Source organism: Bacteroides zhangwenhongii (genome assembly GCF_009193325.2).
GTDB classification, from domain to species: domain Bacteria; phylum Bacteroidota; class Bacteroidia; order Bacteroidales; family Bacteroidaceae; genus Bacteroides; species Bacteroides zhangwenhongii.
Genome location: NZ_CP059856.1, coordinates 1,093,828 through 1,151,498, shown reverse-complemented (window position 1 = coordinate 1,151,498; position 57,671 = coordinate 1,093,828). Strand labels below are relative to the sequence as shown.

Here is a 57,671-nt window from a genome sequence, read left to right as displayed (position 1 = left end):
CTTTTTCCGCATCGTTTCAACATCCAGTTCATCAAGTACAAGTCCACTATCGGCTACCTTGTTGTAATTAAAAATACGTGACAGTCTTTTCGAAGGCGCAGTTTCCACCCCTCCGTTTATATCTTCGACGTTTGCATAAGAATCTATGATTTCCTGAATCTGATCCAATTGTCCGCTATCATCAAGCAACAGATTAAATCCATCCATAGAAACAAACAATAAAGTTTCAAACTCATACTTCTGTATGTAAGGCACCAGTCTTTCATACCCCAGATCCGACTTTATTCCTTCCTCGATAGCATCTATATTCCTGCACTCAAGACCGTAGTTAGGAAAATCATTGGGTAATCTAAAAAAATCCAAGAAAGTGGTTATCCATACATTACCTTGCTGGGCGGCCACCCGCTCTACCTCATTCTTCAAATAAGCATAGTTCACATTTCCACCTTTTCTGTTCAGCTTACGATTAGTGGTAATCTTTTGGGCATTCATGCTCCATTGGGCAGTCCCAACATACTTATAAAGATAGGGAATAATCATCTTATTAATGAAAGCAACCTCACAATCACCCTCTACGATAAAAACCAGTCTGTTTCCTTTTTCCATAGTGCCAATCCGCTTTAGAAAGGCTGTCCGCCAACAAGATTTTTCTCCCACAACTCGCCCATACTATAATCCTTCAGCCACTCCTCCAAATCCTTTCCGTCCAGACGGCAGAATACTGTTTCGTTTCCTTTTCTATCAGCAACGATAATATCTTCCGGTGCGAAATTATCCACCAAATTTACGGACTGCGTCGATACGATGATTTGAGAACTTGAAGATACTTTCTTCAACATGGCGCAGAGTTTGTTAATGGCTAAGGGATGCAACCCCAGTTCCGGTTCGTCTATCAAAATGGTTTGGGGCGGTTCGGGTTGCATCAGTAACGCAGCCAGACAAATGAAGCGCAAAGAGCCATCGGACAACTGATAAGCATTGAATGTCATATCCGGCACATCTTTCTGTTTCCATTCAAGACGAATCGTATTCGGATTCAATCGATTGGGTTCAAGCACGAATGAGTCGAAAAACGGAGACACCGATGCCACCATTTTCTCTATTCGCAGGTAATGCTTGAGATATTTCTGTTTCAGTAAATATAAATATGGAGCAATGTTCGATCCGTCACGTTTGAGACGTACATTGTCGTGTAAAGGTGCAAAGTCTTTCATAGGCGACTTATCTCCCGTATCATGGAAATGATAAATCTCAAACTGTTCCAACAGAGGGCCTACATACCACGCCTGTCCACAACGGTCTTGCTTGATAGACGCCTCTTCCTTATTTGTGTCACAGGTCTGGATATGCCAAACCGCTCCACTAAGGAAGGCTGTTTTCGCTTCTTTCACAAACAATCGATCCTGTGATTCCTCCAACACGACAATATATCTATTTTTACTGTGGTCATGCGTAAACAACAAGTCCACAGTGATTCGGTCAGTATACTTCTTGCCATTATAAAGCAGACAGTTAGCTCCTCCTTTTCTCAATACATGATTTTGCAATTGTTGCTCATAGATATCACGTATCAGCTCAAAGGCTGAAATAAAATTAGTCTTACCTATACCATTTCCACCTATCAAGATATTGATGGGACTTAACTTCACCTCTTGAGCCTTGATGGACTTATAGCCTTCTATTGTTATAGCATCAATCATAATCTAACTTACATTTACTTGCAAAGATAGCACATTTTCTCAAACAATGATACTGCCAGTTATTCTTCTACAAATAGTTCCTCAAAAAAGATCTTAAATGCAAGATTGAATATTGCTATTTATTCTTCCTTCGTTTTATGCTCCCCATAGCCGTAACCATAGCCATAACGCTTGCCATAACCATAGTACTTGCCATATTTACCATAGCCATAGTAATAGCCGTATTTCTTCTTCTGAAGATCCAAGCCATTAATTACTGTACAAAGATTAGGCAGCTTATTGTTTTCAGCCAATTCATTTATCAACGTAAACTCCGCTTTACGGGTATAATCCGCACGACATACATAAACAGATAAGTCAGCCACACGGCCTATAAGCAAAGTATCTGTTACCATACCGACCGGAGCGGTATCCAAAATCACATAGTCAAAGTTTTTCTTCAATGTTTCAATAGCTTTGTCCAAGCCGTCACGGGCCAACAGTTCCGTAGGATTGGGAGGAACCGTTCCACCGGGAAGAATATACAAGCTCTTACTTACATCCGAAAGCTGGACAAAATCCATCAGATTATTTTCAGGATTCGACAGATATTGAGTTATACCCTGCTCTTTCCGCGGAAGATTAAAAACTTTATTCAAACCAGGTTTACGAATATCAAGACCGACAATGATCACCTTCTTTCCTAATAAAGAAAGACTGATAGCAAGATTTGCTGATATAAATGATTTACCTTCACCACTGACCGTTGAAGTCACTAGTATTACTTTCTGACCATTCCCCAACATAAACTGCAAATTCGTACGTACATTACGGAAAGTCTCACTCATCAGGTTATTCTGATTCTCAAATACGGCTATGGAACCTGTTTTTTCAGCAGTCAAGGGCACATCTCCCACAATAGGCAGGCGAGTCAATTTCTCCACATCGCCACGACCTTCAATCTTGAATTTAGTAAGACCGATTAGAAAAATGACGCCGACAGGCAAACCTACCCCCAACACTAAAGCAATCATGTAAATTGTTTTAGGTTTCGGAGATACCGGACCACCTTCAGCCACCGGTTCATCAATGATCTTAGCATTATTGGCAGTAGCAGCTAATGTAATGGCATTCTCTTCACGTTTCTGCAACAACATCAGATAAAGTCCTGCCTTGATTTCCTGCTGACGGGCAATACTTACATACTGTCTTTCTTGTCCCGGAGCGTCACTGATACGACGGGAAAAACGACTAGCTTCACGATCCAAATCAGCTTTGACTATAAGCAAACCTTGCAACGTTCCGTCAATAGCAGCTTTCACATTTGCTTTCATAACACGAATACTTGCATCCAGATTTACAATCATCGGGTTACTCTCCGTAGAAGTACGAAGCAAACGTTTACGTTCGATAATCAACTCATTATAACGATCTATTTGAGTAGTTAGCCCATTATCTGATAAACCAATATTACTAGGCAACACCTCATACTCATTCGACGGATTATTGATATATTTATTAAGATCACGAACTAAGTTGATCTGTGTACCGTTTTCCACGCGTTTCTTTTCGTATTCGGCATTTCCCGATACGGCCAATTGGGCATCGCTACTGATATCCGTCAATCCTGCATTTCTTTTAAAAGCTTCCAGTTTGTCTTCTGTATTTCCCAGCTCTTCATCAATAATCTGAATGCGCTCATTGATAAATTCCCTCGTCTTTTGGGCAACCTCATTTTTATCATTGTTCGTATTCCGATTATACATCTCCATCAGCTTATTGATAAAATCTTGTCCACGCTGAATATTCGTATTGACCAATGAGACTGTGGCAACAGAAGTTGCTTTAGAGGTGGGTGCAATCGTTAATGCCCCCTGATATCCCTTTGCTACCCCAAATGGCTGACTAACTATGGCACTGATATTTCGCGTAATATTCTGTCCTTCTATCTTTCCATTTGATAAAGAATCTTTCAATGCAAACCCAAACGTACCTACATCTGTAGGCAACACCGCTGGAAGTTTATCAAAATGTTTATTATACTCATTCAAACCCACTTTCAAATTTACATCCAAACCACCTTCTTGAGTAAGTTTCATATCAATCATAGCTACACCCGGCAAATTATCTGCCTCTTGTGCTGTCAAATTCACAATTATCGGAGAGGCTTTATACAGTTCTTTTTTAGGAAATTCATCCTCATCATAATAAGTTATATAAAGTTCCAGATTATTGACAACTTCTTTAAGTATCGTTTTTGAACGCAATACTTCAATTTCATTATCAATACTCTGTGTAGAAGTCATCATCCCTCCTAATCCAAGGCTCTCCAAATCAGCAGACCCGCCCCCTCCCTTCTTATCATCTTTAATCATGATAGAAGCGGAAATCTGATAGACGGGAGTCTGAAAATACAAATATCCCCAAGCACCGATCAAACATACCAGAAGAGAAGCCACAAACCATGGCCAATGGATTATGTATCGAAAGAGAAGCTCTTTATAATCAACATTATCTTCCTCTATACCACGTACATTATCCTCGTACAAGTTTTCTTTCATCGTTATTCTTTTATTTTTAAGATTTATCTTAGTATAGTTAATAAAAAATTGGTTATTGAAAGCAAAATAGAAACACCTGAGAACCACAGACCAGTACTAGCCCCAATATCCGAATTCTTAGCTTTAGTTTTATTAGGTGTCACATAAATTATATCATTCTGTTGTAGTTGATAATAAGGAGACAGTACCGTTTCGGCCTTATTCAAGTCCATAGTAATAATCTCCTGCTTATTATCTTGTCCTGTCCGGATCAATTTCACATTATCACGCATACCATAAATGGTCAAATCACCTGCCATTGCGAGAGCTTCCAGTAAATTAATCTTCTCGTTAGAGACTACAAAGCTGCCTGGCCTCGTAACCTCCCCCAACACCGAAATCCGATAATTAACAATACGCACAGTTACAAGCGGCACTTCTTTCAAATAAACCTTCAACTTATCTATAATCAGGTTTTCTATTTCCAGTTTAGTCAATCCACCTACATGAATCTCGCCCAACACCGGAAAATTGATATTCCCCTGATTATCTACCAAATACTGTTGTAGAGCAGATGACGCGGTTCCTTGTCCCACCGTCTTTCCCTCTGTTCCACTAGCAGTACCCGAATTTACCAGATTGAAAGGTGCAGCCAGTTCCGGAGTAGAACAAGACACGGCAATCGTCAACAAATCCTTTGGCATTACCTTCACACCTGTCTGACGAACACTCTGTTCTGTATCATTTACAAAAGCTGTATCTTGTAAATAAGGTACTTTCTTGTATGCCTGGCAAGATACCAGCAAAAAAGCAAGTAACAAGCCAAGAATCAATCCAGCCATTTTTTTCATAAGCGCCTATAATTTTTAATTTTTAATCTTTTAATTATTTCAATACGCCTCTTTATCCCCACGGAGTACATTATATACAGTCTTATACATGATATATAAGTCTAGAATGAACGTCCAATGCTCGATATACCAGATGTCACGTTGCACACGTCCTTCCATCTGCCAAAGCTCTTTCGTTTCTCCACGAAAGCCTGTCACTTGTGCCCAACCTGTAATACCCGGTTTCACAAAATGACGAACCATATACTTGTTTATCAAATGAGAATATTCTTCTGTGTGCTTCAACATATGCGGACGGGGACCCACTAAAGACATATCCCCTTTCAGTACATTAATAAATTGAGGAAGCTCATCCACATTCGTCTTGCGAATCAAACTACCGATACGGGTTTTACGAGGATCACATTCCGTAGCCTGAAGCGTATCACTTTGTGCATTCAACCGCATCGAACGAAACTTATAGCACCAAAATTCACGACCATCCTCACCACTTCGTTTCTGTTTGAAAAAGACAGGTCCGGGAGAACTTATCTTTATAGCCAGTCCCACAATGATATATATAATCGGGAAAAGGGTACAAAGGAACAGTAGCGAGCAAATAATATCAAAGCTACGTTTCACAATGCGATTTTCCAATAACTCTAGTGGCTCACGACGGATAGAAAGTACCGGAACATTACCTAGCATTTCAAAATGCATTCTCCGTTTCAGATAGTTCCGAACATTGGGAACACTGAAAAAACGAATCAGATGGTTCTCACAATAGTTGATAACCGGTACAATTTCAGCACTACGGGCAGAAGGAAGACTGCAATAAAGCTGGTCTACCTTTCCCGCATTACGGGCTAAATAATCAACGGCTTCGCAAGGCTGTCCCAAATATGTTATATTCACAGGATAGCGGTCTGATGGAGAATCTTCAAAATATCCCAGTACACGATACCCGGATGTCGGATCATCCGTCATGGAATGATAAAGTTCCTGCATATTTTCATGGCTACCCACCAGCACTACCTTCCGGACATTTTTCCCACTTTTGCGATAAAGCTCCAGAATAGTTCGAAACGTCAGGCGATAAGAAATAATAACGATAATGAGAACTACGCAAAATGCCCCCAGCTGACGCAAGTTAACACATTCAAAATGGAAAATGTATGAAAGACCCAGCACCATCAATACAAAAGGAATCATGTTCCGTGCCACCCGAAGCATGATTTGCTCCGGACGAACCACCGGGCGATGAAGGATCACTCCGGAACGAATGTTGCAAACCAGATAACATAAAGTCATCAAAGCCATGTTCTGGAAAAGAGGCATGGAAAACTCAAAAAGGGAATGGTTTCCCCAAAGAGAATCGAACACCCACAACAGTAAGTTCAGTAAGATGATGTCCCCTGAAAGGACAAAAGATTTTAGGACTTTATTAAAACGTTGGACTTCCTGCATTACTTTATTCTTGATTTAGACTTTCATCCATATCCTCATTTTTCTCCCTATATTCAATATAAAGTTCTCCCCATTCCACCATTTTGGCTCGAAACTCTTCTTTTGTGAGATTGTCATAGTAATAGGAAAAAAGACGGGTAAAATCACTTAGACGTAAATCTCCCCAGATATCATCTTGTAATAAGTGGGTTTTCCCATGTGGATTTCTTTACGCATAGCCTCTATTGACAAGTGAGCACGTTCAAACTCCTCTGCGATGAAATGACCCAGTACGGGATGACTAAATTTTTTCATGTTTATAATTTTATTAATTGTTAAATACATTGTGTTATACGTTAATTTTATGCATATCCGTTCAGATATGTCTGAACGATATATTTAAAAGCTATTTCTACCTTCGCACCGCGTTTTGAAAAGTCAAAGCGATAATCAAAAAATACAAATGTTATGACAAACGATTTTAGAATGTCTTATTTCATGCCTCCCATTGCTCCCATCAAAAATGAACAGGGAAGGATTGTTACTCCTGCAACACTTATTCCCTCCTGTGAAGTCTCCGTAGAGCAAGTTTTTCAAATGATAACCTGCAACGAGAATCTCAAAATTCTGACCGAACAAGTACGCAATTCCGCAGATATACGAGCAGCAAAAGCATCACTATTGCCTTATGTGACTCCCTGTGGTATGTTCTCGCGTCGCAACAGCAAAAGTTTCGTAGCTTCTTCACATCTGGTGGTGGTAGATATCGACCATCTCGATTCCTATCAGGAGGCAGTGGAAATGCGCAGCACATTGTTTAATGACCACCTTCTGCATCCTGTACTCACGTTTATCAGTCCCAGCGGACGGGGTGTAAAAGCATTCGTACCCTACGATCATTTACCCATGGCTAACGACACAGACAGTATCATCGAAAATATGAAACTGGCAATGATGTTCACCGTGCTGCTCTATGGTACGGAAACACCTCCCCCACTCGGAGAAAAACGTAAAGGGGTAGACTTTTCCGGTAAGGACATTGTAAGGTCTTGCTTTCTTAGTCATGATCCGGGAGCGTTGTTTAGAAACAATCAATAATTAAAAATTATAAATTAAAATTATGGACGAAATTGAATCGTTATGCCGCCTCTGTGAGGCGGTTGAAACTGCAGGAGCGGATATTGCCCCTACGTATGCTGAATATGTACAACTGGCGTTCGCCATCGCAACGGATTGCGGAGAAGCGGGACGCGAGTTTTTCCATCGGTTGTGCCGGGTGTCTGCCAAGTACGAACGGGAACATGCCGAACGGATATTCTCCAATGCACTTACCACCCGGCATGGAGATGTCCATCTGGGCACTGCATTCCATCTTGCTGAAAGGGCGGGTGTAACTCTCTGCAAAGAGGAAATGATGAACCACCGGAAAAATGCAAAAAATGCAGGAAATGCACCGTCCAAAAATCTCACACACACGCACGTATATAATAAGGTGGACAATGAAGAACCGGACGAATCCGAAGAGCTGCAGGACGGGAGTGACCCGAACCAGCCATTGCCCTCTTTCACCGAAGCGGACTGGCCGAAAATCCTGTTGCTCATCATGAGTTATGCCACCAGCCCCACACAACGCGATGTCATGCTGCTCGGAGCATTGACCGCCATAGGTGCCAGCATGGAGCGATATGTGAGATGTCCATACGCCGGCAAACTTCAGTCTCCTTGCCTGCAAAGTTTTATTGTAGCCCCTTCCGCCTCGGGTAAAGGAATTCTTTCGCTTATCCGGCTGCTTGTAGAGCCTATTCATGACGAGATCCGCCAAAAAGTAGCGGAAGAGGTCAAGGCCTACAAAAAAGAGAAAGCTGCCTATGATACCATGGGAAAAGAGCGCTGCAAAGTGGAAGCTCCTCAAATGCCCAAGAATAAAATGTTCCTCATCTCGGGCAATAACACCGGAACGGGTATTCTGCAAAATATCATGGATGCCAACGGCACAGGGCTTATCTGCGAAACCGAAGCGGATACCATCTCCGCTGCTATCGGCTCTGAATACGGACACTGGAGCGATACGCTCCGCAAAGCGTTTGACCACGACCGTTTGTCGTACAACCGACGCACCGACCAGGAATACCGGGAAGTAAAGAAAAGCTATCTTTCCGTCCTGCTTTCCGGCACGCCCGCACAGGTAAAACCACTCATTCCCTCGACAGAGAACGGCCTCTTCTCGCGCCAGCTGTTTTATTATATGCACGGTATATGGACATGGATCAACCAGTTTGAAAGTGGTGAAACCGATCTGGAAGCCATCTTCACAGGCATAGGTCTGGAATGGAAAAAGCAACTGGACCTGATGAAAGCACACGGGCTTCATACGCTCCGGCTCACTGATGAGCAAAAGCAAGAGTTCAATGCCCTCTTTGCCGATCTGTTTTTCCGCTCGGGACTTGCCAACGATAACGAAATGAGTAGTTCCATAGCCCGACTGGCTGTCAATACGTGCCGTATCATGGCAGAAATAGCTATGATTCGTGCACTGGAATGCGACCAGCCTTATCAGTTCAAGGATTCTTCCGCCCCTCTGCTGACCCCTGACAAGGAGATTGCCGTCGATAATATCAAAGACGGTATTATCACCCGTTGGGATGTGACAATCACCGCTGAAGATTTCCATGCGGTGCTGGAACTTGTAACTCCGCTCTATCGTCATGCCACACATATCTTATCTTTTCTTCCTTCCACAGAGGTCAAACATAGAGCCAATGCCGACCGGGATGCACTTTTTGAAATAATGGGCAACCAGTTCACCCGCGCACAGTTGTTGGAGCAGGCTGAAAAGATGAAAATCAAACCTAACACTGCTCTTAGCTGGTTGAACCGTCTGATAAAAAAAGGATTGCTTATCAATACAGACGATAAAGGCGTTTATACGCGCACGCATGTGTGCGTGTGTTAGGGAGCCCTCGGAAAAAGTGCATTTTTTGCATTTATATAACAACAGGACGTTTCATGAATCCTAAAGCGGCGCTTTAGAGGTGGTAAAGCATAGCTTTACGATTGCTAAAGCGGTGCTTTACTTTTCCGCTCTTCTAAGGTTCTCCCAAGGCGTCTACAATCACTCTCACCTCCAACGGGGTGAATGAGCGGCGCTTTGATTCGTAACCTAAGTCGTACAGGCGTTGCAGAAGTCCGGGACATAAAGAGATCCATTTCTTCATCTTTCGATATGCAGCAATGTCAGTTAGTTCCGGAGAATAAAGTTGAGCCAGTTCCATGCGGCCGTAGGCGCGTATTTTGAATTCGTTCATAATGAATAAGTTTCTGATTTACAGTTACAAAAATAACAAAACATATTCACATATCCTACGTTTTTCCATTGAATAACCGACCGTTACTGCGCATAATTGACAACAATCACGTGCAACTGTAGACTATTGATTTCTGCGGGTTTCAGGGTTGTATCTTTGTATCGTCGAAAGGGAAAAGAATCTCCCGGACACAATGTTTAACCCTTTAATTTATTGTTTTATGATTCGTTACAAAATTTATCAAAACCAACAGCAAAAAGGCCTGAATGCAGGCAAATGGTTCGCCCGTGCGGTAAGTGACGAGACGTTTGATTTGACCAAGCTTGCCGAACACATGTCTAAACACAATTCACCGTATTCCGGTGGTGTCATCAAAGGTGTACTTTCCGACATGGTAGACTGCATCAAGGAATTGCTGCTCGACGGCAAATGTGTGAAAATCGACGACCTTGCCATCTTTGGTGTGGGCATCCGCAGCAAGGCGGCTGATACGCTGGAAGATTTTTCATTGGAGAAAAACATCACTGGTATGCGTCTGAAAGCCCGTGCTACCGGTAATTTGTCAACCACCAACCTGAAACTCGACAGCCAGTTGAAACAGCAGACCGAATATCAGAAACCGACAACTGCCGGAGGAGGTTCTGACTCGGGTGATACCCCTGATCCGAAACCGGATGGTGGCGGTGAAGCGCCTGATCCGGCTGCTTAAGGGGATTCACCACAGAGGACGCAGAGGACGCAGAGTTTTTTCACCACAGATTATTTCTTTCCTCTGCGTCCTCTGTGGTGAATAAAAAAGTATTATCTAAGTATATTGACCAGCAAACTGGCAATAGATATCAGGATAGAAAATCCCGAAATCCACATCGTTGTACTTGTTCCGATGTCTGCGCTCTGCGCTTTGACTTTATTGGGAGTGACATACAGGATGTCATTCTGTTGCAACTGATAGTAAGGAGATAATAACAGATCCGCGTCGTTCAAATTGAGTGTAACAAACTGTTTATGCCCATTCTGGTCTTCGCGGATCAATTTTACATTATCACGAACACCATAAATGGTCAGGTCTCCTGCCATGGCAAGGGCTTCGAGTACGTTGATCTGCTCGTTCACTACCGGATAAACACCGGGTGAGGCCACTTCTCCCAAAACTGAAACTTTGAAGCCGGACATACGGACTACTACCGTAGGTCTTTCTTTAACGTATGCTTTCAGTCTCTCCGTGATCAGGTTTTCAGCTTCACGACTTGTTAAACCGTTCAACGGAAGTTTACCTAAAACCGGATAATTGATATTTCCCTGATCGTCCAATAGAAACGTACTGCCTTGCGCATTGAAAGGCTGCGAAACAACCGGATCGGAAGTGGAAACAAGAATGGAAACTTCATCACCCGGTATCAGCCTTGCGTCCTGAACAGGCGCAACTTGCGTATTCGCCTGTTTCAAAATCTCCGCATCCTGCAAGTAAGGTACTTTCTTATAGGACTGGCAAGCCGAAAAAAAGAAAAAAAAGAATATCAGTGCAAAAGCACCGGATAATTTCGTATTCATGTGAATGGTGGATAAATGATGACGGGATTAGTTTTTCTCGCAGATAGCCTCGACATAACCAATAGGCATATTGACACAAGCGCATCCCAGCATATTCAGCCGGACGGCAATCTTGCTTTTGCCATCGACATTGACCAGTTCACCAACCAGTCCGGTCAAAGGGCCCTTGATGACACGTACTTTTTCACCACGTGCCAAAGGGGAACTACTCATACAAATAGCTTCTTCGGAATAATCGAGCATGAAACGGAAACGAGCCATCTGCTCATCGGGAATCACTGCCGGTGTGCTCTCACCTCGCATCACCATATAGCGACTAACTGTAGAAAGAGTTAGAACTTCTTTACGTTCCTTCGGATCGGCATGGACAAATACCATCATTGGAAGAAGAACTGCTTCAACCATCTTACGACGGTCACTCCACTGATGAATCTCCTGCTGGACAGGAACAAAATTCTCAATCCCCATTTTACCTAAATACTCGGCAACCTTCTTCTCATGGTGCATACGAACCAAGGCGACATACCAGCGTTTAGAGTGTGCTACGCCTTCCCCTGTCCCATTACTAGGCCCAGCATTTTCTGATTTTCGGTTTGTTAAAATCATGTTTTTTTACCCCATATACATCCGTTACTTCTTAGGTAACGGATAAAACGCACTTTGACGGTATAGGGAGAATTTACACATACGAATGGGTATAAAAAGGTAAGAGCCTAATAATTAGTAAGAAAAAATCTTGAAATTAGGCAAAAGGAAACATGGAACATGAAAATACTGTTATTTCATGTTCAAGCATTTTTTATTCAAAAAATCGAATAAAACGAAAAAAACTAAAGGATTACTTGTTTACTATCTATGTTTTTGACTATCTTTGCGACAAATTTTAATTCCGTTACCTAAGAAGTAACTACCACTATTCACTATTGATTTATAACACTTTGCAACTTTTTACTTGCCTGAATGGCTATTTTTGATGTAAGATAAATTTCCTTTATTTACCTCTGTCTGTTCCTTAAGTCCGAAGCCTTTCAAATAAGTTTGTGTCGTTTTTATAGATTTATGCCCTAACGCCTCACTGATCATTTCGATAGATACGCCCCTATATTTGGCAATAGTAGCCCAAGAATGGCGTAATGCGTATGAAGTGACAGGTGATTTTAAATGTAGGACTCTTGCCAGTTCTTTCAAATCATTATTAAATTTCCGGAGGGCGGACTGGTATTCCCGATAAGCCCTTTCATCTTTCCGGCTCTTATCCCCGCGAAGAATATCAAACAGGTAGTCGGGACAATTCGGCTGGGGCTCACGCGTATTCCAGAGTCGGTTCATCTTCTCCATCGCACTATCAAGTACTTCCACACACATAATAGTTTTGGTCTTGACACGTTTGTAACGCAGTACATTATTTTCAAGAGCCGACTTTTCCAAATGAGCCAGATCGACGAACGGCATTCCACAGAGCTGAAACATCAGGGAAGCAATGTCCTGTGTACGGCGCAAACGTTCCGATTGGGGATCTTCATACAGAAGTCTATATAACTCGAAGAGAGGTAACGCCTTCTTTTGCCGGACATCGATCCCTGTATAAGCTTCATGAAACAGAGCAAACACATAGGGTGTATTGCCGGCTTTCACGCCACGATTATAGATACTACGAATCATACGCATATACGTAGAAACGGTATTGGGCTTTAAGCCACGCTCACAAAGGTGCTCCTCGTAAAGCCGCAAACACTCACGAGTAATTTGTCTGAACGACACATTGCACGTACCACAAAACTTACTGAACGAAAAAATGGCACTCTGATAAACATGAGCCGTAGAATAACGTCCTTCCTCACGCAAACGACCGATGTAATCATTCGCACATCGGCTAAATCCTTTTTTGTTTTTCATTTACATTACTAATTAATTTATGTATTACACCATTTGGCGAGCAGCAAAAGAACAAATCTTTTCCATGTATTCATCATAAATCACCTAATAAATATAGTTAAATATGAAATTAAAAAATAATATGATAAAGAAAAAGTTAGCCGTTGGTTGTATTTCTATATAACTTTCACTACTTTTGTAGTATGAAAAAGATAATCGCATACAAGCACTATTTTTCCGACTTCATTTCGACACTATCGAAAGAAGAATGTGGAAAAATTCGTCGCGCGCTGGATTTATTCAAAGTAGAGAATAAGATACCCAGACACTTTATTAAATTCATACGTGATGGGATTTATGAATTTCGTGTAAATTACGGGAATAATGAGTTCCGCATCTTTTTCGCCTATGACGGGGATACAATTGTAATTCTGTTCAACGCATTCAGGAAAAAAACACAGAAAACGCCTGATTGTGAAATTAAAAAAGCAATAAAACTAAAGGAGGAATATTATGACGCTAAAAGAAATCAGTAAAGACATCTACGACGTAGATACTTGGTTGGATGAGGGTCTTGGCAAAGAAGGAACTCCCGAACGTGAAAAGAACCGGGAGAAAGCATGGGAAGAATATAATGCCCAAATCCTATTAGATGCTCGTAAAAACGCAAGATTAACGCAAGCGGAGCTTGCTAGACGAATAGGAGCTGATAAGGGATATATATCCCGTGTAGAAAGAGGGCTTACAGTTCCCACCGTTTCTACCTTGTACCGCATCGCAGCAGCTATGGGACTGACCGTAGAGTTACGCCCAATATAAAATGAGCCGGAATTCAGTACTCCGGCTCATTCTTTAGTTTAATCATACATTATACGTACGTTTCCAACAGTTTCACATTACCTCCTACGGGAGTAATAGTGACATCCTGCGTCGTAGCAGGTAGCAAGATTGATTCTCCCGCATTGACTGTCAGTTCATTGCCTTCATTATCTTTCATTACGCATGATCCCTCCATACAGATAAAGATCACGAATGAGTCGAGTTCCGAATAATCGCAACTGATTTCTTCAGTCATGTCATACAAAGAAGTAGTGAAGTAAGGACAAGCCACCAATTCCACCGGTTCATCCTTCAAAGGTTCATACTTCGTGCGATAATCATCCAATACCTCATAGTTGATGGCTTCACGGGCTAAATCAGTGTGAAGCTCACGGGTTTTACCATTCGCATCTTTACGGTTGAAGTCATAGATACGGTAAGTGATGTCGGAAGTCTGCTGAATCTCGGCGATGAATGAACCTGCCCCGATACTGTGCACACGCCCGGCAGGAAGAAAGAACACATCACCCGGATGAATCTCGTATTCCTGCAATACGTCAGTGATCGTATTGTTCAACACACGTTCTTTATATTCTTTCGGAGTAATCTGTTCGGAAAATCCCGAACGCAACTTTGCTCCTTTGTCGGCATCTACCACATACCACATTTCTGTCTTACCCATTGAATTATGGCGTTTCTTCGCCAGTTCGTCTGTCGGGTGTACCTGGATGGACAAATCCTGTTTAGCGTCGATAAACTTGATGAGCAACGGAAATTTGTTTCCGAAACGAGCATAGTTCGCTTCTCCCACCAATTCCTCGCGATACCTTCTTACCATATCAGCCAAGGTTAAACCTTTGTCCGGGCCATTCGCCACAACGGACTCATTGTCTTCAACGCCGGAAATCTCCCAGCTTTCTCCTACTCCCTTCAAGTCAGCGTTCAGATGCTTGAACGGAATAATTTTGTCGCCCCCCCAAAGCGTCTGCTTCAGAATGGGTTCGAATTTTAATGGATACATTTTTGTTTTTCTTGTTATAAACTTAGATTAAATTCGCTCGGATTGTTTCAATCCGGGAACAAACATACGAAAAATAGTTCAAATTTTAGACTATATTTAATAGGAATATTTGTGAGTAAGAAAGAATTTCCTTTTATTTGCAGGAAATTTTAATAATACCAGACATGAATAACACATTCCCAACAGAAGGGAATCTATCAGGGCTCAGCCGGAAAGATTTCCAAAAGGAGATAAACAATAAAGAAACTGATTTATTTATCCTCAAAAACAAGAAGGGAATGGAAGTAGCTGTAACAAATTACGGATGCGCCATTCTTTCTATTATGGTACCGGATAAAAACGGTAAGTATGCCAATGTGATTCTCGGACACGACAGTATCGACCATGTAATCAACAGTCCCGAACCTTTCCTGAGTACGACTATCGGACGTTACGGCAACCGCATTGCCAAAGGAAAATTCACCTTGTTCGGCGAAGAACATGAACTCACCATCAACAACGGGCCGAACTCCCTGCATGGAGGACCTACCGGTTTCCACGCCCGCGTATGGGACGCTGTTCAGATTGATGAAGGTACAGTGCAATTCAATTATGTTTCCGCCGACGGCGAAGAGGGGTTCCCCGGTAATCTGGAAGTAGAAATGACTTACCGCCTGGATGACGAGGTGAATGCTCTGAATATTGAATATCGCGCTACAACGGACAAAGCTACAGTAGCCAATCTGACCAATCACGGTTTCTTCAATCTTGCCGGCATAGCCGCTCCCACTCCTACTGTCAACGACCATATCGTTACTATCAACGCTGATTTCTATACACCTATTGACGAAGTTTCCATCCCTACCGGAGAAATAGCCAAAGTAGAAGGTACACCGATGGATTTCCGTACTCCGCACACCGTAGGCGAACGTATCGATGATAAGTTCCAGCAATTGGTATTCGGCGCAGGATATGACCATTGCTACGTATTGAACAAGACAGAGAGCGGTTCGCTTGAGTTGGCCGCGACCTGCAAGGATCCGAAAAGCGGACGTCTCATGGAAGTATATACAACGGAAGCCGGTGTACAGCTTTATACCGGAAACTGGCTCAACGGATTCGAAGGTGCACACGGTGCTACCTTCCCTGCAAGAAGCGCTATCTGCTTTGAAGCTCAATGTTTCCCGGATACTCCGAACAAGCCTCATTTTCCATCGGCTACCTTGCTACCGGGCGATGAGTATCAACAAATCACTATTTACAAATTTTCCGTAGAAGAATAATAATTAAAAAATAACTAACCTAATTTATAAACTAACATTTTTTTTGAACCATGACACAAGAAAAAAAGAACGGTAAAATCATTGCAATCATTACGATGATTTTCCTTTTCGGTATGATTTCATTTGTTACTAACCTTGCTGCCCCCATGGGTATCGTGCTAAAAAACCAGTTCGACGTATCAAACGCATTAGGTATGCTGGGAAACTTCGGAAACTTCATTGCTTATGCAGTAATGGGTATTCCAAGCGGTATACTGCTGCAACGTGTGGGATATAAGAAAACAGCACTTATCGCAGTGGCTATCGGTTTCATAGGCGTAGGCATTCAATTCTTATCCGGTCATTCAAGCCCGGAAATGGCTTTTGCCGTTTATCTGATCGGCGCATTCGTTGCAGGTTTCTCCATGTGTCTGCTTAACACGGTTGTAAACCCGATGTTGAACAAACTTGGAGGTGAAGGCAACAAAGGAAATCAGCTTATTCAGGTCGGTGGATCTTTCAACTCTGTAATGGCTACCATTACTCCGATGTTTGTAGGTATCCTTATCGCCGGTTCTATCGAAAAAGCGACTATCTCTCAGATATTCCCTGTGATGTATACCGCAATGGCTGTATTTGCTTTTGCATTCTTTGTTCTTCTGTTCGTACATATACCGGAACCCAATGCCGCTACTTCAACAGAACCTATTGGAAAATTGATGAAAGGTGCTTTGAAATTCCGCCATTTCATCTTAGGAGCTATTGCAATCTTTGTATATGTAGGTATTGAAGTGGGTGTGCCGGGTACTTTGAATTTGTTCTTGACAGATTCTGTAGAGAAAGGTGGAGCAGGTATAGCGTCTACAATCTCAGGATTCGTAGTAGGAACTTATTGGTTCTTAATGTTGGTCGGACGTCTGGCCGGTGCTTCACTAGGTGCCAAAGTCTCCAGTAAAGCTATGCTTACATTTACTTCCGGCTTAGGCTTGATCTTGGTAATCCTTGCTATCTTCTCATCTACTGAGACATTAGTGAATCTTCCCGTACTTCAACAAAGCGAAACGGGCGGTTTGTCTTTCGGATTTGCCGAAGTGCCTATTAACGCCATGTATCTAGTTTTAGTCGGACTGTGTACTTCCATTATGTGGGGTGGTATCTTTAACCTTGCAGTAGAAGGACTGGGCAAATATCTTGCTGCCGCTTCCGGCTTATTCATGGTATTGGTTTGCGGTGGCGGTATCCTTCCTGTCATTCAGGGTATAGTAGCCGATATCGCAGGTTTCATGCCTAGCTACTGGGTTATTATCGCTGCTCTTGCTTATCTGCTGTTCTACGGTCTGGTAGGTTGCAAGAATGTAAACAAAGATATTCCTGTGGAATAATAATATACTAATTTATTCATCTTTAAAATATCAATATCATGGATACAGAATATGTAAGAAGTCGCTTTATCAAACACTTTGACGGAACTACAGGTTTTTTATATGCTTCTCCGGGCCGTATCAACCTGATCGGTGAGCATACCGACTACAATGGCGGATTCGTTTTTCCGGGTGCAGTAGACAAAGGTATGATTGCAGAAATCAAACCGAACGGTACTGACAAAGTAAGAGCGTACTCTATCGACTTGAAAGATTATGTAGAATTCGGCTTGAACGAGGAAGATGCTCCCCGTGCAAGTTGGGCAAGATATATTTTCGGTGTTTGCCGTGAAATGATCAAACGTGGCGTTGACGTGAAAGGATTCAATACGGCTTTCGCAGGTGATGTGCCTCTAGGTGCAGGTATGTCTTCTTCTGCCGCTTTGGAAAGTACATACGCTTTCGCATTGAACGAATTGTTCGGTGACAACAAGATAGATAAATTTGAATTGGCTAAGGTAGGTCAGGCTACAGAGCATAATTATTGTGGTGTGAACTGCGGTATCATGGACCAATTCGCTTCCGTATTCGGTAAAGCCGGCAGCTTGATCCGTCTGGATTGCCGTTCATTGGAATATCAGTATTTCCCGTTCCATCCGGAAGGTTACCGTCTGGTGTTGATGGATTCAGTTGTCAAGCACGAATTGGCTTCTTCCGCTTACAACAAGCGCCGCCAAAGTTGTGAAGCTGCCGTTGCCGCTATCCAGAAGAAACATCCGCACGTAGAATTCCTGCGTGACTGTACGATGGAGATGTTGGAAGAGGCTAAAGCTGAAATCAGTGCCGAAGACTATATGCGTGCAGAATACGTAATCGAGGAAATCCAACGTGTATTGGACGTTTGCGATGCTTTGGAAAAAGATGATTACGAAACTGTAGGTAAGAAGATGTACGAAACTCATCACGGCATGAGCAAGCTGTACGAAGTAAGCTGCGAAGAACTCGACTTCCTGAACGACTGCGCTAAAGAATATGGCGTAACCGGTTCACGTGTTATGGGTGGCGGTTTCGGTGGTTGTACAATCAACCTTGTCAAGAACGAATTGTATGACAACTTCGTTGAAAAGACCAAAGCTGCGTTCAAAGCTAAATTCGGCAGAAGCCCGAAAGTGTATGATGTAGTAATCGGTGACGGTTCTCGTAGATTGGAATAAAAGACCATCCGGTTGTATCAGATAATTAAGTAGGGCGGCTTTCCGTAATGGAGAGTCGCCCTTTTATATACCAAAATCATTTATGACTGCCACATCATTCCAAAAACGAGAAAATTTCTCATTTTTGGAAGAATATATAAAACTATTCGTATCTTTGCCATGTTCTATAGAATAGATAATTTAATATAAAGCAATATGATAATCAATTTTACAGTAGGTAACTATCGTTCGTTCAGAGACAAAAAAGTTTTGAGCATGGAAGCTACCGCTATTAAAGAATTGAATGAATCGATTATAGAAAGAGACGGTTATAAATTGCTTCCATCGGCCGTTATTTATGGAGCCAACTCCAGTGGAAAAAGTAATTTATTGAAAGCGATTAGAAAATTCAGAGAAATGATCAGTACATCTTCCAAGTTGAACTCTACTGACAAATTAAATATCACCCCCTTTCTATTAAATCCACATACTGTGCAGGAACCTTCATATTTTGAAATTGAACTGCTTATAAACAAACAAATATACACGTATGGTTTCACCGCAGATAACCAAAAAGTATATGAAGAATGGTTATATGTAAAGAAAGGGAAAAACAAAAAAGAAATATGCCTATTCGGCCGGATAGAAGAAGGAATAGGAATAGGAGATGAATACAGTGAAGGAGTAGGATTGGAAGAAAAGGTGCGTGATAACGGATTGTTTTTATCAACTGTCGATTCATTCAACGGTGAAATAGCCGGTAACATTATTTCCGCAATCAATAGTATTGCAATAATATCAGGCATTAATCATGAGTCTTTGTCTACCTTTACAAATAAATTATGTACCCAAGCAACATTTAGTCTCGAATTTCAACAAAAAGTACAAGGTTTTCTAAATTCAATGAATGTAGGATTTACCAAGTTTGAAATTCCTAAAGATGAGAAACTAGCTGAGGAGATCAAAGCATACACGATACATCATTTATACAATGATGAAGGAGAAATTATCGGAGAAACCCGTTTTTCGATGAAAGAACATGAGTCATCAGGAACTAATAAATTATTTGACTTAGCGGCTTTAGTTATCGGTCAATTGGATTTTGGTTATCCGTTAATTGTGGATGAACTTGATTCCAAGCTTCATCCGTTGCTAACCCAACATATAATTAAACTTTTCAATAACCCGAAGACGAATCCTAAGGGAGCTCAACTGATTTTTGCGACTCACGACACTAATTTATTGAATGTAAAAACATTCCGTAGAGATCAGATTTGGTTTACTGAAAAAGATCATTCAGAAGCTACCGATCTCTATTCATTAGCAGAATTCAGAGAGCCGGAAGGAAATAAAATAAGGAAAGACCGGAGCTTTGAAAAAGATTATATTAACGGACGTTACGGAGCAATCCCCTATATTAAAGATTGACATACTATGAGTAAATTACTGCCGAAACATCGGTTTGAGGAAATTAAAAAAGCACAGAGACAGGCGAAGTTAGATAAAAGAAGAAAAATAGCAGTACGTAATGTATCTGTCAGTTTCCTGATCGTATGCGAAGGTGAAAGAACCGAGCCGAACTATTTCAAGGCCTTGATAAAAGACCGTTATTCAGATATTCGTGAAGTAACAATCGAAGGAAAGGGACAGGGAACAGTTAGTCTGATCAAAGAGACTATGGCTATCCGCAACAAATCAAATAAAGAGTTTGACCGAGTATGGGCTGTTTTTGACAAAGATGATTTCAACGATTTCAATGATGCAATAAGACTTGCACACAAAAATCATATTCTTTGTGCATGGTCTAATGAATCTTTCGAACTATGGTATTATCTACACTTTCAATATTTGGATACCGGCATATCTCGGGCTCAATATATTGAAAAAATAGAAAGAGAAGTCCAAAATAAGACGAATGACACAAGTTATCGATATAAAAAGAAATCCCCAGAAACATTTGACATATTGCAGCGTATAGGTAACGAATCATTAGCTATAAAATATGCCCAACGTCTAAGAGAATCCTTTTCCGGAACAGACTATGCATCGCATAAGCCTTGCACTACAGTATATGAATTGGTAGAAGAATTAACACATCCCGAGAAATTGTTATAAAACACCCTAACTTATAACTATATGGCAATAAGTATTATATTTTTTACCGTACCCCTTCCGTTGTCATCTGCATCCTTTTGATTGTACCGTCTTCATTGTAAAACAAGCGATCGATACAGACAGAACGGCGGAAACTGCCACCGAAAGGATTGATAGCGCCGTTGTGGTAAACCATGTACCAATCTCCTTTGAATTCGATGATAGCCTGGTGGTTGGTATTACAGTTACCGGCAAGTTCATTCAGGAGGCCTTTATATTCCCAAGGTCCGTTGATATTGCGGCTCATCGCATAACACATCTTTTCTGGAAATTCGGAAGCGTATGAGAGGTAATACCAATCCCCGCGCTTATGTATCCAGGGAGCTTCCGTATAACGGGGCAGATTAATAGGCATAATCGGACCGTCAAGCTCGATCATGTTCTTTTTCAATCGCGCATAATAACACTGCGTATTCCCCCAACATAGATATGCCTGTCCGTCATCATCAATGAAAACAGTAGGATCAATATCATCCCAAGCAATCTTGGTATATTCTGTCGTCATATCATTGGTTATCAAAGCTGAACCGCGAGCATCCTTGAAAGGTCCGACAGGCGAATCCGACACAGCCACACCGATTGACTTTCCGGGAATCGTCTTATGTTCCACCGTCACATACCAGTAAAACTTACCGTCCCGTTCAATGACCTGACTTGCCCATGCTTCCCCCTTTGCCCAACTGAAATCTTTCGCTTTCAAAGGAACGGGATGCTCCGTCCATGTCTTCAAGTCGGGAGAAGAAAAGACACACCACTCATTGATTAAATAATGCTCATTGGGAGGAGGACACTCATCGTGTCCGCCATAAATATACACTTTCCCATCATGTACCATAGCAGCGGGATCACCTACATACTTATATTTTATAATGGGGTTTCCATTCGCAACAAACGTAGTATCATTCTGCGCCGACAGCCCGGTAAAGGCTGCCAGCACAAATGATAAAACAACTAATCTAACCCCAACTAACCTTGCTTTATTAAAACGAATCATGTTATCCTTTATTTCTTCGTAAATTTATAAACAGCGAATGTGTTCGGCTCCAGCTCGGCAGTAAACACGTGGCCCTGAATAGACACGGGCGTTTCCTTCGGAGTGATGGCAAAAGGCTGTTCAAGCGTATTATCCTTGTCCAAATCAAGTGAGCGAAGCTTGATGCAACGGCCGTCAGATAATACGTCTTGTTTCTTCAAGCCTTCAAATTTCAACGAAACCGGTTGAGCCGTATCGGAAGTATTGGCTACTTTTACGATAAGCTCATTCTTATTCTTGTCGTACACCGCACTGGCGAAAAGCCCGTTCTGTCCTTCAGCTCCCGTCACATTTCTCTTGTTCATGGTAAGCGGAAGAACATTGGTCCCCTTATTATGGGCAAACAACTGTTGCACATAGTAGCTTACAGTGCGTACGGAATTCAGATTGTCGAACCAGATCATGTCCGGACGCCATTGCCATCCTTCCACATGAGCGAAAAGCGGAGCGTATGTAGCCATGTGGACAATATCGGCATTACGTTCCAAACCGGTCATAAAGGCAGCCTCGAGCAAGGCAGCGTGGAAATGATTCCATTTCTTACCTTTACCGTGACAAGCATATTCACCGGCAAAGACTTTCGGACCTTTGCGGTCGTAATTATCATAACGCGCACCTTGAGCCAAGAACCAGCTTTCAGGACGATAGAAATGCTCGTCTACCAAATCAGCTTTCAAGCGTTTCATTTCAGGCCACAGATAATCAAATTCTTTTCCTTCTGAATTAGGGCCGGAACTACCTACAATCTTCATATCCGGATAAGCCTTACGAATAGCCTTGATAAACGGTTCAAGACGTTCCGGATATTCTTTTCCCCATTGCTCGTTACCGATACCGATAAATTTCAGGTTGAAAGGAGCAGGATGTCCCATATCGGCACGCACCTTTCCCCATGTAGAGTTCACATCACCATTGGCGAACTCAATCAGATCGAGTGCATCCTGAATATAACCGTCCAGATCGCAAACGGCAACGTGCGCTTTCGGATCGTTATTCTGGTATTGACAGGAAAGACCGCAATTCAAGATAGGAAGCGGTTCGGCACCCATTTCTTCCGATAACAGGAAGTATTCATAGAATCCCAATCCGTAACTCTGATAATAATCCGGATAGAAACGATGGGTAAAAGTGTACTGCCAACGGTTCTCGTTCAAAGGCCGGTTTTCTACCGGACCCACCGATTTCTTCCAGTCATAACGGGTATTCAAATCAGTACCTTCCACAATGCAACCACCGGGAAAACGGAAGACTCCCGGATGGATATCTGCCAAAGCCTGTGCCAAGTCCTTGCGAAGTCCGTTTTCATGTCCTTTCCACGTATCGACCGGGAAAAGAGAGATATGCTCCAGGTCCACTGTTCCTTTGGAAGTAAGGAAAATACGAAGTGTCGATTTCGGCTGGGTCATACCCGGCTTCAAGATCAGCTGGTACTTCTTCCATTCTTTCGAATCGACTGTCAAGTCAGCGGTGGCAAACGCCTGATGTTCACCCATAGACTTGGTATCCACCAATTCAATCCGCAATGTTTCTTTTCCGTTCCCCTGCGGCAGACGTGCCCAAACAGAGAAACGATACTCCTCCCCTTTTCGGACACCGATACCAAAGAAGCCTTCGTTATCCAGTCCGGTATGTTTATGGGCATGTCCCGGATTGGAAAGACGCACATAATGCGGATTCCGTTCAAAAGGACCGTCGTCCATCAAAGTTACTTTACCGTAAGTTTTCCATCCCATCAGGTTCTGCGGAAACTCAAACGAACGGTTCTTCACCAGTTCGGCGTACAAGCCACCGTCGGCCGCATAGTTGATGTCCTCAAAAAAGAGTCCGTACATGGTAGGCTGGATTTCCGCTCCCAGTTTCTTTGTCTGTATCACCATTTCATTGGTTTGCGCATGAAGTGTCATTCCGGCAGATAAGGCCACTACAGCCAATAAATTTGTGTATCTTCTCATGGTTTTCAATAAAAAATTATATAGTTATTCTATTCTTTTTCCCCAGACAGAACGTCCCCGACTATCGAGTCCGGTAAAGAGAATGGTTTCCGTCTCATTCTCCCAGTCGTGTCCTGCAAAGATAATCAGATTCTCTATCTTCTCCGTACCCAAATCAAGCATTAACAGATGGTTTTCGGTCAAAAAAGACCACTTCCCGCTTGCAAGGACAAACTTTCCCTCCACATCAACCATTTCACCGTTGCAAGTACCGTCTTTCAATAAATGGAAGCGGGAAGAAAGATTCCACTCCTCTTCTTTCAGTTCGCCTTCTCCCCATAGAATCTGTCCGGCTTCCAACTGACGCTCATATCGCGGTTCCTGTACCCGTATGATCTCCCACTCCCCTGCCAGATCGGCTTCGGTGAAGCGATGTGACGGTGTACCTGCATACCTTTCAGGAGAAACAACCGGCCAACCTTCCGGAGTAAAGAACAACTGGCGTAAATGCAGCACCATCAACTGATTCTGCGGAGAGAGGCGTCCCTGATGTGCCAGATAGTAATTTCCTTCCCCATCGGAGAAGACTCCGCAATGAGCCGTTCCCGCCCATCCGGGATGATTCTCAAAACGATAAGGTGCTGTCAGTATCGGAAAATTGTTGGTCGTATCCTTCACTGCTTTACCAAAATAATCGGTAAAAGGACCTTCGGCAGCCTCCGAACGGCTGACACGCAAATTGTATGTCGTCATCAAAGGGTCGTATGAAGTGAACAGATAATACTGCTTCAAACCGGGATGATAGATAATCTCCGGCGCTTCCAGATTATCTTTCCGATAATGGGCGCGGCGGGCTGTCAAATGCCCTAAGTCACCTTCGTTTACAGTCAATCCGGTTTCGGGATTCAGTTCGACACAATAGAGCCCTCCAAAAAAGGAACCGTAGTGCATCCACCATTTGCCGGTGGCATCGTCAACAATCACACTCGGATCAATAGCATTCATGGCAGTGGAATCATCTGTTCTGACAACACATCCGACCTGTGTCCAAGGACCTTCGGGCGAAGCGGATTCAGCCAGGCCGATATAGGATGTTTTACGTCCGAATGCAGACACACAGTAATACAGACGGTATTTGTCTTTATAAGGGATAATATAAGGTGCCCATATATTAGTGGCCCCCTGTCCGCCTGCATGAGTTTGTACCCATTCAACCGCTTCTCCGGGTATCTCAGGGAAAGCCCACCCTAGAAATTCCCAATGTACCAGATCTTTGGAACGACGCATCTGGATGTATCCCAAAGGTACTCCCTTTTCTTGAGCTTCGCGACGGTTCTCACCGAAAATAGCGTCTGTAGAATACATATAGTAATAATCGCCCAGCTTACGGCAGGACGGATCGTGCACATTGTATGTTCCCCATTGGCGGTAGTCTTCCATCTTAGCTACGGATAAATAGTTGTCATCCCAAGGATTCGCAGAAGGGGCCGGTTTAAATACAGCAGTGGTACAGCTTGCGAACAGGCTGCCTGCTAATAAAAAAACGGGCAAAAACAAGTTTTTCATAACATCAGTGTATTTGTTCATCAATCATGGTACAAAAATACGCCCCGTTACACTAATCACAGGTGGACATACGAACACGATTGGTGGACAATACTGCAATCTGCTGAAAAGAAGCCCCCTTCTGTTTTCTCGATTTGAGATTATCTTTTAACTTTGCTCCTATTAATACGTACTTATATGAAAAAACACCTATTCATATTGTTTTTTATCTATCCTGTTCTCTGGATAACAGGTCAAAACCGGACACAAGCACAGGAACGTTTTGCCGACCGATACAATATCACTTATATCACCATGAACGAAGGATTGCCTCATAACTTTGTCGACGATGTGTATAAGGACAGTCGTGGTTTTCTCTGGATATCCACTGCCGGAGGAGGGCTCTCACGTTTCGACGGTTATGAGTTCGTCCATTACAACGCGAGCACTTCCCATTGTAAGCTGAAGAGTAACTTCATCCGCAAAGTGTGTGAAGACACATTCCAACGCCTTTGGATTATCTCCGAAGGAGGTACGGATATCATTGACTTGTCTACGCTAAAGCCTGTCATTCCCCGCAATCCTCAGGGGATACTTTTTAAGATTCTGAAATCACCGGCCACCCATGTCATCACAGACAGTCAAGGATGTATCTGGCTGCATTGCGCCAACGAGCTGCACCGCATCGAGTTCAACGAAAAAGGAGAAGTGAAAATGATTTCCACACTTAGCCCCGTCGTTCCGAATGGACCCGACATTGCTTTGCAGGATATTGATGAAGACGGAAATATATGGATGGGAGTCAATGGGAAAATACACAAGATATCCTTGAACCAACAAGGAGAACTGACAATGGGCGCTATCGCCGAATGTCTTACTTTTGAAGCGGGAACGTATATTTCCGATTTCCTCATGAAGGAAAACGAGGTATGGATTTCCACCGATCGGGGATTGTTCCGTTATAACAAAAACGGAAATGTAGTGAAACAGTATCAACACGATTCAACCAATCCCTATTCCCTTTCCCAGAATTATCTGACGGATCTGGCCATCACTAACGACAAGCAACTGCTGGTGGCAACCCTTCGTGGAATCAACATTTACAATCCGATAACGGATGACTTCGAACGTATCGCCTATGATCTTCCGGGAAACGATTCCAATTCGCTAAACAGTAATTTTATCAATTGCATACTGGCGGAGGAAGACCATATATGGTTCGGCACGGAAACCGGAGGAATCAACCTATTGAATCCCAGACGGTTGTCCATACGCAGCTACCGGCATGATAAAGAGAACTTGTCAAGTCTCTCTTGCAATCCGGTAAATGCCGTTTATGAAGACAAGTATGGTACTTTATGGGTGGGAACGGTAGAAGGCGGACTGAACAGGAAGGAACCGGGCAGCGAACGTTTCACTCACTATACACGTGAATGCGGGGGATTGAGCCATAACTCCGTCAGTGCATTGACAGCCGACCGGAACAACCGTCTCTGGGTTGGAACCTGGGGAGGTGGCATCAATTGGCTTGACCTGAAAACGCCACAATCTGTACAGAAGGTGATTTCCTCACAGACCAGCAACGGGCTTCCTGTCGACTTTATTGGCGCACTAGCCTACGATTCGATTAATAACGGAGTATGGATAGGCGCCAACCAAGGTCTTTATTTTTATGACATAGCGAAGGAAGAACTTGTTTCTCCTCTAGCCGGGCAGGCTGCCGCAAATGTACACGGCTGCATCGGTTCCATCATCGACAGGGATGGCAAGTTGTGGATAGGCTGTCTGGAAGGAGTTTATATTGTCGACCTTCACTCCCGGTCGGCAGAAGGAGAATTCCAATACAGACATTTGAATTATAAACTGGACGACCCGGACTCCCGTCTGATAGAGAAAATCACTTGTTTTTATGAAGCAAAGGACGGCACTTTGTGGCTGGGAAGTAACGGGTTCGGCATTTATAAACGGATCATCGACCCAGAAGGGAAAGAAAAATTCGTCTCCTATAATACGACACACGGACTGCCCAATAACAGTGTGCGGGGGATATTGGAAGACAATAACGGAAATATATGGATAGGAACCAACTATGGTTTATCCTGCTATCATCCGGTAGAAAACCGTTTTATCAATTACACGAAATATGACGGTTTGATCGATACCCAGTTTTATTGGAATGCTTCCTGCCGTTCATCACACGACTTGCTATATTTCGGCAGCGTAGGCGGGTTGGTTGCCATTGAGAACAATCGTCCATCCATGCCCGTAACTCCCGTCAAAGTACGCTTTACCCGTCTGAGAATAGGTAATGAGGAGATACTGCCCGGAAATGAATATTTACCGCAGAATATTGCTACTACTACGGAGTTAAAGCTACATGAGAAAGAAAAATCCTTTTCTCTGGAGTTCTCCGCACTTAACTTTGAATCGGGCAATGCGGCGGTTTACAGTTACCGGCTGGTGGGATTCGACGATAAATGGGTACAGGTGCCCGGCAACCGACGCTTCGCCAGCTACACCAATCTGCCTCCGGGAAAGTATACGTTGCAGGTAAAGTACACACCCGACGGAGAAAGTGAGGGAGCAAACATCACGGAGCTGAAAATAACAATTGTTCCTTACTTCTATAAGAGTGTCTGGTTTATCCTGTCAGTCATCGTCCTTATCGTCATAGGAACATGGCAATTCTATCAATGGAGAATCCGTACATTGAAACGTCAGAAAGAGTATCTGCATCGCACTGTGGAAGAACGTACCCACGAGTTGGAACAACAAAAGCAGCTTCTGGAAAATCAGACAGAAGAACTTTCACGGCAGAACCGGATGCTGACACAGCAGAATGAGAAAATCACCAGGCAGAAAGCGCAGCTTGTCCGTATGTCGCGCAAGGTGCAGGAGCTGACACTGGATAAGATTTCTTTCTTTACCAATATCACTCACGAGTTCCGTACTCCGATCACATTGATTATCGGACCGATCGAGCGTGCATTGAAGTTGAGTTATAATCCGCAAGTAATCGAGCAGTTGAATTTTGTGGAACGCAACTCCAAATATTTATTATCCCTGGTCAATCAGCTTATGGACTTTCGGAAAGTGGAATCCGGAAAACTGGAGATTGTAAAGACACGGGGAAATTTCCTTAAATTCATAGATTCACTGGTCACTCCTTTTGAGGTATTCGCAGGAGAACGGAATATAGTGTTGAGACGTTACTACCGAATGGAAACACCGGAGATTCTGTATGACGAAGAAGCGATGCACAAAGTGATAACGAACCTGTTGAGCAATGCCATAAAGTTTACACCAAACGGAGGAACGGTATCACTTTATATTTCTGCGCTCACTGCGGCAGACGGACAGAAGAAAATATATATCTGCGTAAAGGATACGGGGGCGGGTATACCGGAGGAGGATCTTAACCGAATTTTCAATCGGTTCTACCAATCACAGAACCAAGTAAAATATCCGGTCTACGGTCAGGCAGGTACAGGTATCGGACTTTATCTCTGCAAACGGATCGTACAGATGCACGGCGGAGAGATAAAGGCTCTCAATAACCGTCATGCAGGTTGTTCGTTCCGCATTTTTCTCCCCTTGCAGCAGGAAAGCGAGCCGGATGGCAAGACAATCATTATCGATCATAACGATGCGGAAACGGTTCCTGTGCAATCTTCCGACACTCCCAAAGAGAAAGAAGCTCTGACGATTCTGATTGTGGAGGATAATCCGGATATGAGGGGCTATATACGTTCCATCCTCCGCGAACAATATCATGTACTGGAAGCCGCGAACGGAGAAGAGGCTTTGCATATTCTCAGCAGCAATCCGGTAGATTTCATTATCAGTGATCTGATGATGCCTGTCATGGACGGTATCGAGCTTTCGCGACGGGTAAAGGAGACATTTGCCATTTCGCATATACCTTTCCTCATGCTGACGGCCAAGACCTCACAGGAGGCAAGACTGGAAAGTTATCGTATGGGCGTGGACGAGTATCTGCTGAAACCTTTTGACGAAACGTTGTTGCTTACACGCATTCAGAACATTCTGGAAAATCGGAAACGGTATCAGCGTAAGTTTACGCTGGATATGGATGTGGATGTACTGAATATGGAAGAGGAGTCCGGCGATAAGAAATTCCTGAACCAGGTTATGGAGGTTATCAAAGAGAACTATAAAAACTCATATTTTGAGGTCAGCGATTTCTGCGAAGCGGTAGGCGTAAGCAAAAGTCTGATGAATAAAAAGTTGCAGAGCCTCATCGGCCAGTCTGCCGGACAGTTCATACGGAATTATCGTCTGAACATAGCAAGGGAGCTGATTCTGAAAAACAGAGAAACCAAGAATATGAATATTGCGGAAGTTGCCTACGAGGTAGGATTCAATGATCCGAAGTACTTCACACGGTGCTTCACGAAACAGTTCAATGTGACGCCGAGCGGGTTGATGAATCATGAAGAATAAAACATAGAGCCATTTATCCACCACGAAAATCCATTTGTCCACCCGATATATACTCGTTGATAGTACTTTTGCGGCACTACAACGAGTATAATTATTGTTGAACCATTAATATCAGTATTATGAAGACAAGAAAATGGCCGTTATTATTCATGGCAATTCTGACTCTGACATTCTGTTCCTGCCAAGACTGGGGTGAGTGGGATGAAGAGGCAGGTAATCAGTCTATTCCTTCCGGATCAGGTAATTCCTTTAAATTAATAGCCGAATACCCCCTTACAGGAGATCTTAAATCTATTATAGGAGAAGGAATCGCTGATGGAGAAGCGTTCAGTTACAATGGAGGAAGCTCCCCCGAATATGTGGATGACTCAAAGGAACTTAAAAAGAAGGTTATTTATCAAGAGAATGGTTATTTACGTTTTCCAAATTCATTGAGAAACGCCAATCTAGAGAATGGCGCTTCCATTTCTTTTTGGGTAAAACTAGCAGAAGCAGATCCCAGCGCCACCATTCTTTCATTGGAATATGGAGGGGCCCAAGTAAGTTTTACCGCTAATGCGGGACTAAGTTATAATGGGGCCGCCGGTTGGGTAGATGTAAATAACCCCAACAGTGGTTTAACCAATGCCATCGGACTTAATCAGTGGAGATTCATATCACTGACTTTTTCGGATACAGGTTTTATGATTTATATTGACGGTGACAAAAAGTATGACACTACCAATCACCAAAGTATCACAGGTGGCAATAGACCTGGAATCGTAGGAGGTAATTTTGATTATAGCAATATGCTCAATGCAGTCACCAAGGCACCTTATATATATTTGGGATATAATGAGGAAAGCCATCCAAAGAAATTTTATTTAAGCAGATTGAGAATATACGCCAATCAAATCACGGATTCGGAAGCCTCCGGTGCAGTAGGCAGTATGACTCCTGTATACTTCAATTCATTTGATTCAGCCGATGGCCTGACAGTAGTCGGAGCTGGAGAGTTTATCAAATGGGACGGACAACGGTTCGGACAAGTATTTAAAAATGTAAACGGAGCAAAAAACACAAACTACCTGATGTTACCGTCGGATGTGCTTTCACACTCTTCCAAGACACAAGAACTGACAATAGGTGTATGGGTAAGTTCCAAATATGCGGGATTGTCAACAGACTATCCTTATGCTCCTTTATTCACAGCTTACGGAAACAAACCCAGTGCAGCAAACAGTTGGCCTATGTTCGCTTTGCAGTATCGTGGACTAGCGCAGATTAATTGTGCCGGATATACAGATTTCACTCCTGCCGCCAATGACAAAGGAATCAACACAGAATATAATAGTGTAGACAGTAAAGACGACGACTGGCTGAAAGACAAAGAATGGCATTATTATACAGCTACGCTGACTGCTACAAGCTGTAAGATCTACTTTGACGGTGAAATAGCCAACTCTTGGACGGAAGACGGTTCGGACGGACATCATATAGCCGGTCTATTCTCGAACGGAGCTGACTTGAGATATATCACATTGGGAGGTAACCAGGCTTGGGGTTGGATAGACAATGATCCCGGATTCATGTTTGACGATATTGCCATTTACAATATGGCATTGACACAGGAGGATATTAAAGAGGTAATAGCAAAAAAAATGGCGATTCCCGAAGAACCGCTTCCCCCTACTCCGGTTTACATGAATACATTCGAAGACGGACAAAGCGATGGCACACAGCCTGACGGTTCAAGAATTATCGGTGGAGGTTCTTTCGTAGATTCAAGAGACAATCACTTTGGAAAGGTATTCCAGAATATTATAGGAGGAAGAAGAACAAACTACCTTCTATTACCGGAAGACATCATGTCACATTCTGCCACAAGTAAAGAAATGTCTATCTCCATGTGGGTGAATGCAACAGCAGCTATCAAAAGCGGACAATCTTACGGATATACACCGTTATTTACAGCTCACGGAGTGGCTCCCAATCCTACCAACAATGGCAATTGGCCCATGTTTGCCCTATATACACGAGGCACGTTACAATTGAACAATGCGGGATGGTGTAACTTTGAGGGTTTCCAAAACACAGAAAAAAATAATACAGAATATTTAAATGACTTAGACTGGCTGAAAGACGGAGAATGGCATTTCTACACTGCAACTCTAACCGGTACAACAGCTAATGTCTACTTTGACGGAGTCTTGAAGAACTCATGGGTTGTGGATGGAACCGGCGATAATAATATCATTGAAGGCGCATTTATATATGGTGGAAATTACAGATACAACACATTGGGTGGAAACCAAGCCTTTGATTGGCCAGATGATGATCCCGGCTTTGCTTTCGATGATTTCGCCATTTACGATGTAGTCCTCACTCCGGAACAAATCAAACAAATCATAGCAGATAAGACTAAATAAATTAACCTTAATATTTCATATACATGAAGAAATATAAAGCAAACCAACAAGCAGTAGCGGGAAATGTTTTTTCCCGACTACTACTGATAGCTTGTCTCACAGTATTCAGTCAGTGGATATATGCACAGAACAAGCAAATCACCGGTCACGTAGTCGATACCAAAGGCGAACCGGCCATCGGCGCCAGTATCCTCGAAAAAGGGACTACCAACGGAACAATTACTGATTTTGACGGTAACTTCAAATTATCAGTAAGCAGTAAAGCGATCTTGCAGATAAGCTACATCGGCTACAAGACGCAAGAGATAGCCGTAGGTAATAAAACTAAGTTGAACATTACTATGGAAGAAGATACGGAAGTGCTGGACGAAGTGGTAGTAGTGGGATATGGCGCACAAAAGAAAGAAAGTGTAGTAGGTGCTATTTCGCAAGTTTCTTCCAAAGAACTGTTAAAATCTCCGGCAGCGAATGTATCACAAGCTATTGCCGGTAAGATTCCGGGCGTGATTACTTCACAAACTTCCGGTGCTCCGGGAGCGGATGATATGAAAATCTATATCCGTGGTCGTGCATCTTTCGCCGGTGATAACCAACCACTTATTTTGGTGGATGGCGTAGAACGCGAATTCTCGCAGATCGCACCGGATGATATCGAATCCATCTCCACTTTGAAAGATGCTTCCGCTACTGCTGTTTATGGTGTACGCGGTGCAAACGGTGTCATGCTGATTACAACCAAGCGCGGTAAAGAACAAAGGCCGACTGTCAGTCTGACAGCCAACTGGCAAATTCAGTCCCCAACCCGGCAAGATACCTATCTGGATTCTTACAATTCGGTAGTATTATTGGAAGAAGCATTAGCCAATGACGGACTCAACTCCCAATTCTCTGCCGCTGATATTGAAATGTTCAGAAAATCTTCTGCCGGAGAATTAAGCGGACTGGATGCCATGCTTTATCCCAATGTAGACTGGTATGATACGGTACTTCGCAGTACTGCTCCTGCCCAACGTTACAATGTAAACGTACAAGGCGGCACAAAACGGCTTCGCTACTTTACTTCTGCAGAATACTATAACCAGCAAGGACTGTTCCGTGATTTCAGTACAGACAAATATGGAAACAAATCAAACTCCAGTTTCAAACGTTTTGCATTCCGTGCCAATCTGGACTTCTTGATGACCAAAGACCTGACACTGTCCGTCAATTTCGGTACCCGTTTCGAGGAACGTCGGGGACCTAACTCCAATGAGGCTTTTGACGGAACTTACAGCGAAGTCTTTTACGAATTGAACCACACTCCGGGATGGTTGTTCCCCGTTTCGTATACAGTAGAAGATAAAGATGAAACAAAAACAATCTATGGAGGTAACTCACTCAACCAAAACAATATCGTAGGCAGACTAGCGGAAGCCGGTTTCTACCGGGCTACCAATACCATCAACGAAACGAACTTTATCGCTGATTATAAAATGGACTGGCTGACAAAAGGCCTGTCTGCCAAAGCGATGGTATCTTTCGACTACAATGCTTTTTATAACCGCAAGTTTACAGCCGGATTCGCTACATACGAACTGAATGACCGTAACAATTACCAATATATTGAAGCATACAACCAATTCAATACAGACACGGAGTTAGTTTATGCCGGAGACAATCAAACTACGGAATATAAACTGTATATGGAAGCTCAATTGAATTATGCCCGAAAATTCGGCAAGCATGATGTCACTGCAATGGTCCTGTATAATCAAAACGATTATCGATATCAAGCCGAGTTGGCACAACGCTATCAAGGATTGGTAGGACGCGCGACCTATGGATACGACGACCGCTATCTCGCTGAAGTCAACTTTGGTTACAATGGTTCCGAAAACTTCATGAGCGGCAAACGTTTCGGATTTTTCCCTTCTTTTTCTATCGGCTGGAGAATCAGCAACGAATCTTTCATGAAAGGCACACAAGAATGGTTGAACAATTTAAAAGTAAGAGCTTCTTATGGTCAAGTAGGTAACGATGTATACCAAGTGAACGGAGTGAGACAGCGTTTCCTATACCAAGCTGTATGGACACAAATGGATAATGCGTATCATTTCGGGACAACCGGGTATACCGGAATCTACGAAAGTCAATATCCTAACTACGGAGTGACTTGGGAGCGTGCGCACAAGTACAATGCCGGAGTTGAATTCGGACTTTGGAACGGACTGCTGAACGGTAATATCGACTACTTCTACGAAAGAAGAAAAGATATCCTCACCCCTTATCTGACTCGTCCGCAATGGGTAGGCGTCAATATGGCGGCGGGGAATCTGGGAGAGACCAAGAACTCCGGATTTGAACTGGAACTGCACCACAACAACCATATCGGAAAAGATTTCAGATATAATGTCGGAGTGACTTTCTCGCACGCCCGTAATGAGATTATCAGTATGGACGAACCGGAAGCCAAAACAGATTACCGCAAACTGGAAGGACATCCCATCAACCAATATTTCGGACTTCTCTGTGACGGATTCGTCACACAGGCTGATCTGGAAAATAAGTCACTTCCTGTTTCCACATTTGGAAACGTACAGGTCGGTGACCTAAAATACCGTGACATGAACAATGACGGATTTATCGACAGCAGAGATGAAACTTTTATCGGTTATAGTGACATTCCGGAAAACACGTATGCACTGACACTGGGCTGTGAATATAAAGGTATCGGGTTCAGTATCATGTTTCAAGGGGTAGACCATGTATCCCGTTATTATGATGCGGAAGCTATGTACGCATTCGTAAACGGCGGTAAAGTGAAAGAACATCACATGGAACGCTGGAACCCGAACCAATCGGAAGCTTACAATTTAAGCCATGCGAAATATCCGCTTTTGCACTATGACAGCTATGGTGACCATAATCAACGACAAAACTCATTCTTCTTAAAGAACGGTAATTTCTTCCGTCTGAAAAATATCGAGCTCAGCTACTCGCTTCCTATAAAATGGATTAAGAAAGTAGCCATGAATGAATGCCGCATTTATGTGAATGCCAATAATCTGGTCACTTGGGATCATCTGGACGGCTTATGCGATCCGGAGAGTCAAGGTTCCAACCGCTATCCGATTATGAAAACCGTTAACTTCGGTGTAAACGTTAAATTCTAATTGACTAAGATATGAAGAAGACTATTATATATACAGCCTTTATTTGGGCTATTTCAGCAACTGTGCTAACTTCTTGTGAAGATATGTTCGGCAGTTTTCTGGATAAACAACCGAGCAATGAGCTAACAGAAGACCAAGTGTTCAGTGAATGGGAAACGACCAAACAATTTCACTTTGACACTTACAATTTCTTACGCCATGGCGCATGCCGTATCAATAACTCATGGATGGATGCTGCCACAGATTTGGCAGAGACCAGTTATGCAAATGGGGGAACCCGCACAAGTTTCAATATCGGAAACTATTATGCCGCAGGCGGAGCCAGTGAACTGACAGATACATGGGAACATTATTATCGCGGCATCCGCAAATGCAATATGCTGCTAAGCCGGATAGATGATGTACCCAAACCGACAGATTTATCTACCACCCAATATGAAACGGATAAAACCAACTATAAAGCAGAGGCGCATTTTCTGCGTGCTTATTTTTATTGGGAAATGTTCTTACGCTACGGCCCTGTACCCATCGTGACCAAAGTACTGGATCCGGACGGAGATCTGCTGAGCGAATATACAACCCGCCCATCCGTCAAAGAATATGTGGTGGATTTCGTACTCAAAGAACTGAAAGAATGCGAAAACGACTTGATGACCAAAGGCGGAGCCACAGACATACAAGGACGTATCACCAAACCGATAGCACGCGCACTTTACTCACGTGTCATGCTCTATATGGCAAGTGAGCGTTTCAGCAGCGATCCCAGCTTCGATGAAGAGAGCAGAGTCACTTGGCAACAGGCGCAAGATGCAGCACAAGGATTCATCACAGACTACGGAACAAACTACGGACTTTATGTGGCAGATCAAAACAATCCGATTGTATGTTATACGAATGCAATCTTAAAAAACACATTTGACCAGAACAATAACGAAGTGATTTTCTGGAGAAATGATGTTATGGTCGGCTGGAGTGCCATCTACAATGATACACCGGTAGGCGAAGGTGGAAATGGCGGTCTGTGCCCTTCACAAAATCTAGTTGATATGTATGATATGAGTGATGGTAGTTCTCCTTTCGCTTCATACGATGAAACAGGTGCGCCGGAATACAGTAGTGAGGCTACAGGATTCACTCCCGCCATCAATAGTGCCAGCAAGTATAATGATAACGATCCGTATAACGGACGTGATCCGCGTCTCACCGCTACCGTCCTTTACAATGGAGCCAGCTGGGGAAATGGAGTTATCAATGTCTTAAAAGGACAACGGGATAATCCTACCGGAAATGCAAATGCCACACCTACCGGATATTATGTACGGAAATACATTCCTGAAAATATTTTGAACAACAATCATAGCGGTAGCAACTACCGTAACTGGATTATCATCCGTTATGCCGAAATATTATTGAACTACGCAGAGGCATTGAACGAGAACAACGGAAGCCGTGAAGATGTGCTAAACGCACTGCAACCGCTACGTGACCGTGCAGGAATCAGTGGAAAACTGACAGATCGCACAGACTTGGACAGCAAAGAAGCAAGAAGAAACTTTATTCGTAAAGAACGTACTGTCGAATTGGCCTTTGAGGATCACCGCGCCTGGGATCTCCGTCGTTGGAATGTTGCAGAAGATGCGCTCAAACGTCCTATCTACGGTATTGACATCACTAAGAAAAACGGTAAATATACTTATACTCGCAAAATAGCCCAAGAAAGGAAATTTGATGAAAAAATGTATCTCTACCCGATACCGGAGGGTGAAGTATGGAAGACTAATATCGAAAATAATCCCGGATGGAACTAATTAAAGCAACAATTATGTATACGATAAAAATGAGAAACATACAAGCTGGATTCAAAAGAATCATGCTCATGGCAGCCATCGTCCTAATGACTGCTACCGGATGGGCACAAAAGGGCCAGGTACTAAAAGGACAAATAGTCGATAGAGAGGGGAAACCTGTCATCGGCGCCATTATCAATGTAGCCGAAGCCAGCCGCATCGCACTCTCGGATAAAGACGGTAACTTCAGCTTGAAAAACGTAAAGAATGCAGACGAACTTTGCATCAGTTGTGTGGGATATCTTCCTGCCACCGCCATTGCCGACTTCAACGAGAAATTTAAAGTTGTGCTGGAGGAGGATCTGGACGAATACGCACACACCGCCCCGATTCCATTCGGCCGTAAGCCTATTAAATTCATGACAGAAGCCACCTCTGTCGTAACCGGAGAAGAATTGGAAAAACATCCGGTAACAGTGTTGCAAAACGCATTTACTTCTACCGTAACCGGTGTGGAAACTTATGAAGCACAATCAGAACCGGGATGGAGTGAGACCTTGTTTTATATCCGTGGTCTGCGTACCATGAACAATGATTTGAACAACACATCTCAAAAAGCGGAGAAACCCCTGGTTATTGTAGATAACGTAGAGCGTGACTTGTCTTTCCTTGATGCTTATCCTATTGAATCAATCACCATATTGAAAGATGCCGCTGCCTGTGCTATCTATGGTATGCGAGGAGCAAACGGAGTGATACTGGTCACCACCAAGCGTGGAACTCCGGGAAAAACAAAAATTAATTTCACCCAAGAAGTCGGATTTCAGACCAGTGCGGGCATTCCGGAAAGCCAGAACTCATATAATTATGCATTAACCAGAAATCAAGCACGTTATCTGGATGGATTGACACCGGAGTTCAGTGCCACGGATCTTGATTACTATCGCCGTGTCTGCAACGGCGAACAACTTGAAGGAACCGCCCAATATAAATACTTCAACACAAACTGGCATGATGTTATGTTACGTGACGCTGCTCCTCAATACCGCACCAATTTATCAGTCAGTGGCGGTAATGCACGTACCCGTTACTATGTATCATTCTCTTATTTGCGTCAGGAAGGATTATTCGATTCCAAATGGACTGATAGGAATGAAGGATATAGCACTCAGCAAGTACTGAACCGTTATAACTTGCGTTCCAACATCGACATTGATGTCAATAAATTCCTAAATGTATCATTGGATTTAGGTGGACGTATTGACAACATCACACAGCCGGGCATTGACATGTGGAACCTATTCACATGGGGAGCCGGTGAGAACCTCCCCATCTATCCGGTGTTCTGCCCTAACGGAGAATTCTTCATGCCTAATACAAATGACAGCAAAAATGGCGCAGCGCAAATTGCCGGAAGAGGAGTCGAACAAAACAGGCGTCGTAACTTGTATACCACTGTAACAGCCACCGGAAACTTAGATTCATTGGTACCCGGTCTGAAAGCGAAACTAACATTCAGTTTCGACTCATACGAAACATTCCAAAAAACACAGCAAGCGGATATCAATGCGTATTACTACAACTTTATGGATAATGTCAGTGATGTGGCCGATTATACATATACCCGTATGAGAACCTATAAGGCTCTACCCAACGCAACGACCAGTCCGCGTGATTATTATTATAACATCAATATGAATGGAGGTCTGGAATACAACCAGACTTTCGGCAGACATTTAGTGAATGCACAAGCTTTCATGCGTACTTATCAGAATGTGGTACGTGGAATGAACTCGTCCAACCGATATATATCGTATAATGGTCAAGCTACGTATGTATATGACAGCCGTTACATCGCTTCCGGAAATCTCTCATATATGGGATGTGACAATTATGCACCGGGTGAACGTTACGATCTCTTCTATGGCGGTTCATTGGGATGGGTACTTTCCGAAGAAGCTTGGCTGAAAAACTCATTTGTGAATTTGCTGAAACTCCGCGCATCTTTCGGACATGCAGGTCAAGCCGCTACCAGCACAAACCGTTACCCGTACCAAACTGTATATTCTCAAGGCGGAGGTTACAATTTCGGAACTTCACAGACTTATGTCGAAGGCAGTTATGAGTCTGTATTGGGAAATACAAATAACAAATGGGAATTGTCTGATATGGTAAATATCGGAGTGGATTTCGATTTGTGGAATAAGAAATTATATGGTTCGGTAGATTTATTCAAGGAATGGCGTTCGAATATATTGATCGACACTCAGATACCAACAATATTGGGAGTCAGTGTTCCTCAAAGTTCATACGGTAAGGCTGAAACCAAAGGGCTGGAAGTCACATTAGGACATCGGAATAAGATTGGCGATTTCGAATATTATATTGACGGAATGCTGACTTACAATACGAATAAAATTACGGATATGGATGAACTGACTCCGGATTACCCTTACCAAGCCAAAACAGGCAATCGCATCAACCAAAGCCAGTTATTGATATGGAAACAATGGGCCAGCAATCCGAATAAGATTCCGACTTCTTACGAAGACGCAGTGGCGCATCCCGAGAAATATCCATGGAACGTAGCCGGAGAATACAAACTGGGAAATGCAGTTTTCCAAGATACTAATGGAGACCGTAAAATTGACAGTTACGACAAAGTGCCTACCGGATATACTAAAATTCCGGAATTGATTCCAAGTATTCGCTTAGGATTCAGTTGGAAGGGTTTTGACGCACGTGCCGTATTGACAGCCTACTTGAACCGGACTGTTCCTTGCCGTGAAAATATGGATTACGGTTTCGGTTGGGGCGGTACAGCGACACATGAAGTGACCAACACATGGGGATATTACACAGATGATCCGACAGACATACGCAATATTAATGCCAAATATCCCCGTCTATCAACTTCTTTCAGTGATTTGGACCGCAACTATCCGTACAATGAATCGAATATTTGGGTAGTAAACGGTGATTTCCTCTCTCTACGAAATGTAGAAGTAGGATACTCATTGCCTAAACGTCTCATATCAAAAATCAGCATGACTAACTGTAGAATTTATTTCAGCGGTTATAACTTATGCACTTGGAGTCATCTTCCGAAAGGATTCGATCCGGAGAACCCGACAAACTATATCTGGGCTTATCCGAAAACCCGCTCATTCTCTTTCGGCATTAACATTGGATTCTAATCATTTAAACAGACGAAAACATGAAAAAAATATCATATTACATAGGCATGGTCCTCTTCTTGTTTAGCAACATCTCTTGCAGCGACTATTTGGATAAAGAATATGACGCTTCATTGGACATAAAACAAGTATTCAACAATAAAGACCTTACACGTGGCTTTCTGGCAAATATCTACACGAACTTGCCCGATGGACTCGCTCCTTTGACGGATGATCAGTTTACCGCTGCTTCCCGTGATTGTATGACTGACAATGCAATAACCTATTGGGGGCTCCATTATTATACAAAAATAGGAAACGACGGCTATACAGCCGCCGACCACCCTCTACTCGGTTTTTGGAATACCAATCTTTATGGCATACGTAAATGCAACATCTTCCTCAAAAATGCAAAAGCTTCCGTTATCGGGAATAACTTACAAGAAGGTGATGACAATATGCTATATGACCGCAACTGCGCTGAAGCCAAATTACTCAGAGCTATTTTCCATTTCGACTTGATTTGCTGGTTTGGCAATACCCCAATTATAGCGGAAGACGAAAATGACGAACCAATCATTCTTGATATTGATAATCCGGATGATATGAATATGGAACGTACAGACGCCGCATTAGCTTTGGAATGGGTGGCAGATCAGTGTGACCAAATCAAGGATATACTTCCTTTCCGTTATAGCGATGAGACCTCCAACTGGGGGCGTGTAAATGGGGCAGCCGCTTATGCACTGAAAACCCGGGCACTGCTGTACCGTGCTTCCAAACTTTACAATCCGACTAATGACTTGGCACATTGGGAAAAAGCAGCACAAGCAGCTACCGACTTCTTTGAAATGAACAACGAGCAGGCAGTGCCTTACCGCTTGTATAATACAGGAACTCCTGAAAATGACTATTATGAATGCTTTACTACCAATCCGGTATATAATAATGAGATTATATTGTCCCGTTCTATTTGGAATACCAACCAAGTGGAAAAAGTATTTCTGCCGGTAGGCTTCGCCGGGAAATTCACATCTGCAGGAAGAACAAACCCAACTCAAAACTTTGTAGATGCGTTTGAAATGGCCAACGGTAAACGAATAGACGAGATTAACTCCGGTTATGATGAAACAAATCCGTATGCTAACCGTGACCCCCGTCTTGCACAAACTGTATTTTATCAAGGCATGACTTGGGGACGTGCGGATAAAGGAGAAGAACGGACAATCGACGTGCGCTATAATTCGGAATCTGATCAAGGACGTGATTATAAATCATCAATGGGCGGTACGTATACCGGCTATTACCTCAAGAAGTTTGTAAACAACATTGCCTGTACCGACCCGGCAGTTTTCCCTCACTCATGGAATATCTTCCGTTATGCGGAAATCCTGCTGAACGCCGCAGAAGCTATCAATGAAGCGTATGGACCGGCAGAGGCCTACCCATACGTAAACGAAGTACGTGAACGTGCCGGAATGCCGACTTATGCCGATATGACTCAAACAGAGCTACGCGAACGTATCCGTAACGAACGTCGCATTGAACTGTCTTTTGAAGACCAGCGTTACTTTGACGTCCGCCGCTGGATGTTGTTTGAAAACACTGATGCGGATGAAGAACAAGGTCTGCCACGCTACAAACAGTTGCTGAATCTTTATGGAGTTAAAGTAACAGGAACGGCAGCAGCCCCAACTTATACATTCGGATTTGCAGAGACTGTAAATACCCGTACTTTCATCAGCCCCAAGAGCTACTATTTCCCTATACCGTCGAATGAGGTGAAACGTGCTCCCAAACTAGGTCAGAATCCAGGATGGTAATCCATGATAAAAACAATATTCTAAAGATATAAATTATGAAATACTTACTATCAATATACTTTTTAATAAGTTGCACACTTTTACTTTTAGCATGCAATGATGACGAAAATAACGGAACCGGAGATTTGACTATATCCTCCCCCGCTATCAGCAACATATCATACAATACGGCGGAAGTCAGCACGACACTATCCGGTGAAGAAAGCAACTCAATCATAAAAAAAGGTTTCTGTTACAGCACAGAAGCCGATCCGGATATTAATGACGAAATCGTTGAAATACAAGGAAATCATTTTAATGCGACCCTTAGCGGACTTTCACAAAGTACCACTTACCATGTAAGAGCGTTTGTTTCACTATACAATGCCGCTCCCATCTATTCTGAGGCGACCAGTCTGACTACACTCACGGAAAGCATTGACGACCAGTTTGCCAACTATGAAGCTCCCGCCTACCCGGACAATTATCTGAATATATCCGGCTGGGCCAATCGTGACGAATGGAACTTAGCTAATGTGCATGATCCTACTGTAATGAAAGCGGATGACGGCTATTACTATATGTATCAGACCGACGCTTCTTATGGTAACGCACACGATGGACACGGACATTTCCATGCACGCCGTTCCAAAGATTTAGTAAATTGGGAATATATGGGTGCGACAATGAAATCAACTCCGACTTGGGTAAAAGAAAAACTGAACGAATATCGCACCGAAATGGGATTGGAACCGATTTCCAGTCCTGCATACGGATATTGGGCTCCCGTAGCACGCAAAGTAAAAACCGGACTATATCGTATGTATTATTCAATCGTAATCACTAATATGATAAAAAGTGGCAAACCGGAAAAGATAGTCAACAACGTGAATGTGAATTTTGACAATTCTTGGGGAGAACGGGCTTTCATCGGATTAATGGAAACAACCGACCCTGCAAGTAATGTATGGGAAGACAAAGGATTTGTCGTTTGTTCTGCATCAGATAAAGACATGAATGCTTGGGAAAGACCCAATACACAAGATTGGGACGCGTATTTCAAGATTAATGCAATTGACCCCACTTACATTATTACAGAAAACGGAGAACATTGGATGATTTACGGTTCATGGCATAATGGAATTGCTGCCATGCAGCTAAACCCGGAAACAGGCAAGCCTCTCAAAGAATTAGGCAAGCCGTGGAATATTAGCGGTGAGGATAATTCCGGTTATGGAAAAATTATCGCCAGTAGAGGGACAAGCCGCTGGCAGGCCTCAGAAGGACCGGAAATCATCTACCGCAATGGATATTATTATCTATTCTTGGCATACGGTGGATTATCCGTAGAATACAACACCCGCGTATGTCGTTCAACAACCATTGACGGAGAATATGTAGACATATTGGGTAATAAAGCGACATCCGCCTCCGGATTGTATCCTATTGTTACCCGTCCTTACAAATTCAACGATAGTTATGGTTGGGTGGGCGTTTCACATTGCGCTGTATTTAATGATGGTAATGACAACTGGTACTTTGCTTCTCAAGGAAGATTCCCTGAAAATATAGCAGGGATTAATGCCAGCAATGCAATTATGATGGGACAAATCCGCAGTATCAGGTGGAACTCCGAAGGATGGCCTGTTATTATGCCGGAACGTTACGGTGCTGTGCCCGAAGTTCCAATCAAAGAATCCGAATTGATAGGAAACTGGGAACATATTGCCTTAACCGCAAATAATCCATTAGTGCAACAAGGATCCAGTAATATGGTATTTGACGCCAACCATAAAGTTTCCGGTAGCTGGAATGCACAATGGAGTTTTAATGCCGAAGATCAGACTATAACACTAAATAATGGATTGACTCTTTATCTAAAACGTGAAGTTGATTGGGAAGCAACTCCGAGAGTTGCAACAATTGTTTATACAGCCTACAACGGTGAGAAGACCTATTGGGGGAAGAAAGTACAATAACACATTAAGTAACAATCTTCAAAAACTGCTTCCTGAATTTTTATATTCCGAAGCAGTTTTTTGCATTTTATGTTGTATAACATACACCAGTGTATCGCATACACCGAAACAAAGTGTTACTTTTACACCCGAATTAAGACAATCAACTCATTTACATAAAAAATATAACCATGAAAAAACATTTTCTACTAGCAGGATTTGCCGCACTTATGCTCTTTGCGTGCAATAACAAGCCGGTTTCCGAGCTGACTCTATCAGGTCTTGATCCGGCAAAATTTCAAACAGAAGTAAATAATGCCCAAACCAATCTTTATACTTTAAAGAATAAAGCAGGCATGGAAGTGTGCATTACTAATTTCGGAGGTCGTATCGTGTCTATCATGGTACCGGACAAAAACGGAAAGATGCAGGATGTAGTTTTAGGCTTCGATAGTATTGCCGACTATATCAATGTCCCCAGCGACTTCGGTGCTTCCATCGGACGTTATGCCAATCGTATCAATCAAGGACGTTTTGTTCTTGACGGTGATACCATCCAGCTACCACAAAACAATTTCGGGCACTGTCTACACGGAGGTCCCAAAGGATGGCAATATCAAGTATATGAGGCAAATCTTATTGATCCGATGACATTGGAACTCACCCGTATCTCACTCGACGGTGATGAAAATTTTCCAGGTAATGTAACTGCCAAAGTCACTTACAAACTGACTGAAGACAACGCTATCGATATTAAATATAGCGCAACTACCGACAAAAAGACGATCATCAACATGACCAACCACTCTTATTTCAACCTGGCCGGCAATCCGTCGAAAGCCTCAACCGACAATATTCTGTATGTGAATGCAGACTACTATACTCCGGTAGACAGCACTTTCATGACAACAGGTGAAATTGCCCCGGTAAAAGATACTCCGATGGACTTCACGACTCCGAAAACAGTAGGGCAAGACATCAGTAACTATGATTTCGTCCAGTTGAAAAACGGAAACGGTTATGACCACAATTGGGTACTGAACACTAAGGGAGACATTTCGCAGGTAGCTGCCAAACTGACTTCACCGGAAAGCGGTATCACTCTGGAAGTATATACCAACGAACCGGGTATCCAAGTTTATACAGGTAACTTCCTCGACGGTACTGTAACCGGAAAGAAAGGTATCGTTTACAATCAACGTGCTTCCGTATGTCTGGAAACGCAACATTATCCGGACAGTCCCAACAAAGCTGATTGGCCTTCAGTAGTTCTGGAACCGGGACAAACCTATAATAGCGAATGTATTTTCAAATTCTCAGTAGAGAAATAATATTAACTTATAAATCATATTTATTGTGGAAGCATTAGATTGGGTGGTAATCGGCGTCTTCTTTTTGGCGCTGATCGGTATTATTGTTTGGGTAGTCAGACAAAAACAAAATGACTCGGCAGATTATTTTTTAGGCGGACGTGACGCAACTTGGCTCGCAATCGGAGCCTCTATCTTCGCATCAAACATCGGTTCGGAACACTTGATAGGACTGGCAGGCGCCGGAGCCTCCAGTGGTATGGCGATGGCTCATTGGGAAATTCAAGGATGGATGATTCTGATTTTGGGATGGGTGTTCGTTCCATTCTATACACGAAGCATGGTATACACAATGCCGGAATTCTTGGAACGACGTTATAACCCACAGTCACGTACGATCTTATCTGTTATTTCTTTAGTAAGTTATGTATTGACAAAAGTAGCTGTAACAGTCTATGCCGGTGGTTTGGTATTCCAACAGGTATTCGGTATCAAAGAACTTTGGGGAATCGACTTCTTCTGGATTGCTGCAATCGGATTGGTAGTTCTGACAGCACTTTATACCATCTTCGGGGGTATGAAATCCGTATTGTATACTTCTGTACTCCAGACTCCTATCCTTCTGCTTGGTTCGTTGATCATCCTCGTGCTTGGTTTTAAAGAACTGGGTGGCTGGGACGAAATGATGAAAGTTTGCGGTGCGGTAACAGTAAATGATTACGGAGATACAATGACTAATCTGATCCGTAGTAATGATGATCCGAACTTCCCTTGGCTGGGTGCTTTGATCGGTTCCGCCATCATCGGATTCTGGTATTGGTGTACTGACCAGTTTATCGTACAGCGTGTACTTTCCGGAAAGAATGAGAAGGAAGCACGCCGCGGTACCATCTTTGGCGCTTACCTGAAACTGCTGCCTGTCTTCTTGTTTCTTATTCCGGGTATGATCGCATTTGCATTGCATCAGAAATATATCGGTGCCGGTGGTGAAGGATTCCTTCCGTTGCTGGCTAACGGAACAGCAAATGCCGATGCCGCTTTCCCCACTTTGGTCGCTAAATTGTTGCCGGCCGGTGTGAAAGGTCTGGTTGTATGCGGTATCCTTGCAGCTTTGATGAGTTCTTTAGCTTCTTTGTTCAATTCATCCGCCATGTTGTTTACTATTGACTTCTACAAACGTTTCAGACCGGAAACTCCGGAAAAGAAACTGGTAGGTATCGGCCAGGTTGCAACAGTTGTAATTGTAATCTTAGGTATCCTTTGGATTCCTATCATGCGTAGTGTAGGTGACGTTCTTTATACTTATTTGCAGGATGTTCAGTCTGTATTGGCTCCGGGTATCGCAGCCGCTTTCTTATTGGGTATCTGCTGGAAGCGTACTTCCGCTCAAGGTGGTATGTGGGGATTGATAGCCGGTATGGTTATCGGCTTAACTCGTCTGGGTGCTAAAGTATATTATAGCAATGCCGGAGAAGTGGCAGACTCTACATTCAAATATCTGTTCTATGATATGAACTGGCTGTTCTTCTGCGGATGGATGTTCCTATTCTGCATCATTATTGTAATCGCAGTCAGCCTGGCTACAAAAGCTCCGACAGCGGAAAAGATTCAGGGCTTGGTATTCGGTACGGCTACAAAAGAACAGAAAGCGGCTACACGTGTAAGCTGGAATCATTGGGATATTATCCACACGGTAATTATCCTGGCTATTACCGTAGCTTTCTACTGGTATTTCTGGTAACAATTAATTAACTAATATAAAAAAAACGATGAACAATTATTATAGCTCGAATCCTAGCTTTCATGTAGGCATTGACTGCATCATTTTTGGATTTAACGATGGTGAATTAAGTCTGCTACTGCTGAAAAGAAATTTTGAACCAGCAATGGGCGAATGGTCTTTGATGGGAGGATTCGTGCAAGAAAACGAAAGTGTGGACGATGCGGCCAAACGTGTACTAGCGGAACTTACCGGATTGGAAAACGTGTATATGGAACAAGTGGGAACTTTCGGAGCGGTCGACCGTGATCCGGGAGAACGGGTAATCTCCGTTGCATACTATGCGTTGGTCAACGTCAATGAATATGACCGGAAACTGGTTCGGAAACATAACGCTTACTGGGTAAACATCAATGAACTTCCCCCACTGATTTTCGATCATCCTGCAATGGTGACAAAAGCAAGGGAGTTGATGAGACAAAAAGCTTCTACCGAACCTATCGGTTTCAACTTATTGCCTAAACTTTTCACACTATCCAAATTGCAGAGTTTATATGAAGCCATTTATGGTGAAACGATGGATAAGCGCAACTTCCGCAAGCGTGTTGCCGGAATGGATTATGTGGAAAAGACCGATAAGATAGATAAGCTATGTTCCAAACGAGGGGCAGCCTTATATAAGTTTAATAGCAAGATTTATCGTAAAGATCCGAAATTCAAATTATAATCAATATGCTGGAAGAACTGAAAGAAAAAGTATTTCATGCCAATCTCGAATTGGTAAAGCATGGATTAGTCATCTTTACTTGGGGGAACGTTTCTGCCATCGACCGTGAAAGCGGGTTGGTAGTAATCAAACCCAGTGGTGTAAGTTACGATGAAATGAAAGCAGAAGATATGGTAGTAGTGGATCTGGATGGCAAGGTCGTTGAAGGACGGCTGAAGCCATCTTCAGATACTCCGACTCACGTAGTACTCTACAAAGCATTCCCGGAAATCGGCGGAGTGGTACATACCCACTCTACCTATGCGACCGCTTGGGCGCAAGCCGGATGCGACATTCCGAACATCGGAACTACTCATGCCGATTATTTCCATGACGCTATCCCCTGCACGGCAGATATGACCGAAGCAGAAGTGAAAGGTGCCTACGAACTGGAAACCGGGAACGTGATCGTGAAGCGTTTTGAAGGTTTGAATCCTGTACATACGCCGGGCGTGCTGGTAAAGAATCACGGTCCTTTCTCCTGGGGAAAAGACGCACACGATGCAGTACACAACGCCGTAGTAATGGAACAGGTAGCAAAAATGGCAAGTATCGCATACGCCGTTAATCCCAATTTAACAATGAATCCTCTGCTGATTGAAAAACATTTCAGTCGCAAGCATGGTCCGAATGCTTATTACGGACAATAATCAATTAAAAACTAGAAATTAAAAATTAAAGCAAAACATTATGAACGCATTTGATCAATATGAAGTATGGTTTGTAACAGGAGCACAGCTTCTGTACGGAGGTGACGCAGTAATCGCAGTAGACGCACACTCTAATGAAATGGTTAACGGGTTGAACAACTCCGGTAAACTCCCTGTAAAAGTGGTATACAAAGGAACTGCCAACTCTTCCAAAGAAGTGGAAGCTGTTTTCAAAGCTGCCAACAACGACGAGAAATGTGTCGGTGTTATCACTTGGATGCATACTTTCTCTCCTGCAAAAATGTGGATTCACGGTTTGCAACAGTTGAAGAAACCGTTGTTGCACCTGCATACTCAGTTCAACAAGGAAATTCCTTGGGATACAATGGATATGGACTTCATGAACCTGAATCAGTCGGCTCATGGGGACCGTGAATTCGGACACATCTGTACCCGTATGCGTATCCGTCGCAAAGTGGTAGTAGGTTATTGGAAAGACGAAGACACACTGCATAAGATTGCCGTATGGATGCGTGTTTGTGCAGGTTGGGCAGATTCTCAAGATATGCTGATCATTCGTTTTGGCGACCAGATGAACAATGTAGCCGTAACTGACGGTGACAAGGTGGAAGCGGAACAACGTATGGGTTATCATGTAGACTATTGTCCGGTAAGCGAACTGATGGAATATCACAAAGATATCAAAGACGCTGACGTAGACGCATTAGTAGCTACTTATTTCAAAGAATACGACCACGATGCTTCTTTGGAAGACAAATCAACCGAAGCTTATCAGAAGGTATGGAACGCCGCAAAAGCAGAATTGGCTCTTCGCGCTATCCTGAAAGCGAAAGGCGCAAAAGGATTCACAACCAATTTTGACGACTTGGGCGACTTGGAGCACAACGGTTTCGACCAGATTCCGGGACTTGCTTCTCAACGTCTGATGGCGGAAGGTTATGGTTTCGGTGCCGAAGGCGACTGGAAATCCGCTGCTCTCTACCGCACTGTATGGGTAATGAATCAAGGGCTTCCGAAAGGCTGTTCTTTCCTCGAAGATTACACATTGAACTTCAACGGTGCACAAAGCTCTATCTTACAATCACATATGTTGGAAGTTTGTCCGCTTATCGCAGCCAACAAACCTCGTCTGGAAGTACACTTCCTCGGTATAGGTATTCGTAAGAGCCAGACAGCTCGTCTTGTCTTTACTTCTAAAGTCGGTACAGGTTGTACTGCAACTGTAGTAGACTTAGGCAACCGTTTCCGTCTGATTGTAAATGATGTGGAATGTATCGAACCGAAACCGCTGCCGAAATTACCGGTTGCTTCTGCTCTTTGGATTCCAATGCCTAACTTTGAAGTAGGTGCCGGTGCATGGATTCTGGCAGGTGGTACTCACCATTCTTGCTTCTCTTATGATCTGACCGCTGAATACTGGGAAGATTATGCAGAAATCGCAGGTATCGAAATGGTACATATCAATAAAGATACGACTATCAGCTGCTTCAAGAAAGAGTTGCGCATGAATGAAGTATATTATATGTTGAATAAAGCACTTTGCTAAACACTATCCAACATGAAATCAGATGCAAAATCAACAATCGAAACAGGCAAAGCCATTCTTGGAATCGAACTCGGTTCTACACGGATAAAAGCCGTTTTGATTGATCAGGAAAACAAGCCGATTGCTCAAGGAAACCATACTTGGGAGAACCAGCTAGTTGACGGGCTTTGGACATACAGTATCGAAGCCATCTGGTCCGGTCTGCAAGATTGCTATGCCGATCTCCGCTCCAACGTGAAGAACTTATACGGCATAGAGATCGAGAACCTGGCAGCTATCGGTGTCAGTGCCATGATGCACGGTTATATGCCCTTCAATGCAAAAGAAGAAATCCTCGTACCTTTCCGTACCTGGAGAAATACGAATACCGGTCGCGCGGCAGCAGCTTTATCAGACCTGTTTGTCTACAACATTCCGTTGAGATGGAGTATTTCTCACTTGTACCAGGCAATTCTGGACAACGAAGCACATGTCAAAGACATTGACTTCCTGACTACTCTTGCAGGTTATGTGCATTGGCAGTTGACAGGCGAGAAAGTATTGGGCATAGGCGATGCATCCGGAATGCTCCCCATAGACCCGACCACCCACAACTATTCAGCCGAAATGGTGGCGAAGTTCGATAAGCTGATTGCTCCGAATCAGTACAGTTGGACACTGCAAGATATCCTGCCCAAAGTACTGTCGGCAGGTGAAAGTGCAGGTGTCCTTACACCTGAAGGAAGCAAGAGACTCGATGCATCCGGTCATTTGAAGGCAGGAATACCGGTATGTCCGCCGGAAGGAGACGCGGGTACCGGTATGGTTGCAACCAATGCTGTGAAACAGCGTACAGGAAACGTATCGGCAGGAACATCCTCTTTCTCCATGATTGTATTGGAGAAAGAGTTGTCAAAGCCATACGAGATGATCGATATGGTCACCACTCCGGACGGAAGCCTGGTAGCTATGGTACATTGCAACAATTGCACATCCGATCTCAACGCATGGGTTAACTTGTTCAAAGAATACCAGGAGCTTCTGGGTATACCTGTAGACATGAACGAAATTTATAGCAAGCTCTATAACATCGCTCTCACAGGTGATACCGATTGCGGAGGTCTACTCTCCTACAATTATATTTCAGGTGAGCCCGTCACAGGACTTGCAGAAGGAAGGCCCTTGTTTGTACGTTCTGCCAATGACAAGTTCAATCTGGCAAACTTCATGAGAAGCCATTTATACGCTTCCGTCGGAGTACTCAAGATTGGCAACGATATCCTGTTCAATGAAGAGAAAATCAAAGTGGACAGGATCACAGGTCACGGTGGATTATTCAAAACAAAGGGAGTAGGTCAAAGAATACTCGCAGCTGCCATCAACTCGCCTATTTCTGTAATGGAAACAGCCGGTGAAGGAGGTGCTTGGGGTATTGCCCTGCTCGGTTCTTACCTCGTGAACAATGAGAAAAAACAATCGCTTGCTGATTTTCTGGATGAGAAAGTATTTGTCGGAGACGCCGGTATCGAGGTATCGCCTACCGCTGAAGACGTAGCCGGTTTTAATACATACATCGAGAACTACAAGGCAGGATTGCCCATCGAAGAAGCAGCAGTGAAATTCAAATAGCCCTCATCATGGAGGGCTCTCCGCTTCTTTCTTAATCACCTACGTATTAACATAAATTATCCCCATTCCCTCTCCTTTCCGGAGAGGGACAAGGGGAAACTATTATCATGAAAACCACGTCGTTCATACTTGCACTTCTCCTATCCGCCTCACTGTCTAAAGCACAGAACGTTCCACAGGTGTCATACTTCCCCTTACAAGACGTCAAACTATTGGATAGCCCGTTCTTACAAGCCCAACAAACTGATTTGCATTACATACTCGCCCTTAATCCCGATCGCTTGCTGGCTCCTTTCTTACGCGAAGCGGGACTCACTCCGAAAGCTCCGAGTTATACCAATTGGGAAAACACCGGACTGGACGGACACATCGGCGGACATTATTTATCCGCACTCTCCATGATGTATGCCGCTACCGGAGATACCACAGTTTACAACCGGCTTAACTATATGCTTGACGAGCTATACCGTGCCCAACAAGCTGTCGGAACAGGTTTTATCGGAGGAACTCCGGGCAGTCTCCAACTTTGGAAAGAAATTAAAGCAGGTAATATCCGTGCCGGAGGTTTCGACCTCAATGGCAAATGGGTGCCTCTCTACAATATACACAAGACATACGCCGGATTGCGGGACGCCTACCTCTATACAGGCAGCGACCGGGCACGCCGGATGTTGATTGCTTTTACAGATTGGATGATCGACATTACTTCCGGTCTGAGCGATCAGCAAATACAAGATATGCTCCGTAGCGAACATGGCGGACTAAACGAGACTTTCGCTGACGTAGCTGCAATTACGGGAGATAAAAAGTACCTGGAACTGGCACGTCGGTTCTCCCATAAGATTATCCTTGATCCGCTTATCAAAGATGAGGACCGACTGACAGGCATGCACGCCAATACCCAAATACCGAAAGTGATCGGTTACAAACGAATCGCCGAACTCTCACAGGACGACAAGAATTGGAATCACGCCGAAGAATGGGATCATGCAGCCCGTTTCTTCTGGAATACGGTTGTCAACAATCGCTCTGTCTGTATCGGAGGGAATAGTGTACGCGAGCATTTCCATCCGGCCGATAATTTTACCTCCATGATAAACGATGTGCAAGGGCCGGAGACCTGCAATACCTACAATATGCTCCGCCTTACTAAAATGCTTTATCAGAACTCTCACAATCCCTGCAATATAAATGAACCCGACCCCAACTACATCAACTATTACGAACGTGCGCTTTACAACCATATCCTAGCGTCTCAAGGGCCGGATAAAGGCGGATTTGTATACTTCACCCCTATGCGACCGGGACATTACCGCGTTTATTCACAACCGGAAACATCTATGTGGTGTTGTGTCGGCTCTGGTCTGGAGAACCATACCAAATACGGTGAATTCATTTATGCGCATCAGAAAGATACGCTTTATGTCAATCTTTTCATCCCCTCACAACTGAACTGGAAAGAACAAGGCGTCATCTTGACACAGGAAACCCGCTTTCCCGATGACAATAAGGTTACTTTGCGAATAGATAAAGCTTCTAAGAAACAACGTACTTTAATGATACGCATTCCGGAATGGGCTAACCAATCTTCCAACTATTCAATTAGCATTAATGGGAAGAAAGAAACGTTTCCCACGAAAAAAGGAAATCAATATCTTCCTCTTTCCCGTAAATGGAAAAAAGGAGACGTCATAACCTTCAACCTGCCGATGAAAGTTACTATTGAACAAATCCCCGACAAGAAAGATTATTATGCTTTCTTATACGGTCCTATCGTTCTTGCAGCTTCCACAGGCACAGAACATCTCGATGGTCTGTATGCCGATGACAGTCGCGGCGGCCATATCGCACATGGCAAACAAATTCCTTTGCAGGAAGTCCCGATGTTGATAGGAGATCCCAATTCAATATGCAAAGATCTTCACAAAGAAAAGGGGAACCGGATCGCTTTCCGTTACAATGGAGATGTCTATCCGGCACAAGGCAAAGCATTGGAACTCGTTCCTTTCTTCCGCCTGCATAATTCCCGTTATGCCATTTACTTCCGGCAGACAAGCGAAGAGCAATTCAAAGCCATTCAAGAAGAAATGGCAACAGCCGAACGAAAAACGACCGAATTAGCCAATCAAACTATTGATCTTATCTTTCCCGGTGAACAGCAACCGGAGTCCGACCATGCTATCCAATATGAGCAGGCAGCAACCGGAACGGATAAAGACAGACACTTCCGCCGTGCCAAAGGTTGGTTCGGCTATCAACTGAAAGTAAAAGAGGAAGCAAGCCGTCTCCTGATTACGATACGGAAAGATGACCGGAACAAAATGACTATCCTCTTGAATAATGAAAAGTTGGCTGTTAAACCGACAATCAGTGAAGCGGACAAAGGCGGTTTTATTACTCTTTCTTATGCCCTGCCCCAAAAGTTGAACACGGGCAATTGTCCGATACGTTTCATCCCTGACGGGACGGAATGGACTCCTGCTATCTACGAAGTACGTTTACTAAAATAAAAAAACAATCATTAAACAAATACCATTTATGAAAGCAAAATTATTAGTCAGCACAGCCTTTTTGGCAGCTTCAGTATCTCTTTCTGCACAAAAGAGCGCTACCATCACTTTACACGCCGATCAAGGTAAAGAAATTATCCCAAAAGAAATTTACGGTCAGTTTGCCGAACATTTGGGTTCATGTATCTACGGCGGTCTTTGGGTAGGCGAGAATTCGGATATTCCTAATATAAAGGGATATCGCACAGATGTATTCAATGCATTAAAAGAACTCGCCGTTCCTGTTCTTCGTTGGCCGGGTGGTTGTTTTGCCGATGAATACCACTGGATGGACGGTATCGGACCCAAAGAGAACCGTCCGAAGATGGTAAATAACAACTGGGGAGGAACCATTGAAGACAATAGTTTCGGTACTCATGAGTTTCTAAACCTGTGTGAAATGCTGGGTTGCGAACCATATGTCAGTGGAAATGTAGGCAGCGGTACGGTAGAGGAACTCGCCAAATGGGTAGAATATATGACATCTGACGGCGACTCTCCTATGGCGAACCTTCGCCGCAAAAACGGGCGTGACAAGGCATGGAAGATTAAATATCTGGGTGTAGGAAATGAAAGTTGGGGATGTGGCGGCAGTATGCGTCCCGAATACTATGCAGACCTGTACCGTCGTTACTCCACCTATTGCCGCAACTATGACGGCAACCGTCTCTTCAAGATTGCCAGCGGAGCCAGCGATTACGACTATAACTGGACTGATGTATTGATGAATCGTGTAGGACACCGTATGCAAGGTCTTTCTCTTCATTATTACACCGTAACGGGCTGGAGTGGCAGTAAAACTTCCGCTACTCAATTCAACAAAGACGACTATTACTGGACAATGGGCAAATGCCTCGAAGTGGAAGAAGTCCTCAAAAAACATTGCGCCATCATGGACAAATATGACAAGGATAAGAAAATCGCCCTTTTACTTGACGAATGGGGAACTTGGTGGGACGAAGAACCCGGAACCATCAGAGGACACCTCTATCAGCAAAACACATTGCGCGACGCTTTCGTTGCCTCTTTGAGCCTTGACGTATTTCATAAATACACCGATCGTCTGAAAATGGCAAATATCGCACAAGTTGTCAATGTACTTCAATCCATGATTCTGACAAAAGGAAAAGAGATGGTACTGACTCCCAGCTATTATGTTTTCAAAATGTATAAGGTACATCAAGACGCCACTTATCTCCCTATCGACCTGGAGTGTGAAAAGATGAATGTACGCGATAACCGTACCGTACCGATGGTAAGCGCCACAGCCTCCAAAGACAAAAACGGTGTTATCCATATTTCCCTTTCAAACGTAAATGCCGATGAAGCACAGGAAATCATCATCAATCTGGGAGACACAAAGGCAAAGAAGGCTACCGGAGAAATCCTGACCTCTGCCAAACTCACCGATTACAATTCTTTTGAGAATCCTAATATTGTAAAACCGGCACCTTTCAAAGAGGTAAAAATCAATAAAGGCACAATGAAGGTAAAACTTCCTGCTAAGTCGATTGTTACTTTAGAGTTACAGTAAATCAAGGGCTATTACTTATTGTATTATAAACAAGAAGACAAGTAAAATGGTAATAAAAAAGATAGCTCTTTTGGATTGTTAAATCCACATAAAGAGTTATCTTTGCCAACAATCTTACAGAAATCAATTAATTTTAATGATATGAACGATAATAAACTTATGAATCGTGCAGCGGATAACATCCGTATTCTCGCTGCTTCAATGGTTGAGAAAGCCAATTCCGGTCACCCGGGTGGTGCCATGGGTGGTGCTGACTTTGTGAATGTACTCTTTTCTGAGTTTTTAGTATATGATCCGGAGAATCCCCGCTGGGAAGGACGTGACCGTTTCTTCCTCGATCCGGGACATATGTCTCCAATGCTTTATTCAACATTGGCACTGACCGGTAAATTCACATTGGATGAATTGAAAGAATTCCGCCAATGGGGAAGCCCCACTCCGGGACATCCGGAAGTAGACATCATGCGGGGCATTGAAAACACTTCCGGTCCGCTGGGACAAGGACATACTTTTGCCGTAGGTGCTGCCATTGCCGCTAAATTTCTAAAAGCACGCTTTAACGAAGTGATGAATCAGACTATCTACGCTTATATCTCTGATGGCGGTATCCAGGAAGAGATTTCTCAAGGTTCCGGACGTATTGCCGGTGCATTGGGTCTGGATAATCTGATCATGTTCTACGACTCCAACGACATTCAGCTTTCTACAGAAACGAAAGATGTAACTATAGAAGATACTGCCATGAAGTATGAGGCATGGGGATGGAACGTACTGAGTATCAACGGTAACGATCCTGACGAAATCCGTGCAGCTATCAAAAAGGCACAGGCGGAAAAGGAACGTCCGACATTGATTATCGGTAAGACTGTGATGGGTAAAGGTGCACGCAAGGCGGACGGCAGCAGCTATGAAGCTAACTGCGCTACACACGGTGCTCCTCTCGGTGGCGACGCATATGTAAATACAATTAAGAATTTAGGCGGTGATCCTACCAACCCGTTCGTTATATTCCCGGAAGTAGCCGAACTGTATGCAAAACGTGCAGAAGAATTGAAAAAGATCGTAGCTGAAAGATATGCAGTGAAAGCCGCATGGGCAAAAGCTAATCCGGAACTTGCAGCCAAACTGGAACTGTTCTTCTCCGGCAAAGCTCCGAAAGTGGATTGGGCCGCTATCGAACAGAAAGCAGGCAGCGCTACTCGTGCCGCATCGGCAACCGTATTAGGTGCTCTCGCTACACAAGTAGAAAATATGATTGTAGCTTCTGCCGACCTTTCCAACTCTGACAAGACCGACGGTTTCTTGAAAAAAACTCATTCGTTCAAGAAAGGCGATTTCAGCGGAGCATTCTTCCAGGCAGGTGTATCTGAACTGTCAATGGCTTGTATCTGTATCGGTATGTCGCTTCACGGTGGTGTAATCGCAGCTTGCGGTACATTCTTCGTATTCTCCGATTACATGAAACCTGCCGTACGTATGGCTGCATTGATGGAACAACCCGTGAAGTTCATTTGGACACACGATGCGTTCCGTGTAGGCGAAGACGGTCCTACTCACGAACCGGTAGAACAGGAAGCACAAATCCGCTTGATGGAAAAACTGAAAAACCACAAGGGACACAACTCTATGTTGGTACTCCGTCCGGCAGATGCAGAAGAAACAACTATCGCATGGAAACTTGCAATGGAGAATATGT

Annotated in this window: 39 protein-coding genes (2 of these 39 only partly in view); 26 read left to right on the top strand and 13 right to left on the bottom strand. The window is 43.4% G+C overall.

The features are described 5' to 3' along the window. The 5 genes from GD630_RS04525 to GD630_RS04505 form a co-directional block, all read right to left on the bottom strand. On the bottom strand, nucleotides 1-606 hold the 5' portion of the coding sequence (locus GD630_RS04525; protein ID WP_143864670.1) for a DUF4276 family protein. It extends 69 nt beyond the left edge of the window; only the first 606 of its 675 coding nucleotides appear in the window; it begins with the start codon at nucleotides 604-606; its stop codon lies beyond the left edge, outside the window. Nucleotides 607-620: 14 nt separating this feature from the next. After that, the gene (locus GD630_RS04520) at nucleotides 621-1,700 is read right to left on the bottom strand and encodes an AAA family ATPase (protein WP_007759269.1); all 1,080 of its coding nucleotides are present in this window, start codon (nucleotides 1,698-1,700) and stop codon (nucleotides 621-623) included. A 119-nt stretch (nucleotides 1,701-1,819) separates the two neighbouring features. Beyond that, complete coding sequence (locus GD630_RS04515) at nucleotides 1,820-4,240, bottom strand: GumC family protein (RefSeq protein ID WP_143864671.1); 2,421 nt, start codon at nucleotides 4,238-4,240, stop codon at nucleotides 1,820-1,822. Between the two features lie 23 nt (nucleotides 4,241-4,263). Continuing rightward, nucleotides 4,264-5,070, bottom strand: coding sequence for a polysaccharide biosynthesis/export family protein (locus GD630_RS04510; RefSeq protein WP_143864672.1), 807 nt, complete (start codon nucleotides 5,068-5,070; stop codon nucleotides 4,264-4,266). Between the two features lie 39 nt (nucleotides 5,071-5,109). After that, nucleotides 5,110-6,516 carry an undecaprenyl-phosphate glucose phosphotransferase gene (locus tag GD630_RS04505; protein WP_143864673.1) on the bottom strand — a complete coding sequence of 469 codons (1,407 nt, stop codon included), beginning with the start codon at nucleotides 6,514-6,516 and terminating at the stop codon, nucleotides 5,110-5,112. A 447-nt stretch (nucleotides 6,517-6,963) separates the two neighbouring features. Here GD630_RS04505 and GD630_RS04500 point away from each other — a divergent pair, with 447 nt between their 5' ends. Beyond that, entirely contained in the window at nucleotides 6,964-7,593 is a 630-nt protein-coding gene (locus GD630_RS04500; RefSeq protein ID WP_143864674.1) for a BT4734/BF3469 family protein, read from the top strand. 22 nt (nucleotides 7,594-7,615) lie between these two features. Then, nucleotides 7,616-9,448, top strand: coding sequence for a DUF3987 domain-containing protein (locus GD630_RS04495; protein WP_143864675.1), 1,833 nt, complete (start codon nucleotides 7,616-7,618; stop codon nucleotides 9,446-9,448). Nucleotides 9,449-9,581: 133 nt separating this feature from the next. Here GD630_RS04495 and GD630_RS04490 read toward each other — a convergent pair whose 3' ends face one another. Beyond that, nucleotides 9,582-9,800 carry a DUF4248 domain-containing protein gene (locus GD630_RS04490; protein WP_004297475.1) on the bottom strand — a complete coding sequence of 73 codons (219 nt, stop codon included), beginning with the start codon at nucleotides 9,798-9,800 and terminating at the stop codon, nucleotides 9,582-9,584. Between the two features lie 220 nt (nucleotides 9,801-10,020). Between GD630_RS04490 and GD630_RS04485 the strand changes: the two genes are divergently transcribed. Further along, nucleotides 10,021-10,509 carry an HU family DNA-binding protein gene (locus GD630_RS04485; protein WP_143864676.1) on the top strand — a complete coding sequence of 163 codons (489 nt, stop codon included), beginning with the start codon at nucleotides 10,021-10,023 and terminating at the stop codon, nucleotides 10,507-10,509. Nucleotides 10,510-10,601: 92 nt separating this feature from the next. On the opposite strand, the gene GD630_RS04480 is transcribed toward GD630_RS04485, so the two are convergent. The 3 genes from GD630_RS04480 to GD630_RS04470 all read right to left on the bottom strand — a co-directional run bounded on the left by GD630_RS04480 (nucleotide 10,602) and on the right by GD630_RS04470 (nucleotide 13,247). Further along, nucleotides 10,602-11,351, bottom strand: coding sequence for a polysaccharide biosynthesis/export family protein (locus GD630_RS04480; RefSeq protein WP_007759252.1), 750 nt, complete (start codon nucleotides 11,349-11,351; stop codon nucleotides 10,602-10,604). 27 nt (nucleotides 11,352-11,378) lie between these two features. Further along, nucleotides 11,379-11,957: a UpxY family transcription antiterminator gene (locus GD630_RS04475; RefSeq protein WP_007759250.1), complete on the bottom strand. Its 579-nt coding sequence runs from the start codon at nucleotides 11,955-11,957 to the stop codon at nucleotides 11,379-11,381. Between the two features lie 342 nt (nucleotides 11,958-12,299). Next, nucleotides 12,300-13,247, bottom strand: coding sequence for a tyrosine-type recombinase/integrase (locus GD630_RS04470; RefSeq protein WP_007759245.1), 948 nt, complete (start codon nucleotides 13,245-13,247; stop codon nucleotides 12,300-12,302). Nucleotides 13,248-13,429: 182 nt separating this feature from the next. Here GD630_RS04470 and GD630_RS04465 point away from each other — a divergent pair, with 182 nt between their 5' ends. Both GD630_RS04465 and GD630_RS04460 read left to right on the top strand, forming a co-directional pair. After that, complete coding sequence (locus tag GD630_RS04465) at nucleotides 13,430-13,762, top strand: type II toxin-antitoxin system RelE/ParE family toxin (RefSeq protein ID WP_143864677.1); 333 nt, start codon at nucleotides 13,430-13,432, stop codon at nucleotides 13,760-13,762. Continuing rightward, nucleotides 13,740-14,045 (top strand): helix-turn-helix domain-containing protein, encoded by a 306-nt coding sequence (locus tag GD630_RS04460; protein WP_143864678.1) that lies wholly within the window; start codon nucleotides 13,740-13,742, stop codon nucleotides 14,043-14,045. The genes GD630_RS04465 and GD630_RS04460 overlap by 23 nt, the downstream gene beginning before the upstream one ends. A gap of 49 nt (nucleotides 14,046-14,094) precedes the next feature. On the opposite strand, the gene GD630_RS04455 is transcribed toward GD630_RS04460, so the two are convergent. Further along, the gene (locus tag GD630_RS04455; protein WP_007759244.1) at nucleotides 14,095-15,066 is read right to left on the bottom strand and encodes a type I phosphomannose isomerase catalytic subunit; all 972 of its coding nucleotides are present in this window, start codon (nucleotides 15,064-15,066) and stop codon (nucleotides 14,095-14,097) included. Between the two features lie 164 nt (nucleotides 15,067-15,230). Here GD630_RS04455 and GD630_RS04450 point away from each other — a divergent pair, with 164 nt between their 5' ends. The 5 genes from GD630_RS04450 (at nucleotide 15,231) to GD630_RS04430 (ending at nucleotide 20,976) form a co-directional block, all read left to right on the top strand. Beyond that, on the top strand, nucleotides 15,231-16,328 hold the full coding sequence (locus tag GD630_RS04450) for an aldose epimerase family protein (protein ID WP_143864679.1): 1,098 nt from the start codon (nucleotides 15,231-15,233) through the stop codon (nucleotides 16,326-16,328). A gap of 50 nt (nucleotides 16,329-16,378) precedes the next feature. Then, on the top strand, nucleotides 16,379-17,689 hold the full coding sequence (locus GD630_RS04445; protein WP_007753700.1) for an MFS transporter: 1,311 nt from the start codon (nucleotides 16,379-16,381) through the stop codon (nucleotides 17,687-17,689). Nucleotides 17,690-17,727: 38 nt separating this feature from the next. Then, nucleotides 17,728-18,882 (top strand): galactokinase, encoded by a 1,155-nt coding sequence (gene galK / locus GD630_RS04440; RefSeq protein ID WP_007753699.1) that lies wholly within the window; start codon nucleotides 17,728-17,730, stop codon nucleotides 18,880-18,882. Between the two features lie 255 nt (nucleotides 18,883-19,137). Next, nucleotides 19,138-20,289, top strand: coding sequence for an AAA family ATPase (locus tag GD630_RS04435; RefSeq protein WP_238482963.1), 1,152 nt, complete (start codon nucleotides 19,138-19,140; stop codon nucleotides 20,287-20,289). 6 nt (nucleotides 20,290-20,295) lie between these two features. Further along, a complete protein-coding gene (locus GD630_RS04430) occupies nucleotides 20,296-20,976 on the top strand; it encodes an RloB family protein (RefSeq protein ID WP_143864681.1) in 681 nt (226 codons plus the stop codon). 43 nt (nucleotides 20,977-21,019) lie between these two features. Here GD630_RS04430 and GD630_RS04425 read toward each other — a convergent pair whose 3' ends face one another. The 3 genes from GD630_RS04425 to GD630_RS04415 are packed head-to-tail and all read right to left on the bottom strand — an operon-like array spanning nucleotide 21,020 to nucleotide 25,566. Beyond that, nucleotides 21,020-22,009, bottom strand: a complete 990-nt coding sequence (locus GD630_RS04425; RefSeq protein WP_143864682.1) for a glycoside hydrolase family 43 protein — start codon at nucleotides 22,007-22,009, stop codon at nucleotides 21,020-21,022. A gap of 8 nt (nucleotides 22,010-22,017) precedes the next feature. Then, the gene (locus GD630_RS04420) at nucleotides 22,018-24,000 is read right to left on the bottom strand and encodes an alpha-L-arabinofuranosidase C-terminal domain-containing protein (RefSeq protein ID WP_143864683.1); all 1,983 of its coding nucleotides are present in this window, start codon (nucleotides 23,998-24,000) and stop codon (nucleotides 22,018-22,020) included. Between the two features lie 24 nt (nucleotides 24,001-24,024). Beyond that, the gene (locus GD630_RS04415) at nucleotides 24,025-25,566 is read right to left on the bottom strand and encodes an arabinan endo-1,5-alpha-L-arabinosidase (RefSeq protein ID WP_143864684.1); all 1,542 of its coding nucleotides are present in this window, start codon (nucleotides 25,564-25,566) and stop codon (nucleotides 24,025-24,027) included. A 156-nt stretch (nucleotides 25,567-25,722) separates the two neighbouring features. Between GD630_RS04415 and GD630_RS04410 the strand changes: the two genes are divergently transcribed. The 16 genes from GD630_RS04410 to GD630_RS04335 all read left to right on the top strand — a co-directional run. Further along, nucleotides 25,723-29,988 carry a hybrid sensor histidine kinase/response regulator transcription factor gene (locus tag GD630_RS04410; RefSeq protein WP_143864685.1) on the top strand — a complete coding sequence of 1,422 codons (4,266 nt, stop codon included), beginning with the start codon at nucleotides 25,723-25,725 and terminating at the stop codon, nucleotides 29,986-29,988. A gap of 119 nt (nucleotides 29,989-30,107) precedes the next feature. Continuing rightward, the gene (locus GD630_RS04405) at nucleotides 30,108-32,396 is read left to right on the top strand and encodes a LamG-like jellyroll fold domain-containing protein (protein ID WP_143864686.1); all 2,289 of its coding nucleotides are present in this window, start codon (nucleotides 30,108-30,110) and stop codon (nucleotides 32,394-32,396) included. Nucleotides 32,397-32,419: 23 nt separating this feature from the next. Then, entirely contained in the window at nucleotides 32,420-35,548 is a 3,129-nt protein-coding gene (locus GD630_RS04400; RefSeq protein ID WP_143864687.1) for a SusC/RagA family TonB-linked outer membrane protein, read from the top strand. Nucleotides 35,549-35,559: 11 nt separating this feature from the next. Further along, complete coding sequence (locus GD630_RS04395; protein WP_143864688.1) at nucleotides 35,560-37,356, top strand: RagB/SusD family nutrient uptake outer membrane protein; 1,797 nt, start codon at nucleotides 35,560-35,562, stop codon at nucleotides 37,354-37,356. Nucleotides 37,357-37,370: 14 nt separating this feature from the next. Then, nucleotides 37,371-40,532 (top strand): SusC/RagA family TonB-linked outer membrane protein, encoded by a 3,162-nt coding sequence (locus GD630_RS04390; protein ID WP_143864689.1) that lies wholly within the window; start codon nucleotides 37,371-37,373, stop codon nucleotides 40,530-40,532. 20 nt (nucleotides 40,533-40,552) lie between these two features. After that, nucleotides 40,553-42,334 (top strand): RagB/SusD family nutrient uptake outer membrane protein, encoded by a 1,782-nt coding sequence (locus GD630_RS04385; protein WP_143864690.1) that lies wholly within the window; start codon nucleotides 40,553-40,555, stop codon nucleotides 42,332-42,334. Between the two features lie 35 nt (nucleotides 42,335-42,369). Continuing rightward, entirely contained in the window at nucleotides 42,370-44,292 is a 1,923-nt protein-coding gene (locus tag GD630_RS04380; RefSeq protein WP_143864691.1) for an arabinan endo-1,5-alpha-L-arabinosidase, read from the top strand. 170 nt (nucleotides 44,293-44,462) lie between these two features. Then, the gene (locus GD630_RS04375) at nucleotides 44,463-45,602 is read left to right on the top strand and encodes an aldose epimerase family protein (protein ID WP_143864692.1); all 1,140 of its coding nucleotides are present in this window, start codon (nucleotides 44,463-44,465) and stop codon (nucleotides 45,600-45,602) included. A gap of 25 nt (nucleotides 45,603-45,627) precedes the next feature. Further along, the gene (locus tag GD630_RS04370; RefSeq protein ID WP_143864693.1) at nucleotides 45,628-47,322 is read left to right on the top strand and encodes a sodium:solute symporter; all 1,695 of its coding nucleotides are present in this window, start codon (nucleotides 45,628-45,630) and stop codon (nucleotides 47,320-47,322) included. Between the two features lie 28 nt (nucleotides 47,323-47,350). Then, nucleotides 47,351-48,028: an NUDIX hydrolase gene (locus GD630_RS04365; protein WP_143864694.1), complete on the top strand. Its 678-nt coding sequence runs from the start codon at nucleotides 47,351-47,353 to the stop codon at nucleotides 48,026-48,028. 5 nt (nucleotides 48,029-48,033) lie between these two features. Further along, complete coding sequence (locus GD630_RS04360; RefSeq protein WP_007753683.1) at nucleotides 48,034-48,717, top strand: L-ribulose-5-phosphate 4-epimerase; 684 nt, start codon at nucleotides 48,034-48,036, stop codon at nucleotides 48,715-48,717. A gap of 40 nt (nucleotides 48,718-48,757) precedes the next feature. Further along, a complete protein-coding gene (gene araA / locus GD630_RS04355; protein ID WP_007753681.1) occupies nucleotides 48,758-50,284 on the top strand; it encodes an L-arabinose isomerase in 1,527 nt (508 codons plus the stop codon). Nucleotides 50,285-50,296: 12 nt separating this feature from the next. Beyond that, nucleotides 50,297-51,892: a xylulokinase gene (locus tag GD630_RS04350; protein WP_143864695.1), complete on the top strand. Its 1,596-nt coding sequence runs from the start codon at nucleotides 50,297-50,299 to the stop codon at nucleotides 51,890-51,892. Nucleotides 51,893-51,999: 107 nt separating this feature from the next. Continuing rightward, nucleotides 52,000-54,402 carry a beta-L-arabinofuranosidase gene (locus GD630_RS04345; protein WP_143864696.1) on the top strand — a complete coding sequence of 801 codons (2,403 nt, stop codon included), beginning with the start codon at nucleotides 52,000-52,002 and terminating at the stop codon, nucleotides 54,400-54,402. A 28-nt stretch (nucleotides 54,403-54,430) separates the two neighbouring features. Then, nucleotides 54,431-55,975, top strand: coding sequence for an alpha-N-arabinofuranosidase (locus GD630_RS04340; protein WP_143864697.1), 1,545 nt, complete (start codon nucleotides 54,431-54,433; stop codon nucleotides 55,973-55,975). 141 nt (nucleotides 55,976-56,116) lie between these two features. Next, on the top strand, nucleotides 56,117-57,671 hold the 5' portion of the coding sequence (locus GD630_RS04335; protein WP_143864698.1) for a transketolase family protein. 455 nt of this gene lie beyond the right edge of the window; the window shows 1,555 of its 2,010 coding nt (coding positions 1-1,555); its start codon is at nucleotides 56,117-56,119; the stop codon falls past the right edge of the window.

Coding starts and splice junctions, on each gene's coding strand:
- GD630_RS04360 (WP_007753683.1), top strand. CDS start 48,034: ATGCTGGAAGAACTGAAAGAAAAAGTATTTCATGCCAATCTCGAATTG.
- GD630_RS04480 (WP_007759252.1), bottom strand. CDS start 11,351: ATGAATACGAAATTATCCGGTGCTTTTGCACTGATATTCTTTTTTTTC.
- GD630_RS04470 (WP_007759245.1), bottom strand. CDS start 13,247: ATGAAAAACAAAAAAGGATTTAGCCGATGTGCGAATGATTACATCGGT.
- GD630_RS04515 (WP_143864671.1), bottom strand. CDS start 4,240: ATGAAAGAAAACTTGTACGAGGATAATGTACGTGGTATAGAGGAAGAT.
- GD630_RS04485 (WP_143864676.1), top strand. CDS start 10,021: ATGATTCGTTACAAAATTTATCAAAACCAACAGCAAAAAGGCCTGAAT.
- GD630_RS04510 (WP_143864672.1), bottom strand. CDS start 5,070: ATGAAAAAAATGGCTGGATTGATTCTTGGCTTGTTACTTGCTTTTTTG.
- GD630_RS04425 (WP_143864682.1), bottom strand. CDS start 22,009: ATGATTCGTTTTAATAAAGCAAGGTTAGTTGGGGTTAGATTAGTTGTT.
- GD630_RS04445 (WP_007753700.1), top strand. CDS start 16,379: ATGACACAAGAAAAAAAGAACGGTAAAATCATTGCAATCATTACGATG.
- galK (WP_007753699.1), top strand. CDS start 17,728: ATGGATACAGAATATGTAAGAAGTCGCTTTATCAAACACTTTGACGGA.
- GD630_RS04465 (WP_143864677.1), top strand. CDS start 13,430: ATGAAAAAGATAATCGCATACAAGCACTATTTTTCCGACTTCATTTCG.
- GD630_RS04405 (WP_143864686.1), top strand. CDS start 30,108: ATGAAGACAAGAAAATGGCCGTTATTATTCATGGCAATTCTGACTCTG.
- GD630_RS04345 (WP_143864696.1), top strand. CDS start 52,000: ATGAAAACCACGTCGTTCATACTTGCACTTCTCCTATCCGCCTCACTG.
- GD630_RS04435 (WP_238482963.1), top strand. CDS start 19,138: ATGGAAGCTACCGCTATTAAAGAATTGAATGAATCGATTATAGAAAGA.
- GD630_RS04385 (WP_143864690.1), top strand. CDS start 40,553: ATGAAAAAAATATCATATTACATAGGCATGGTCCTCTTCTTGTTTAGC.
- GD630_RS04455 (WP_007759244.1), bottom strand. CDS start 15,066: ATGTATCCATTAAAATTCGAACCCATTCTGAAGCAGACGCTTTGGGGG.
- GD630_RS04380 (WP_143864691.1), top strand. CDS start 42,370: ATGAAATACTTACTATCAATATACTTTTTAATAAGTTGCACACTTTTA.
- GD630_RS04395 (WP_143864688.1), top strand. CDS start 35,560: ATGAAGAAGACTATTATATATACAGCCTTTATTTGGGCTATTTCAGCA.
- GD630_RS04450 (WP_143864679.1), top strand. CDS start 15,231: ATGAATAACACATTCCCAACAGAAGGGAATCTATCAGGGCTCAGCCGG.
- GD630_RS04505 (WP_143864673.1), bottom strand. CDS start 6,516: ATGCAGGAAGTCCAACGTTTTAATAAAGTCCTAAAATCTTTTGTCCTT.
- GD630_RS04430 (WP_143864681.1), top strand. CDS start 20,296: ATGAGTAAATTACTGCCGAAACATCGGTTTGAGGAAATTAAAAAAGCA.
- GD630_RS04400 (WP_143864687.1), top strand. CDS start 32,420: ATGAAGAAATATAAAGCAAACCAACAAGCAGTAGCGGGAAATGTTTTT.
- GD630_RS04460 (WP_143864678.1), top strand. CDS start 13,740: ATGACGCTAAAAGAAATCAGTAAAGACATCTACGACGTAGATACTTGG.
- GD630_RS04340 (WP_143864697.1), top strand. CDS start 54,431: ATGAAAGCAAAATTATTAGTCAGCACAGCCTTTTTGGCAGCTTCAGTA.
- GD630_RS04475 (WP_007759250.1), bottom strand. CDS start 11,957: ATGATTTTAACAAACCGAAAATCAGAAAATGCTGGGCCTAGTAATGGG.
- GD630_RS04495 (WP_143864675.1), top strand. CDS start 7,616: ATGGACGAAATTGAATCGTTATGCCGCCTCTGTGAGGCGGTTGAAACT.
- GD630_RS04410 (WP_143864685.1), top strand. CDS start 25,723: ATGAAAAAACACCTATTCATATTGTTTTTTATCTATCCTGTTCTCTGG.
- GD630_RS04500 (WP_143864674.1), top strand. CDS start 6,964: ATGACAAACGATTTTAGAATGTCTTATTTCATGCCTCCCATTGCTCCC.
- GD630_RS04520 (WP_007759269.1), bottom strand. CDS start 1,700: ATGATTGATGCTATAACAATAGAAGGCTATAAGTCCATCAAGGCTCAA.
- GD630_RS04420 (WP_143864683.1), bottom strand. CDS start 24,000: ATGAGAAGATACACAAATTTATTGGCTGTAGTGGCCTTATCTGCCGGA.
- GD630_RS04490 (WP_004297475.1), bottom strand. CDS start 9,800: ATGAACGAATTCAAAATACGCGCCTACGGCCGCATGGAACTGGCTCAA.
- GD630_RS04350 (WP_143864695.1), top strand. CDS start 50,297: ATGAAATCAGATGCAAAATCAACAATCGAAACAGGCAAAGCCATTCTT.
- araA (WP_007753681.1), top strand. CDS start 48,758: ATGAACGCATTTGATCAATATGAAGTATGGTTTGTAACAGGAGCACAG.
- GD630_RS04390 (WP_143864689.1), top strand. CDS start 37,371: ATGTATACGATAAAAATGAGAAACATACAAGCTGGATTCAAAAGAATC.
- GD630_RS04415 (WP_143864684.1), bottom strand. CDS start 25,566: ATGAACAAATACACTGATGTTATGAAAAACTTGTTTTTGCCCGTTTTT.
- GD630_RS04365 (WP_143864694.1), top strand. CDS start 47,351: ATGAACAATTATTATAGCTCGAATCCTAGCTTTCATGTAGGCATTGAC.
- GD630_RS04375 (WP_143864692.1), top strand. CDS start 44,463: ATGAAAAAACATTTTCTACTAGCAGGATTTGCCGCACTTATGCTCTTT.